The sequence below is a fragment of the Stenotrophomonas sp. 115C5 genome, assembly GCF_056861055.1.
In genome coordinates, this window is the sequence record NZ_JBSPUQ010000016.1 from 1 (window position 1) to 56,849 (window position 56,849).

The 56,849-nt window shown below is 66.6% G+C and carries 50 protein-coding genes and 1 rRNA gene (1 of these 51 running past the window's edge); 31 read left to right on the forward strand and 20 right to left on the reverse strand.

Annotated elements, in window-relative coordinates:
- The first annotated feature begins 153 nt into the window (after positions 1-153).
- Positions 154-268: ribosomal RNA gene (gene rrf, locus AC13FN_RS16565) — 5S ribosomal RNA — on the forward strand.
- A gap of 336 nt (positions 269-604) precedes the next feature.
- On the opposite strand, the gene AC13FN_RS16570 is transcribed toward rrf, so the two are convergent.
- Complete coding sequence (locus AC13FN_RS16570; protein ID WP_482985030.1) at positions 605-2,314, reverse strand: M28 family metallopeptidase; 1,710 nt, start codon at positions 2,312-2,314, stop codon at positions 605-607.
- Positions 2,315-2,400: 86 nt separating this feature from the next.
- Entirely contained in the window at positions 2,401-3,063 is a 663-nt protein-coding gene (locus AC13FN_RS16575) for a DUF4097 family beta strand repeat-containing protein (RefSeq protein WP_482985031.1), read from the reverse strand.
- 95 nt (positions 3,064-3,158) lie between these two features.
- Here AC13FN_RS16575 and AC13FN_RS16580 point away from each other — a divergent pair, with 95 nt between their 5' ends.
- Both AC13FN_RS16580 and AC13FN_RS16585 read left to right on the forward strand, forming a co-directional pair.
- Positions 3,159-4,457 (forward strand): murein hydrolase activator EnvC family protein, encoded by a 1,299-nt coding sequence (locus AC13FN_RS16580; protein WP_010484243.1) that lies wholly within the window; start codon positions 3,159-3,161, stop codon positions 4,455-4,457.
- A gap of 108 nt (positions 4,458-4,565) precedes the next feature.
- A complete protein-coding gene (locus AC13FN_RS16585; protein WP_482985032.1) occupies positions 4,566-6,038 on the forward strand; it encodes a S41 family peptidase in 1,473 nt (490 codons plus the stop codon).
- Between the two features lie 84 nt (positions 6,039-6,122).
- Here AC13FN_RS16585 and AC13FN_RS16590 read toward each other — a convergent pair whose 3' ends face one another.
- A complete protein-coding gene (locus AC13FN_RS16590; protein WP_010484241.1) occupies positions 6,123-6,815 on the reverse strand; it encodes a rhomboid family intramembrane serine protease in 693 nt (230 codons plus the stop codon).
- Between the two features lie 228 nt (positions 6,816-7,043).
- Here AC13FN_RS16590 and AC13FN_RS16595 point away from each other — a divergent pair, with 228 nt between their 5' ends.
- Both AC13FN_RS16595 and pnuC read left to right on the forward strand, forming a co-directional pair.
- Complete coding sequence (locus tag AC13FN_RS16595) at positions 7,044-8,411, forward strand: outer membrane protein transport protein (RefSeq protein WP_109815220.1); 1,368 nt, start codon at positions 7,044-7,046, stop codon at positions 8,409-8,411.
- A 112-nt stretch (positions 8,412-8,523) separates the two neighbouring features.
- Positions 8,524-9,096, forward strand: a complete 573-nt coding sequence (gene pnuC / locus AC13FN_RS16600) for a nicotinamide riboside transporter PnuC (RefSeq protein ID WP_046983901.1) — start codon at positions 8,524-8,526, stop codon at positions 9,094-9,096.
- Positions 9,097-9,217: 121 nt separating this feature from the next.
- Here the strand turns inward: pnuC and putA are convergent, their stop codons facing one another.
- Positions 9,218-12,436, reverse strand: coding sequence for a bifunctional proline dehydrogenase/L-glutamate gamma-semialdehyde dehydrogenase PutA (putA, locus tag AC13FN_RS16605; RefSeq protein ID WP_482985033.1), 3,219 nt, complete (start codon positions 12,434-12,436; stop codon positions 9,218-9,220).
- A 274-nt stretch (positions 12,437-12,710) separates the two neighbouring features.
- Here putA and AC13FN_RS16610 point away from each other — a divergent pair, with 274 nt between their 5' ends.
- From AC13FN_RS16610 to AC13FN_RS16635, 6 genes are all read left to right on the forward strand, one after another.
- Positions 12,711-13,187, forward strand: coding sequence for a DUF2244 domain-containing protein (locus AC13FN_RS16610; protein WP_482985034.1), 477 nt, complete (start codon positions 12,711-12,713; stop codon positions 13,185-13,187).
- A gap of 11 nt (positions 13,188-13,198) precedes the next feature.
- Positions 13,199-14,155 (forward strand): cytochrome c oxidase subunit II, encoded by a 957-nt coding sequence (coxB, locus tag AC13FN_RS16615; RefSeq protein ID WP_482985035.1) that lies wholly within the window; start codon positions 13,199-13,201, stop codon positions 14,153-14,155.
- Between the two features lie 62 nt (positions 14,156-14,217).
- On the forward strand, positions 14,218-15,825 hold the full coding sequence (gene ctaD / locus AC13FN_RS16620) for a cytochrome c oxidase subunit I (protein WP_005407790.1): 1,608 nt from the start codon (positions 14,218-14,220) through the stop codon (positions 15,823-15,825).
- An 8-nt stretch (positions 15,826-15,833) separates the two neighbouring features.
- Positions 15,834-16,052, forward strand: a complete 219-nt coding sequence (locus tag AC13FN_RS16625; protein WP_478417692.1) for a hypothetical protein — start codon at positions 15,834-15,836, stop codon at positions 16,050-16,052.
- Positions 16,049-16,639 (forward strand): cytochrome c oxidase assembly protein, encoded by a 591-nt coding sequence (locus AC13FN_RS16630; RefSeq protein WP_019336368.1) that lies wholly within the window; start codon positions 16,049-16,051, stop codon positions 16,637-16,639. Before AC13FN_RS16625 ends, AC13FN_RS16630 begins: the two co-directional genes overlap by 4 nt.
- A 13-nt stretch (positions 16,640-16,652) precedes the next feature.
- Entirely contained in the window at positions 16,653-17,528 is an 876-nt protein-coding gene (locus AC13FN_RS16635; protein ID WP_217014911.1) for a cytochrome c oxidase subunit 3, read from the forward strand.
- A gap of 20 nt (positions 17,529-17,548) precedes the next feature.
- Here AC13FN_RS16635 and AC13FN_RS16640 read toward each other — a convergent pair whose 3' ends face one another.
- A complete protein-coding gene (locus AC13FN_RS16640) occupies positions 17,549-17,767 on the reverse strand; it encodes a twin transmembrane helix small protein (protein ID WP_482985036.1) in 219 nt (72 codons plus the stop codon).
- A gap of 57 nt (positions 17,768-17,824) precedes the next feature.
- On the opposite strand from AC13FN_RS16640, the gene AC13FN_RS16645 reads away from it, so the two are divergent.
- Genes AC13FN_RS16645 through cyoE form a run of 4 tightly spaced genes read left to right on the forward strand, consistent with a single transcriptional unit; the run spans position 17,825 to position 21,217 of the window.
- Positions 17,825-18,562 carry an SURF1 family protein gene (locus AC13FN_RS16645; RefSeq protein WP_482985037.1) on the forward strand — a complete coding sequence of 246 codons (738 nt, stop codon included), beginning with the start codon at positions 17,825-17,827 and terminating at the stop codon, positions 18,560-18,562.
- A 13-nt stretch (positions 18,563-18,575) separates the two neighbouring features.
- Positions 18,576-19,145, forward strand: a complete 570-nt coding sequence (locus tag AC13FN_RS16650; protein ID WP_054170785.1) for a hypothetical protein — start codon at positions 18,576-18,578, stop codon at positions 19,143-19,145.
- 10 nt (positions 19,146-19,155) lie between these two features.
- Positions 19,156-20,319, forward strand: coding sequence for a COX15/CtaA family protein (locus tag AC13FN_RS16655; RefSeq protein ID WP_197645765.1), 1,164 nt, complete (start codon positions 19,156-19,158; stop codon positions 20,317-20,319).
- 4 nt (positions 20,320-20,323) lie between these two features.
- Complete coding sequence (cyoE, locus tag AC13FN_RS16660; protein WP_005407798.1) at positions 20,324-21,217, forward strand: heme o synthase; 894 nt, start codon at positions 20,324-20,326, stop codon at positions 21,215-21,217.
- A 186-nt stretch (positions 21,218-21,403) separates the two neighbouring features.
- On the opposite strand, the gene AC13FN_RS16665 is transcribed toward cyoE, so the two are convergent.
- From AC13FN_RS16665 to rpsU, 6 genes are all read right to left on the reverse strand, one after another.
- Positions 21,404-22,375: a bile acid:sodium symporter family protein gene (locus AC13FN_RS16665; protein ID WP_100447461.1), complete on the reverse strand. Its 972-nt coding sequence runs from the start codon at positions 22,373-22,375 to the stop codon at positions 21,404-21,406.
- Positions 22,376-22,403: 28 nt separating this feature from the next.
- Positions 22,404-22,904 carry a protein tyrosine phosphatase family protein gene (locus AC13FN_RS16670; protein ID WP_482985038.1) on the reverse strand — a complete coding sequence of 167 codons (501 nt, stop codon included), beginning with the start codon at positions 22,902-22,904 and terminating at the stop codon, positions 22,404-22,406.
- 27 nt (positions 22,905-22,931) lie between these two features.
- Entirely contained in the window at positions 22,932-24,671 is a 1,740-nt protein-coding gene (dnaG, locus tag AC13FN_RS16675; protein ID WP_054170789.1) for a DNA primase, read from the reverse strand.
- A gap of 87 nt (positions 24,672-24,758) precedes the next feature.
- On the reverse strand, positions 24,759-25,676 hold the full coding sequence (locus AC13FN_RS16680) for a YihY/virulence factor BrkB family protein (RefSeq protein WP_482985039.1): 918 nt from the start codon (positions 25,674-25,676) through the stop codon (positions 24,759-24,761).
- 103 nt (positions 25,677-25,779) lie between these two features.
- Positions 25,780-26,223 (reverse strand): GatB/YqeY domain-containing protein, encoded by a 444-nt coding sequence (locus AC13FN_RS16685; protein WP_482985040.1) that lies wholly within the window; start codon positions 26,221-26,223, stop codon positions 25,780-25,782.
- Positions 26,224-26,356: 133 nt separating this feature from the next.
- Positions 26,357-26,572: a 30S ribosomal protein S21 gene (gene rpsU / locus AC13FN_RS16690; RefSeq protein ID WP_002808376.1), complete on the reverse strand. Its 216-nt coding sequence runs from the start codon at positions 26,570-26,572 to the stop codon at positions 26,357-26,359.
- 166 nt (positions 26,573-26,738) lie between these two features.
- On the opposite strand from rpsU, the gene tsaD reads away from it, so the two are divergent.
- A complete protein-coding gene (gene tsaD, locus AC13FN_RS16695) occupies positions 26,739-27,764 on the forward strand; it encodes a tRNA (adenosine(37)-N6)-threonylcarbamoyltransferase complex transferase subunit TsaD (RefSeq protein WP_049426946.1) in 1,026 nt (341 codons plus the stop codon).
- 53 nt (positions 27,765-27,817) lie between these two features.
- On the opposite strand, the gene AC13FN_RS16700 is transcribed toward tsaD, so the two are convergent.
- Positions 27,818-28,489 carry a hypothetical protein gene (locus AC13FN_RS16700; RefSeq protein ID WP_482985041.1) on the reverse strand — a complete coding sequence of 224 codons (672 nt, stop codon included), beginning with the start codon at positions 28,487-28,489 and terminating at the stop codon, positions 27,818-27,820.
- Positions 28,490-28,829: 340 nt separating this feature from the next.
- On the opposite strand from AC13FN_RS16700, the gene folB reads away from it, so the two are divergent.
- From folB to AC13FN_RS16720, 4 genes are all read left to right on the forward strand, one after another.
- Positions 28,830-29,183, forward strand: coding sequence for a dihydroneopterin aldolase (folB, locus tag AC13FN_RS16705; RefSeq protein ID WP_005407807.1), 354 nt, complete (start codon positions 28,830-28,832; stop codon positions 29,181-29,183).
- A 59-nt stretch (positions 29,184-29,242) separates the two neighbouring features.
- Positions 29,243-30,514: a mechanosensitive ion channel family protein gene (locus tag AC13FN_RS16710; RefSeq protein ID WP_049426941.1), complete on the forward strand. Its 1,272-nt coding sequence runs from the start codon at positions 29,243-29,245 to the stop codon at positions 30,512-30,514.
- 128 nt (positions 30,515-30,642) lie between these two features.
- Complete coding sequence (locus AC13FN_RS16715) at positions 30,643-32,817, forward strand: glycoside hydrolase family 3 N-terminal domain-containing protein (RefSeq protein WP_482985042.1); 2,175 nt, start codon at positions 30,643-30,645, stop codon at positions 32,815-32,817.
- A gap of 128 nt (positions 32,818-32,945) precedes the next feature.
- Complete coding sequence (locus AC13FN_RS16720; RefSeq protein ID WP_478415583.1) at positions 32,946-33,488, forward strand: hypothetical protein; 543 nt, start codon at positions 32,946-32,948, stop codon at positions 33,486-33,488.
- Positions 33,489-33,535: 47 nt separating this feature from the next.
- Here AC13FN_RS16720 and AC13FN_RS16725 read toward each other — a convergent pair whose 3' ends face one another.
- Positions 33,536-34,702, reverse strand: a complete 1,167-nt coding sequence (locus tag AC13FN_RS16725) for a PQQ-dependent sugar dehydrogenase (protein ID WP_049435057.1) — start codon at positions 34,700-34,702, stop codon at positions 33,536-33,538.
- Positions 34,703-34,869: 167 nt separating this feature from the next.
- Between AC13FN_RS16725 and yiaA the strand changes: the two genes are divergently transcribed.
- A complete protein-coding gene (gene yiaA, locus AC13FN_RS16730; protein ID WP_010484216.1) occupies positions 34,870-35,325 on the forward strand; it encodes an inner membrane protein YiaA in 456 nt (151 codons plus the stop codon).
- Between the two features lie 104 nt (positions 35,326-35,429).
- On the opposite strand, the gene AC13FN_RS16735 is transcribed toward yiaA, so the two are convergent.
- The 6 genes from AC13FN_RS16735 to AC13FN_RS16760 all read right to left on the reverse strand — a co-directional run bounded on the left by AC13FN_RS16735 (position 35,430) and on the right by AC13FN_RS16760 (position 41,876).
- Positions 35,430-35,753 (reverse strand): hypothetical protein, encoded by a 324-nt coding sequence (locus AC13FN_RS16735; protein ID WP_049435058.1) that lies wholly within the window; start codon positions 35,751-35,753, stop codon positions 35,430-35,432.
- Positions 35,754-35,863: 110 nt separating this feature from the next.
- The gene (locus tag AC13FN_RS16740) at positions 35,864-37,165 is read right to left on the reverse strand and encodes an APC family permease (protein ID WP_482985043.1); all 1,302 of its coding nucleotides are present in this window, start codon (positions 37,163-37,165) and stop codon (positions 35,864-35,866) included.
- The gene (locus AC13FN_RS16745; RefSeq protein ID WP_482985044.1) at positions 37,162-37,923 is read right to left on the reverse strand and encodes a L,D-transpeptidase family protein; all 762 of its coding nucleotides are present in this window, start codon (positions 37,921-37,923) and stop codon (positions 37,162-37,164) included. The genes AC13FN_RS16740 and AC13FN_RS16745 overlap by 4 nt, the downstream gene beginning before the upstream one ends.
- Positions 37,924-37,938: 15 nt before the next feature.
- Positions 37,939-38,787 carry a MurR/RpiR family transcriptional regulator gene (locus tag AC13FN_RS16750; RefSeq protein WP_053442421.1) on the reverse strand — a complete coding sequence of 283 codons (849 nt, stop codon included), beginning with the start codon at positions 38,785-38,787 and terminating at the stop codon, positions 37,939-37,941.
- A 558-nt stretch (positions 38,788-39,345) separates the two neighbouring features.
- On the reverse strand, positions 39,346-40,440 hold the full coding sequence (locus tag AC13FN_RS16755; RefSeq protein WP_012478950.1) for a dipeptide epimerase: 1,095 nt from the start codon (positions 40,438-40,440) through the stop codon (positions 39,346-39,348).
- Positions 40,437-41,876 (reverse strand): SH3 domain-containing protein, encoded by a 1,440-nt coding sequence (locus AC13FN_RS16760; protein WP_482985045.1) that lies wholly within the window; start codon positions 41,874-41,876, stop codon positions 40,437-40,439. The genes AC13FN_RS16755 and AC13FN_RS16760 overlap by 4 nt, the downstream gene beginning before the upstream one ends.
- Before the next feature lie 132 nt (positions 41,877-42,008).
- Here AC13FN_RS16760 and AC13FN_RS16765 point away from each other — a divergent pair, with 132 nt between their 5' ends.
- The 9 genes from AC13FN_RS16765 to hglS all read left to right on the forward strand — a co-directional run bounded on the left by AC13FN_RS16765 (position 42,009) and on the right by hglS (position 53,236).
- The gene (locus tag AC13FN_RS16765) at positions 42,009-43,499 is read left to right on the forward strand and encodes a transglutaminase-like domain-containing protein (protein ID WP_281056072.1); all 1,491 of its coding nucleotides are present in this window, start codon (positions 42,009-42,011) and stop codon (positions 43,497-43,499) included.
- Positions 43,500-43,550: 51 nt separating this feature from the next.
- A complete protein-coding gene (locus tag AC13FN_RS16770) occupies positions 43,551-46,550 on the forward strand; it encodes a TonB-dependent receptor (RefSeq protein WP_482985046.1) in 3,000 nt (999 codons plus the stop codon).
- A 22-nt stretch (positions 46,551-46,572) separates the two neighbouring features.
- On the forward strand, positions 46,573-48,123 hold the full coding sequence (locus AC13FN_RS16775; RefSeq protein ID WP_482985047.1) for a serine hydrolase domain-containing protein: 1,551 nt from the start codon (positions 46,573-46,575) through the stop codon (positions 48,121-48,123).
- Entirely contained in the window at positions 48,056-48,769 is a 714-nt protein-coding gene (locus tag AC13FN_RS16780) for a M15 family metallopeptidase (protein ID WP_049435065.1), read from the forward strand. Before AC13FN_RS16775 ends, AC13FN_RS16780 begins: the two co-directional genes overlap by 68 nt.
- A gap of 557 nt (positions 48,770-49,326) precedes the next feature.
- Positions 49,327-49,698: a hypothetical protein gene (locus tag AC13FN_RS16785; protein WP_049437073.1), complete on the forward strand. Its 372-nt coding sequence runs from the start codon at positions 49,327-49,329 to the stop codon at positions 49,696-49,698.
- A 232-nt stretch (positions 49,699-49,930) separates the two neighbouring features.
- On the forward strand, positions 49,931-50,341 hold the full coding sequence (locus tag AC13FN_RS16790) for an EF-hand domain-containing protein (protein WP_049437070.1): 411 nt from the start codon (positions 49,931-49,933) through the stop codon (positions 50,339-50,341).
- Positions 50,342-50,436: 95 nt separating this feature from the next.
- On the forward strand, positions 50,437-51,189 hold the full coding sequence (locus AC13FN_RS16795) for an HAD family hydrolase (protein ID WP_049397778.1): 753 nt from the start codon (positions 50,437-50,439) through the stop codon (positions 51,187-51,189).
- Between the two features lie 31 nt (positions 51,190-51,220).
- Complete coding sequence (locus AC13FN_RS16800) at positions 51,221-51,709, forward strand: hypothetical protein (protein WP_049437069.1); 489 nt, start codon at positions 51,221-51,223, stop codon at positions 51,707-51,709.
- Between the two features lie 165 nt (positions 51,710-51,874).
- The gene (hglS, locus tag AC13FN_RS16805) at positions 51,875-53,236 is read left to right on the forward strand and encodes a 2-oxoadipate dioxygenase/decarboxylase HglS (RefSeq protein ID WP_049437066.1); all 1,362 of its coding nucleotides are present in this window, start codon (positions 51,875-51,877) and stop codon (positions 53,234-53,236) included.
- 133 nt (positions 53,237-53,369) lie between these two features.
- Here the strand turns inward: hglS and AC13FN_RS16810 are convergent, their stop codons facing one another.
- Entirely contained in the window at positions 53,370-54,884 is a 1,515-nt protein-coding gene (locus AC13FN_RS16810) for an acetyl-CoA hydrolase/transferase family protein (protein WP_012509864.1), read from the reverse strand.
- A gap of 364 nt (positions 54,885-55,248) precedes the next feature.
- Here AC13FN_RS16810 and glnE point away from each other — a divergent pair, with 364 nt between their 5' ends.
- Positions 55,249-56,849, forward strand: partial view of a bifunctional [glutamate--ammonia ligase]-adenylyl-L-tyrosine phosphorylase/[glutamate--ammonia-ligase] adenylyltransferase gene (gene glnE, locus AC13FN_RS16815; protein WP_054170804.1) — the 5' portion only. 1,195 nt of this gene lie beyond the right edge of the window; 1,601 of the gene's 2,796 nt are visible here — the first part of the coding sequence; its start codon is at positions 55,249-55,251; its stop codon lies beyond the right edge, outside the window.

Below are 56,849 nucleotides of genomic sequence, written 5' to 3' on the forward strand. Positions count from 1 at the left end.
AGAGTAGGTCATCGCCAGGGTTTACACCCAAAACCCCGCTGCTCACGCAGCGGGGTTTTTCTTATTAAGTGAAGGCACTGCATTTTCCGGGTGGCTTCCGCCCCAAGGGCAAGATCGCGAAGCTGGCGCTGCAAGCGCTGCTGCAACCGTCTCCCTGGTGAAATTAGCGCTGTGGAACCACCCGATCCCATCCCGAACTCGGAAGTGAAACGCAGCTGCGCCGATGGTAGTGTGGCTCAAGCCATGCGAGAGTAGGTCATCGCCAGGGTTTACACCCAAAACCCCGCTGCTCACGCAGCGGGGTTTTTCTTTGGGTGCAGGAAGTACCGGGTAATGCCGTCCGCTGGCCGGCAGACGCGTTGATGGAACCGCCGCGAGCGGCGGCGCCAACCAAGGTTGGCGACTACCGATGGGCAGAGGGATCAGCGGTAGATCCACGCCATGCGTGGATGCTCTCCGCAAGGAACCAAGGCGCCAACCAAGGTAGGCCGCTACACACAGCCGGCCAAGGTTGGCACCCACCAATGGCGGAGCGCACAAAAAAAGCGGCGCCCCGTGGGGCGCCGCTCTGCTCTCAACGATGTTCAGTCGAGCATGGCCCGACTTACTTGGCCGAAGCCTTGTCCTTCATCATCGCGTCGCGGGCCGCCTTGAACGGGTTGCCCTCGTACCAGTTCGGCCAACGATCGCCACCGGCCAGTTCCTTGCCGACGCCGTACATCAGCTGCAGGTCCTCGACAGTCCCGTCCAGCTTCCAGGTGGCCGCATCGAACTCATCCTTCGGGCCGTGGTAGCGGTTGGCGCCGTAGTCCGCTGCGGCCTTGCGGCCAGCGTCCACGCCACCCTCGCGCAGGTCTTCGCCGCCATCGGCGTACAGGGCCGGCACGCCGGCCTTGGCGAAGTTGAAGTGATCCGAGCGGAAGTAGAAGCCGCTCTGCACCGAGGTCTCACCATGCAGCGTGCGGTCCTGGGCCGCAGCGAGCGGCTTGAGGATGTCTTCCAGTTCCGAGCTGCCGAAGCCGGTGACGGTCACGTCCTTCGCACGGCCGGCCACCGACATCGCGTCGATGTTGATCACACCGGCGATCTTGTCCAGCGGGAAGGTCGGGTGGGAGACGTAGTACTTCGAACCCAGCAGGCCGGACTCTTCCAGGGTCACCGCCAGGAACACCACCGAGCGCTCCGGCTTCGGCTCCTGGTGGGCCATTGCTTCGGCCACCTCAAGGATGCCGGCCACGCCGGTCGCGTTGTCGACCGCACCGTTGTAGATGTTGTCGCCGGTTTCACCCTCGTGCTTGCCCAGGTGGTCCCAGTGCGCCATGTACAGCACGGCTTCGTCGGCACGCTTGCTGCCCGGCAAAACGCCCACCACGTTGCGCGACTGCTTCTGTGCGATCTGGCTCTTCAGATCGACCGCGGCAGTGGCTTTCAGCGGCACCGGCTTGAAGCCGCGCTTGCTCGCATCCTTGTAGGCCTGCGCCAGGTCCAGGCCGGCACCGGCAAACAGCGCCTTGGCGGCGTCGGCGCTCAGCCAGCCCTGCACTGGAATGCGGGCTTCCGGGTCATCCTTGGCCGGCAGGTCGTACTGCGGGCCCGCCCAGGAGTTTTTCACCACATCCCAGCCGTAGGAAGCGCCGGCAATGTCATGCACGATCAGCGCGGCAGCGGCGCCCTTGCGAGCGGCCTCCTCGAACTTGTACGTCCAGCGGCCGTAGTAGGTCATGCGCTTGCCGTCGAACAGCTTCGCGTCATCGACATGGAAGCCCGGGTCGTTGACGAACATGACGACCGTCTTGCCCTTCCAGTCCTGGCCGGCGTAGTCGTTCCACTTCTGCTCCGGGGCATCAACGCCGTAGCCGACGAACACCAGGTCGCTTGCATCGACCTTCACCTCGGCCTGGCCGGTACGGGTACCCACCACCATGTCGGTGCCGAACTTCAGTTCGCTGGTCTTGCCGCCCTGGGTGATCTTCAGCACGGTCGACGCGTCGGCCGTGGTCTCGGTCATCGGCACATCCTGGAACCAGCTGTCGCCGTTGCCGGGCTGCAGGCCGATGCGCTGCATCTGGTCGCGGATGTAGTTGACCGTCAGTTCCTCGCCCTTGCTGCCCGGGGCGCGGCCTTCGAATTCATCCGAAGCCAGCGTCTTGACCATCTCGGCGAAGTCGCCGGCGTTGATCTCGGGGGAGAACGCATGGGCCGCCGGCTTGGCAGCGGCGGTGTCGGTGGCCGGCGCGGGCGCCGGAGTGTCTTCGCCTTTGCAGGCACTGAGCGCGGCCGCAGCGGCCAGGCACAGGAGGAGTTTGCGGGGCATCGTCGATTCCTGGAAAACAAAGGGCGGCCGCACCTCGTGTACGACCGGTAACAGCGAGTATCACCGAACCGATGGGCGCGGTGTGCTCAGTCCGCCGGAGCGGTTTCGGTGTCGAACGGGATCGGCTCGGCGCCGCTGACCGGGCCGATGCGGGCCGTGCGGTGCACGTACAGCACCACCTCGCGCTCGAACTGCAACGGGCCGTTGACCACGGCATTCGGGCCGATGATCACGCGTGGCTTGCGGCTGGCGGTCAGCGAGACGCTGAAGTTCGGCTTGCGCACGTGCACACCGCCCTTGACCTGCGAACCGATGCCCACGGTGATGTCACCGTTGACGGTTTCCACGTCGTTGCCGACGCGGCTTTCGACCAGCCCGATGCCACCGTTCACGGTTTCAACGCCGCCTTCGATCTGGCTGCCGCGATCGCTGAAGATGCTGCCGTTGACGGTGCTGACGTTGCCATGGGCGATCACTTCGCGGCCCAGGCGCACACCGCCGTTGACCGTTTCGATCTTGCCGGTGCGCGCGCGATCGGCGACCTTCACCCCGCCGTTGACGGTGTCGATGCTGCCGGTCTCGACGCCTTCGCCGACGCGGATGCCGCCGTTGACGGTGTCCAGCTTGCCGTAGCGCTGGCCGGGTTCGGCGCTGATGCTGCCGTTGACCTTGCTGATGTTCTCCTGGGCACAGACCGGCCCGGTGGCCAGCAGTACGCCCAACAGCAGCGAAATGGAGAGAGCTTTCATGGGGACCTCGATGGATGTGCGGCTGGCAGGCCGCGTGCGGAGATGTCACCATTCCCCGGTACCCCCTGCAACTGCCTGAAGTCACTGGAAAGCCCTTGCGCAACAACGCCTTCCCATCACGCCGACATCACATCGCCGCTGCCCGCGGCGGGCGCTGCCTGCTGTTGGGGCTGGCCTTGGCACTCGCGTTGCCGTTGCCGGGTGCCGCGCAGACCACGCGCGAGACCGAGCGCAAGCTGCAGAAACTGCGCAGTGAGCTGAAGGGCGTGGCGCAGGAGCGCCGGCAGATCGAAGGCCAGCGTGGCCAGGCCTCGCAGCAGCTGCGCGAGGCAGATGAGAAGGTGGCCCGCACCGGCCGTGCGCTTGCGCAGACGGAAACCGCGCTGCGCGAGCAGGGAAGGGCCCTGGCCGAGGCCGAACAACGCCGCAGCACGCTGCAGGCCAACCTCGCCCAGCAGCATCGCGAGCTGGCCGGCCTGCTGCGTGCGGCCTATCAGCTGGGCAATCACGCCCCCCTGAAGCTGCTGCTGTCGCAGGACACGGTGGCCGATGCCAATCGCGCCCTGGCCTACCACCGCTACCTGCAGCGCGAGCGGGCACAGCGCATCACCACGCTGACCGCTGACCTGAAGGAACTGGAAGCGCTGCAGGCGCAGATCGCCGAGCGCAAGCAGAAGCTGCAGGGTGCGCAGCAGGACCAGAAGCAGCAGGCCGCGGCCCTGGAAGCCGACCGTCGCGATCGCGCCAAGACCGTTGCCTCGCTGGACGAGCGCTTCAAGGACCAGCGCGAGAAGGAACAGGCGCTGGGCCAGGACGCCAAGGCGCTGGAAACACTGCTGGCCAATCTGCGCGCGGCCGCCGCCCGTGCCGAGGCCGAGCGTCGCGCGGCTGCGCGCCGTGCGGCTGCGGAGAAGGCCGCCGCCGAACGCGCGGCACGCCAGGCCGCGGCACAGGGACGGCCGCCGCCGCCCACCAAGGTTCCGCCGGCGGTGGCGTCGGCACCGGCGCCGAAGGTCGGTGGCCTGGGCTGGCCGTTGTCCGGCAACCTGCTGGCCCGCTATGGCGGCAAGCTGCCTGATGGCCGCACCAGCAGCGGCGTGCTGATCGGTGCACCGGCCGGCAGCACCGTCACCGCGGTGGCCGATGGCACTGTGGTGTTCTCCGACTGGATGACCGGCTACGGCATGATCCTGATCGTCGACCACGGCAACGGCTACATGAGCCTGTACGCCCACAACGACACCCTGCTCAAGGATGCCGGCGCGCGGGTCAGTCGTGGCGATGCGGTGGCCAAGGTCGGCAATTCCGGCGGCCAGGGCGTCACCGCGCTGTATTTCGAGCTGCGTCGTGGTGGGCAGCCGGTGAACCCTGACAGCTGGCTGCAGCGGCGCTGAATCCAGCGCTTCCGCGTGCAGGGCGGATTCAACGGGAATTTAGCTGTGCTTCGCGCATAATCGGTGCATGTGCCTTGGGCACCATGCCACCGTCGACAGGAGTGATCCATGCGCGCAGCCCGTACCGCCACCCTCTTGCTGGCCCTGTTGCCAGCGCTGTCCTGGGCGCAGCAGACCGCGCCCGCCCCGAGCCAGGAAACCGGCGGGCAGGCAGCGAGCAGCGAGGAGGCGGTGACCTCGAAGGTGCCGCTGGAGGACATCCGCCGCTTCGTGGCCGTCTACAACGCAGTGCGGGCCGCCTACGTCGATCCGGTCGATGACAAGAAGCTGATGCAGGCCGCGGTGCGTGGCCTGCTGCTCGACCTCGACCCGCACAGCACCTACTTCAACAAGGAAGACGCGCAGGCGTTCGACGAGCAGGCCAGCGGCGCATACGAAGGCATCGGCGTGGAGCTGCAGCAGCAGCCCGACAATGCCAGCATGAAGGTGATTTCGCCGATCGACGACACGCCGGCGGCGAAGGCCGGCATCCTCGCCGGTGACCTCATCATCGCCATCGACGGCAAGCCGATCAGCGCGATCGATGCCAGCGAACCGCTGCGCGGCCCGGCCGGCAGCAAGGTGGTGCTGACCATCGTGCGCGAAGGCAAGCCCAAGCCCTTCGATGTCAGCCTCACTCGCCAGACCATCCGCGTGACCAGTGTGCGCAGCCGCCTGCTGGAACCCGGCTATGGCTATATCCGCCTGAGCACGTTCCAGGCCGACACCGGTTCGGACTTCCAGAAGCACGTGCAGCAGCTGCAGAAGCAGTCCGGTGGCCAGCTCAAGGGCCTGGTGCTGGATCTGCGCAGCAACCCGGGTGGTCTGCTGACCGCTGCCGTGCAGGTGGCCGACGACCTGCTCGACAAGGGCAACATCGTCAGCACCCGCGGCCGCATCAGCATCAGCGATGCACGTTTTGATGCGACTCCAGGCGACCTGCTGAAGGGTGCACCGGTGGTGGTGCTGGCCGATGCCGGTTCGGCCAGCGCATCGGAAGTGCTGGCCGGTGCGCTGCGCGACAACAAGCGTGCGCGCGTGGTCGGCAGCCGCACCTTCGGCAAGGGCTCGGTGCAGACCGTGCTGCCGCTGGACAACGGTGATTCGGTGAAGCTGACCACTGCGCGCTATTACACGCCCAGCGGCAAGTCGATCCAGGCCACCGGCATCGTGCCGGACGTTGAACTGAAGCCGGCCGCCACGCCGGCGGAAGACGCACTGCCGGCCAGCCTGAGCGACTACAGCGAAGCGACCCTGCCGGGCCATCTGCGCGGCGATGACGAAGGCACCGAGGGCTACCACGCCGGAGCGGTGCTGCCGGGCGATGCCCCGATCAACGACGCGCTGGCCGAGCTGAAGAACCCGGGTTCGGTGGCTGCACGCTTGAAGGCCGAAGCGGCGAAAGCGGATGCGGCGAAGGCCGCGAAGGCCACAGCTGCGAAGCCGGAGGCGAACGTCGAACCGAAGCCGGAAGCGAAGCCGGAAGCGAAGCCGGAAGCGAAGCCGGAAGCGAAGCCCGCACCGGTCCCGGCCAAGCCGTGATTCTGTAGAGTCGAGCCGTGCTCGACTGATCTACGAACGAGCGGGTGAGCGTGGAGCCGGCCAGCGGCCGGCACCACCAGGGGTTCAGAAGCCGTGCCGCTTGCGCAGGCGGCGTGCGATCGCCGCGCGCACGTACACGCCGTACAGCAGGCCGAACAGGAAGCCACCGATGTGCGCCCACCAGGCCACCATGCCGAAGCTCGGGCCGATGTGGGCGAACACCACCTGCAGCGCGGCCCATACGCCGATCAGCAGGTAGGCCGGGGCGCGTACGAATTCCAGGAACAGGCCCAGCGGAATCACCACGCCCAGTCGGGCACCGGGGAACAGCGCAAGATAGGCACCGATCAGCGCCGACACCGCGCCGCTGGCACCGATGATGATCTGGTCCGGGCTGCCCATGGTGTAGATGGCCACCAGATTGGACACCGCGCCGCCGACCAGGAACAGCAGCAGCAGGCGCCACGGGCCCAGCACCCGTTCGGCGGGCAGGCCGAAGATCAGCAGGAACACCAGGTTGCCCAGCAGGTGCGACCAGTCCGCGTGCAGGAACAGCGCGGTGAACAGGCGCAGCACGCTGCCGTCCTGCAGGGTCGCCCACCAGTCCAGCGGGTGGGTCAGGCCGGTGGACAGGGCGCCCCAGTCCAGCCAGAGGCTGCCCCGGGCGTCATCCGGACGCGAGATCGACCACAGGAACGCCAGCCACAGTGCCGCAAACAGCACGGGCGTGGCCCAGCGCAGGGCTGCCTTCTTGCGCGACGGGAGGGAGACGAACATGGGCACTAGCCTAGCGTGAGGGCGCTTACGGCGGGGATTGTCCTGTTCAGCTTTTGAGACGAAAAAAGCGCCTGCGCTGTTATTGTTTCATTAACAGCTCTGGGTAATACTCGCATACGGCGTCGTATGTCGGGAGGGGAATCCGGCGCGCTCCGAAGGGCCCCAGGGCCTGCCGGGCGCAGGCGCACTCAGAGCACCATCACCGCTTACCGGAGAGAGAGAACTACGATGCAAACCGCTTCCACCATTGCCCGACTGACCCTGCTGGCCGTCGGCGTTGCCGGTGCGCTGGCTGCCGCCGACGCCAACGCTGCCGCCTTCCAGCTGAAGGAAAACAGCGCCAAGGGCCTCGGCCGCGCGTTCGCCGGTTCCGGCAGCGCCGAGGGCGACGCCTCCATCATCGCCGTCAACCCGGCCGGCATGCGCCAGCTGGAAGGCACCATGATCCAGGGCGACCTCAGCGCCATCAGCTTCGGTGCCAAGTACAAGGGCACCGGCCGTACCGGCGTGAGCCAGCGGACCCCGAACGGCTTCCCGGCCCAGGGCGGCAACGGCGGCGACGCCGGCATGATCGCTCCGGTTCCGGCCGCCTACTTCCACATGCCGATCGGCGAACAGGCCCATTTCGGTGTGTCGCTGACCGCCCCGTTCGGCTTCAAGACCGAATACGACAACGGTTGGGTGGGTCGCTACAGCGGCCTGAAGACCGACCTGAAGGCCATCGACCTGGGCTTCGCCGCGTCGTATGACGTCAACCCGTACGTGTCCTTCGGCGCGTCGGTGTTCGTCGAGCACCTGACCATCGAACTGAGCAATGCCATCGACTATGGCAGCATCCTGGCCGGCGCTGGCGCTCCGGGCTTCACCCCGGGCAGCTCGGATGGCACCCTGAAGATCGAAGGCGACAACAATGCCGTGGGCTGGACCGTCGGTGGCCTGTTCTCGATCGACGAGAACACCCACATCGGCCTGAGCTACCGTTCCAAGGTCAAGCACAAGATCACCGGTGGTGATGCGACCTTCAGCGGCGCCGACCGCGCTCGTGCCCTGCTCACCAACTCGCCGAACACCCGCGGCTGGTTCATGGATACCAGCGGCCGTGCCACCGTCACCATGCCGGCCTCGGCCACCCTGAGCGTGACCCACAAGGTCAACGACCGCTGGACCGTGATGGGCGACGTGACCCGTACCGCCTGGTCGACCGCCTTTGACAGCGTCACCGTCGACTACGCTTCGCCGCAGCCGAATTCGGAGCTGAAGTTCGGCTACCGCGACACCACCTTCGTGTCGCTGGGCGCCGACTACAAGCTGAGCGATACCGTCACCCTGCGCGGTGGTGTTGCGCTGGACCAGACCCCGACCACCGACGCCCACCGCGACGTCCGCGTGCCGGACACCAGCCGCAAGTGGCTGTCGCTGGGCGTGGGCTGGACCCCGTCGGCGAACACCGAGTACAACCTGGGCTACACCCACCTGTTCACCAGCGACCCGAACGTGAACGTGCCGGCGACCACCGCCAACCAGGGCAACTCGCTGTCGGGCAAGTACAAGGTCCGTGGCGACGTGCTGGCCGCTTCGTTCCAGTACAAGTTCTGATTCGGGCCAACGCCTGACGCAGTACACGGAAGGCCCCGCGCAAGCGGGGCCTTCTTTTTGCGGAGCTGGTTTGGGGCATCCACGCATGGCGTGGATCCACGACAATAGGGCGATGAACCTGTCCGATCCGAATTTCCAGCTGGAGCTGGCCGCCAACATCGCCGTCGCCGGCTCGATCCTGCTGGCGGGCCGCAACAACGTGCACACCTGGTGGCTGGGCATCGTCGGCTGCACGCTGTTTGCCGCCGTGTTCGAACGCTCGCACCTGTACGCGGACATGGTGCTGCAGTTCTTCTTCATCGCCATCAGCGTGCTGGGCTGGTGGCAGTGGCTGCGCGGCGACCACGGTGCGCCGTTGCCGATCACTTCATTGCGGCCGCGGGCCTGGGCCTGGCTGGCGCCGCTGGCGGTAGTGGCCACCTTCGGATATGGCTGGATGCTGACCCGGCTGACCAACGCCTATGCGCCCTACATCGATTCGGCGGTGCTGGTGCTGAGCGTGATCGCACAGATCCTGATGATGCGGCGCAAGCTGGAATCGTGGTGGGTGTGGCTGCTGGTGAACACCGTTGCGGTGCCGCTGTACTACAGCCGTGGCCTGCATCTGACCTCGATCCTGTACGTGGGCTTCTGGATCAATGCACTGGTGGCGTTGCGCCACTGGCGCAATCTGATGCGGGTGTAGAGCCGAGAACGGGCTCGGCTGTAACGTTCAAGCCGAGCATGGGCTCGGCTCTACAGGGAAAAAGAGGCACAAAAAACCCCGCTTTCGCGGGGTTTTCCGCTCACTGCATGACGCCGGGCGATCAGTCGCCCAGGGTCAGCAGCGAGGCGTTGCCGCCGGCGGCGGTGGTGTTCACCGTCACCGTCTTCTCGGTGGCGAAACGCAGCAGGTAGTGCGGGCCGCCGGCCTTCGGACCGGTGCCGGACAGGCCCTGGCCGCCGAACGGCTGCACGCCGACCACCGCACCGATCTGGTTGCGGTTGACGTAGACGTTGCCGACGTGGACGCCGTTGCTGATGCGGTCGACGGTCTCGTCGATGCGCGAATGCACGCCCAGGGTCAGGCCGTAGCCGGTGGCGTTGATCTGGTCGATCACCGCGTCGAGCTGGTCGCCCTTCCAGCGGATGACGTGCAGCACCGGACCGAACACTTCCTTCTGCAGCTGGCCCAGGTCCTTCAGTTCGTACGCGCGCGGTGCGAAGAAGGTGCCATTGGCGGCTTCGGTGGATAGCTCGGCAGCGGCGATCAGGCGCGCTTCGCGGTCCATGCGCGCGGCGTGATCCTGCAGGATCTTCAGCGCATCGGCGTCGATCACCGGGCCGACGTCGGTGGACAGCAGGCCGGGGTTGCCGACCTTCAGTTCCTTCATCGCACCGGCCAGCATGGTCATCACCTTGTCGGCGATGTCGTCCTGCACGAACAGCACGCGCGCGGCCGAGCAACGCTGGCCGGCGGAGGTGAAGGCCGAACCGATCGCGTCCTTGACCAGCTGTTCCGGCAGCGCCGAGGAGTCGGCGATGAAGGCGTTCTGGCCGCCGGTTTCGGCGATCAGCACGCCGATCGCGGCGTCACGTGCAGCCATCGCGCGGTTGATCGCACGCGCGGTCTCGGTGGAGCCGGTGAAGGCCACGCCGGCCACGCGCGGGTCGGCGGTCAGCGCGGCACCGACGGTGGCACCGTCGCCCGGCAGGAACTGCACCACCTCGGCCGGCACGCCGGCGTCGTGCAGCAGCTTCACCGCGTAGTAGCCGATCAGGTTGGTCTGCTCGGCCGGCTTGGCGATGACGCTGTTGCCGGCGGCGAGTGCAGCGGCCACCTGGCCCAGGAAGATCGCCAGCGGGAAGTTCCACGGGCTGATGCAGACGAACACGCCGCGGCCGTGCAGCTGCAGCTCGTTGGATTCACCGGTCGGGCTCGGCAGCTTCTCGGCGTGGCTGAACTGCTCGCGTGCCTGCTTGGCGTAGTAGCGCAGGAAGTCCACCGCTTCGCGCACTTCGGCGATGCTGTCGGGCAGGCTCTTGCCGGCTTCCTTCACGCACAGCGCCATGAACTCCGGCATGCGCGCTTCCAGCTGGTCGGCGGCGTGCTCGAGGATGGCGGCGCGGCTGGCGGCCGGTGTGCGGTTCCAGGCCGGCTGCGCGGCCACGGCATTGGCCAGGGCCTTCTGCACGGTGGCAGCGTCGGCGGCCAGCCACTGGCCGACCACTTCACGGGTGTCGGCCGGGTTGGTCACCGGCAGCGTGGCGCCGGCCGGGTTCGCACCCGGTACCAGCGGAGCGGCCTGCCAGGCTTTCACGGCGGCGTTGATCTGCTCGGCCAGGGCGCGCAGTTCGTTGTCGTTGGCGAGGTTGGCGCCCATGGAGTTCTTCCTGTCGTGGTTCTGGCTGCGCAGCAGGTCAACCGGCAGCGGGATCTTGGGATGCGGAATCGATTCGAACGAGGACACCATCTCGACCGGATCGCGGATCAGGTCGGCGATCGGCACGCGCTCGTCGGTGATGCGGTTGACGAAGCTGGAGTTGGCGCCGTTTTCCAGCAGGCGGCGCACCAGGTACGGCAGCAGGTCTTCATGTGAACCGACCGGGGCGTACACGCGGCAGGGCAGGTTCAAGCGATCGGCCGGCACCACTTCGGCGTACAGATCGTCACCCATGCCGTGCAGCTTCTGGTGCTCGTACACGCCGCCATTGGCGATGCTGCGCACTGCGGCGATGGTGTGCGCGTTGTGCGTGGCGAACATCGGGTAGATCGCGTCGGCATGGGTGAACAGGCGCTTGGCGCACGCCAGGTAGGACACGTCGGTGTTCTGCTTGCGGGTGAACACCGGGTAGCCCGGATAGCCTTCGATCTGCGCGCGCTTGATCTCGGCATCCCAGTAGGCGCCCTTGACCAGGCGCACCTGCAGGCGGCGACCGGCGCGGCGTGCCATGTCGGCCAGATGGTCGATCGTGTACGGGGTGCGCTTCTGGTAGGCCTGCACGACCACGCCGAAGCCATCCCAGCCGGCCAGCGAGGCGTCGGAGAACACCTGCTCGATGATGTCCAGCGACAGTTCCAGGCGGTCGGACTCTTCGGCGTCGACGGTGCAGCCGATGCCGTAGCTCTTGGCCAGCTGTGCCAGTTCCAGCACGCCCGGCACCAGGTCCTTCAGCACGCGCTCGCGCTTGGCGTGCTCGTAGCGCGGGTACAGCGCCGACAGCTTGATCGAGATGCCAGGAGCATTGTTGACGTCGCCGTCCGGACGGCCGCCGCGTGCCTTGTGATCGCCGCCGATGGCGTGGATCGCACGGCGGTAGTCTTCCAGGTAGCGCAGCGCGTCCTTCATGGTCAGCGCGCCTTCGCCCAGCATGTCGAAGGAGTAGCGATAGCTGGCGTTGTCGCCCTTGTGCGAGCGCGCCAGTGCTTCGCTGATGGTGCGGCCCATGACGAACTGGTGGCCCATGATCTTCATCGCCTGGCGCACGGCCAGGCGCACCACCGGCTCACCCACGCGGCCGACCAGGCGCTTGAACGCGCTGGGCGCATCGGCGCGGGTGGCATCGTTCATCTGCACCAGCTTGCCGGTCAGCATCAGGCCCCAGGTGGAGGCGTTGACCAGCACCGAGTCGCTGCCGCCCAGGTGCTTTTCCCAGTCGGCATCGGCCAGCTTGTCGCGGATCAGCTTGTCGGCGGTGTCCTGGTCCGGAATGCGCAGCAGCGCTTCGGCCACGCACATCAGCAGCACGCCTTCCTCGCTGCCCAGGTCGTACTGGCGCATGAAGGCTTCGATCGCGCCCTGGTCCTTGGCACGCACGCGCACGCGGCCGACCAGGTCGGCGGCCAGCGCCTGCACCCTGGCCTGCTCCTCGGCGGGCAGGCGCGCCTGCGCCAGCAGCTCGCGCACGTGGCTGGCCTCGTCCTTCAACCAGCCATCGGTGATGGCCTGGCGGAACGGGTTGGGGGGCGCCGGCAGTTCCGGCGACAGCAGCGCGCCGGGACGCGGAGCGTCGTGGGCGGCAGGGGAGGAGGAAGGTGCGTTCATGCCGGTCCGGCCAGTGGAAAACTTGGCGATTTTAATCATTTTTGCGGGTTCCGGAAGTGCCCCGCAGCCACCTTCGTTAAGTGCTGATAGCCCCGAGCTGCGGTGGATTCAGCGTGTTCAGCAAGCTCAGAATAATTTGTGCTGAATTCGTCATTTGTGTCGCCGACCTCATGCTGTGTTGCAGCATGGGAAAAAGTGTGAATGCACCCTTGCTACCGGCGAGAGGGCGGGGCTACCATCGAGACGTTTCCCGCGGCAGGAACGCGGTTGCGACATGATCGAGGTGCTTCCAGCTCCGGATGGGTCAGGTACGCAGCTGCGGCTGCGTCCCCCACGGGCGCTCGATGCCCGGCAGTTCGTCCTGTTGTTCACCGTGTTGTCGGGTGCGATGTGGCTGGTGTCCGCCCTCGGGTGGTTGGCCGGCAATGCATTCGCCCCCCTGTTCGCGCTGCTGTACAGCCTGGTGCTGGCGGCCGCGCTGCGTGCCTTGTGGCGCAGCGGTGAACGGCAGGAGGAGATCCGGGTAGTGCCGGCGTACGTGGAGGTCATCCCCGTACCCGGTGGATCGCCGGTGTTCCGGGCCCACCCCCACTGGGTGCGCCTGCTCACCGACGATGAGAGGGTCCGGCTGGCATCCAGCGACCGGCAGGTGGAGGTGGGGAGTTTCCTCGCGCCGGCCGAACGTCAGACGCTTGCAGAGACACTTGAAAGCTTGCTCGCCGCCAGCGATGGCGGCAACCGACGACGCTAAGGGTCTAGGCAATGAAGCAAAGCAGCAGGTGGGGCACGAAGTGCGTGAACGCGGTTGCCGCAGTGCTGGCGACCGGGGGACTGATGCCGTCGTTGGCCTGGGCCCAGGCGGCCGATCCCAAGCCGTGGCAGCTGAACATGGGCAAGGGGGTGACCCAGACCTCGCGCCTGGCCTGGGAATCGAACAACCTGTCGTTGATCATCTGCACGGTGATCGGCGTCATCGTGTTCGGGGCGATGGCCTACGCCATGTTCAAGTTCCGCAAATCCAAGGGCGCGGTCGCCGCCACCTTCAGCCACAACACCAAGGCCGAGGTGATCTGGACGGTGATCCCGGTGATCATCCTGATCGTGATGGCCTGGCCGGCCACGGCCAACCTGATCAAGATGTACGACACCCGCGATGCCGAGATGACGGTGAAGGTCACCGGCTACCAGTGGATGTGGAAGTACGAATATCTCGGCGAGAACGTCACCTTCACCAGCCGTCTGGACCGCGAGTCCGACCGTGTGCGGCAGAGCGGCGTCGTGCCGACCCGCGAGAGCCATCCGCACTACCTGCTGGATGTCGACAACCGCCTGGTGCTGCCGGTCGATACCAAGGTGCGCTTCGTCATCACCTCCGACGACGTGATCCACGCCTGGTGGGTGCCGGCGCTGGGCTGGAAACAGGACGCCATCCCCGGCTTCATCAATGAAGCCTGGACCAGCATCGAGCAGCCGGGTGTCTACCGCGGCCAGTGCGCCGAGCTGTGCGGCAAGGACCACGGCTTCATGCCGATCGTGGTCGAGGCGGTGTCCAAGGAAGAGTTCAAGCAGTGGCTGGCGCAGCGCAAGCCGGCGCCGCCCGCCGCGCCGACAACGCCCGCGGCACCTGCAGAACCGGCTGCACCTGCGAGCGAAGCACCGGCAGCACCTGCGGCTGCCGAATCCGGCAGCGCACCTGCCACCGCGGCCAGCGGCGCGTGATGTAAAGCCCGCGGCCGCCTGCTGCGGCCGCGGTGACAACCGATTCTGAGAGGTGTTTTGCAATGGCGCACTCGGCAGTTGGGCACGACGATCACCATCACCACCAGAGCTTCTTCGAGCGTTGGTTCTTCTCGACCAACCACAAGGACATCGGCACGCTGTACCTGGGTTTCAGCTTCATCATGTTCATCATCGGTGCGGCGATGAGCGTGGTGATCCGCGCCGAGCTGGCGCAGCCGGGCCTGCAGTTCGTCAAGCCCGAGTTCTTCAACCAGATGACCACCGTGCATGCGCTGGTGATGATCTTCGGTGGCGTGATGCCGGCCTTCGTCGGCCTCGCCAACTGGATGATCCCGCTGCAGATCGGCGCGCCGGACATGGCGCTGCCGCGCATGAACAACTGGTCGTTCTGGTTGCTGCCGGTGGCCTTCAGCCTGCTGCTGCTGACCCTGTTCCTGCCCGGTGGTGCGCCGGCTGGTGGCTGGACGCTGTATCCGCCGCTGTCGCTGCAGGGCGGCTACAACGTGGCCTTCAGCGTGTTCGCGATCCACGTGGCCGGCATCAGTTCGATCATGGGTGCGATCAACATCATCGCCACCGTGCTGAACATGCGTGCGCCGGGCATCGACCTGCTGAAAATGCCGATCTTCTGCTGGGCCTGGCTGATCACCGCCTTCCTGCTGATTGCGGTGATGCCGGTGCTGGCCGGCGCGGTGACCATGCTGCTGACCGACAAGTTCTTCGGCACCAGCTTCTTCAACGCCGCCGGTGGCGGTGACCCGGTGATGTACCAGCACATCTTCTGGTTCTTCGGGCACCCCGAGGTCTACATCATGATCCTGCCCGCCTTCGGCGTGGTCAGCGAGATCATCCCGACCTTCAGCCGCAAGCCGCTGTTCGGCTACCAGGCGATGGTGTACGCCACCGCCGCCATCGCATTCCTGTCGTTCATCGTCTGGGCCCACCACATGTTCACCGTGGGCATGCCGCTGGGTGGCGAGATCTACTTCATGTTCGCCACCATGCTGATCTCGATCCCGACCGGCGTGAAGGTGTTCAACTGGGTCAGCACCATGTGGCGCGGCTCGCTGACGTTCGAAGCGCCGATGCTGTGGTCGGTGGCCTTCGTCATCCTGTTCACCATCGGTGGCTTCTCCGGCCTGATGCTGGCGATCGTGGCGGCCGACTTCCAGTACCACGACACCTACTTCGTGGTCGCCCACTTCCACTACGTGCTGGTGACCGGCGCGGTGTTCGCGCTGATTGCCGCGGTGTACTACTGGTGGCCGAAGTGGACCGGGCGCATGTACAGCGAGAAGTGGGCCAAGGTGCACTTCTGGTGGTCGATCGTGTTCGTCAACCTGCTGTTCTTCCCGCAGCACTTCCTCGGCCTGGCCGGCATGCCGCGCCGTATTCCCGATTACAGCGTGGCCTTCGCCGACTGGAACCTGATCAGCTCGATCGGTGCGTTCGGCATGTTCGTCACGCCGTTCATGATGGCCGCGATCCTGCTGTCCTCGCTGCGCAATGGCGAGAAGGCCGAGGCGCGTTCCTGGGAAGGCGCGCGTGGCTTGGAGTGGACGCTGCCGTCGCCGGCACCGGCGCACACCTTCACCACGCCGCCGACCATCCGCCCGGGGGACCTGGCGCATGACGACATCACGCACTGAGGTGGGGCATGCATAACGAGAGCCCACTGCAGACCTGTAGAGCCGAGCCATGCTCGGCTGACGAAAAGCAGCCGAGCATGGCTCGGCTCTACAACAGCCCGGGCGACGCCCCGGAAAACGGCATCGAACAGCAACGCCGGCGCGCCAGGCGCACGGCGATGTGGGTCGGCGCCATCGCTGTGCTGGTCTACGTCGGTTTCATCCTCAGTGGGGTGATCGGCCGATGAGCGACGCACCGGCCACCGCGACCTCACGCAGTGCCGGGCTGCCGCGCCTGATCGGCGTGGCGGTGGCGGTGTTCCTGCTGACGTTCTCGCTGGTGCCGCTGTATCGCATCGCCTGCGAGAAGGTGTTCGGCGTGCGACTGGAGCGCGGCCCCGGCAGCGAAGCCAGTGCGGGTGCGGCGTCCGGCAAGCGCACCGTACGGGTGGAATTCGATGGCGGCGTCAACTCGCGCCTGCCGTGGTCGTTCCATCCCGAACAGCTGACCATGGACGTTGTGCCCGGCGAACTCAATGAAGCGTTGTACTTCGCCCGCAACGACAGCCAGCAGGCGGTGGTCGGCAGTGCGGTGCCTTCGGTGGCGCCGGCGCGTGCCTCGGGCTTCTTCAGCAAGACCGAATGTTTCTGTTTCACCGCGCAGACGCTGCAGGCTGGCGAGAAGCGCGACATGCCGGTGCGTTTCATCGTCGATCCGGATCTGCCGCCGGAGATCAGGACGATCACCTTGTCCTACACCTTCTACCGCAACGACGCGCTGTCCGATCGGCTGGCCCCGGCCGCCACCTCGGAAGGCGCGCACGCCGCACCCTGACCCGGATACCGACATGGCCCAGACACCGACCGACGCCAACGTGTACTTCGTCCCGGCCCAGAGCAAATGGCCGTTCGTGGGTTCCATCGCGATGATGGTGACCATGGTGGGCGTGGCCAGCTGGCTCAACGACGCCAGCTGGGGACGCTGGACGTTCTACGTCGGCATCGCGATGCTGGTGCTGACCCTGTTCTGGTGGTTCAGCGATGTGGTGCGCGAATCACAGGCCGGCAACTACAACCACCAGGTCGATGGCTCGTTCCGGATGGGGATGATCTGGTTCATCTTCTCCGAGGTGATGTTCTTCGGCGCCTTCTTCGGCGCGCTGTTCTACACCCGCAACCTGGGCCTGTCCTGGCTCAGCGGCGAAGGCCGCGGGGTGATGACCAACGAACTGCTCTGGCAGGGCTATTCGGCAGGATGGCCGACCAATGGCCCGGCGGCGATCGGCGGCGCGTTCCAGACCATCCCGGCCTGGGGCCTGCCGCTGATCAACACGCTGATCCTGCTCACCTCCGGCGTGACCCTGACCATCGCCCACCATGCACTGAAGGCCGGCAACCGCCGCCAGCTGCTGATCTGGCTGGGCCTGACCGTGGTGCTCGGCCTCGGCTTCCTGACCCTGCAGGCGGAGGAGTACATCCACGCCTACAAGGAACTGAACCTGACGCTCGGCTCGGGAATCTATGGTTCGACGTTCTTCATGCTGACCGGCTTCCACGGCGCGCACGTGCTGCTGGGCACGATCATGCTGATCGTGATGTGGCTGCGTTCGGCCAAGGGACACTTCACCCGCGACAACCATTTCGGTTTCGAAGCCGCCGCGTGGTACTGGCACTTCGTCGACGTGGTGTGGCTGATGCTCTTCATGTTCGTCTACGTGCTTTGACCGCGCACGCATCGGTGGCCTCAGCCGCCGATGCCGTGCGGTTTGATCCAGCCCATGTAGATGCTCACGATCACCAGTACGATCAAGGCCACCGACACCCCGATGCGGCGTGTCAGTGCGTTGACCGTGCGCTTGGTCTGGCCGCGGTCGACCAGCAGGTAATACAGGCCGGCGCCCAGATTCCAGACGATGACGATCAGAAACGCGATTACCAGCAGGGTCTTCAGCGAATCATTCATGCGCGGCTCGAGGGCAGGGTGGATGTGCCTATCTGACCGCGTTTGCGCGGACTTGTCATGATGCGCCAGCACACGCGCGTGCTCGGATGGCCGCTGGCCGTGCTGGCAATGGCCGGTTTCACCGCATTGGGGCTGTGGCAGCTGCAGCGCATGCATGCCAAACAGGCAATGTTGGATGCACAGGGTCCAGCCGCAGCGCAGGTACTGTCGTTGGCGCAGGCGCTGGCAGCGCCCGGTGCGTTGCATGGCGTGGCCGACCACGGTCGCTTCCTGCCCGGCGTGGTGCTGCTGGACAATCAGACCCGGCACGGCCGCGCGGGCGTGAAGATCTACCGCCCGTTCCGCAGTGACGAGGGCAGCGTGCTGCTGGTCGATCTGGGATGGCGCGCGCTGCCGCCGGATCGCACCCTGCCGGATGTGCCGGCACCCCCTTCGCCGGTGGCCGTACGTGGGTTGCTGGCGCCGCCGCCGTCGGCCGGATTGGCACTCGGTCCCGCATTCTCCGCCACGGGGGAAGCGGGCCGCTGGCTGGCCAGCCGATTGCCGGCCGAAGGCCTGGCCCGCGCGCTGGGGGTGCAGTCACTTCCCGATCGTGTACTGCGCCTGGACCCGGCGCTGCCCTTCGGCGACGAACGTGATCTGGACCTGTTGCCGAACACGCTGCCACCGCAGCGTCACCTGGGCTACGCCGTGCAGTGGTTCGGCCTGGCCCTGACCGTGCTGGTGGTGGCGCTGGTGCTGGAATGGCGCAGGAGGCGCGCCGTGGCCCGACCGGCATCCCGTACCCAACCATGAGAAAATGCCCCGCATGAACACTGCTACGTCCCCGCAGGCGCGCGGCTCCGGCCGCCGGACCCTGGTGCTGCTGTTTGCCGTGTTCTTCGGGGCGATGGCACTGGCTGCCGTACTGCGCTTCTCCGGCTGGCAGCCCACCGGGCACCGTAATGCCGGCCAACTGCTGAAGCCGCCGGTGGACCTGCGCCAGCGGAGCCCGACCCTGGCCACTGGCCAAGCCTACCCGTGGAACCCGGAGGCCCGGACCTGGCGCCTGCTGGTGGCGCCGGCCGGAGTCTGCGACGCGCAGTGCGTCACTTTGTCGCAGGGACTGGGCAAGGTGTGGCAGCTGTTCGGCCATAACGCCGATAATGTCGAAATCCTGTGGCTGGGAACGCCACCGGCGTCGATCGCCTCGCTGCCCGCGCTGCGGCCGCTGGCTCCGTCGCCAGCACTGCGCGCGGCGCTGCCTGGCGTCGATGATCCGGCGGGATTGCCGGTCTACGTGATCGATCCGAACGGCTTCGTGATCATGCGCCATGCCCCCGGCAGTGACCTGGGGGGCCTGCGCAAGGACATGGCCACGTTGCTGAAACTGAAGTGAGTCCCGTTTGATGAGCCTTTCCGCGCGTCCGGCGCTGCACCGCAATTTCCACCGCCTGGCGTGGTTCGCCATGATCATGACCGCGAGCACGATCATGTTCGGTGCCTTCGTGCGCCTGTCCGATGCCGGCCTGAGCTGCCCGGACTGGCCCACCTGCTATGGCCAGGCCACCTGGCCGCAGCACGTGGAAGAGACCATTGGCCACCCGGCGGCGGAGATCCGCCCGCTGGAAACCCACAAGGCCTGGCGTGAGCAGGTGCACCGCTTCCTGGCCGGCGCGCTGGGCATCGAGATCCTGACCCTGGCGCTGCTGGCCACGCGCAAGCGGCGATTCGGAAGCACGGCGGTGGTGACCGCCTGCGTACTGGTGGCCGCCGGCATACCGCTGTACATGATGGGCTGGCACGGCACCGCCAGTGCGCTGGCATTGATCGGCGAGGCGATCCTGCTGATCGCCGCACTGCGCTGGAGCAACATCGACCTGGCGCGTGCGGCGCTGCTGACACTGGCCGTGGTGATCTTCCAGGCCCTGCTGGGCATGTGGACGGTGACCCTGCTGCTCAAACCCATCGTGGTGATGGGCCATCTGCTGGGTGGCATGCTGATGTTTGGCCTGCTGGTATGGATGGCCTGGCGCGCGACGCACATGCCGATCACACTGGCTGAAGCGCCGAAGCTGAAGTGGCTGCTGCGCATCGGTGTGGCGGTGCTGGTCACCCAGATCGCACTGGGCGGTTGGGTCAGTGCCAACTACGCGGCGCTGGCCTGCGGCGGGGGCAGCGCCTCGCTGGACAACTTCCCGCGTTGCGCCAACCAGTGGTGGCCGCAGCACAACTTCGTCGAAGGCTTCACCCTGTGGCGCGGCATCGGCGTGGACTACGAAGGCGGCGTGCTGGATGGCGCCTCGCGTATCGCCATCCAGATGGCGCACCGCCTGTTCGCGGTGGTGGTGGCCGTCTACCTGCTGTGGCTGGGCGTGCGCCTGTTCCGATTGCCGAGCATGCGTGGCTGGGCCAGTGCGCTGATGGCGCTGCTGGTGCTGCAGGTCACCCTCGGCATCCTCAATGTGAAGCTGGCGCTGCCGCTGGAAGTGGCGGTGGCCCACAACGGCGTGGCCGTTGCCCTGTTGTTCGTGCTGGTCAGCCTGCTGGCCCGCCTGCGTGCCCCGGACTGATTCCATGTTTTCCAATTACCGCCAGTACTGGGACCTGACCAAACCCAAGGTCGTCGCCCTCATTGTCTTCACTGCCCTGGTCGGCATGGTCCTGGCCATCCCCGGCGTGCCCAGCTGGGAGCAGGTGCGCGCCGGCGTGCTCGGTTTCCTCGGCATCTGGCTGGCGGCCTCGGCCGCCGCCGCCATCAACCAGCTGCTGGATGCGCACATTGACGCGCAGATGGCGCGCACCTCGTGGCGCCCGCTGGTGGTGGGCAAGGTCAAGCCGTGGCAGGTGTTGGTGTTTGCCGGCGTTCTGATCGTGCTGTCGATGACCATCCTGGTGCTGTGGGTGAACCTGATCACCGCCGTGCTGACTTTCGCCTCGCTGATTGGTTATGCGGTGATCTACACCGTGTACCTGAAGCGCGCGACCTCGCAGAACATCGTCATCGGTGGCCTGGCCGGCGCGATGCCGCCAATGCTGGGCTGGGCCGCAGTGACCGGCATGCAGGGTTCGTCGGACTGGGCGTATTCGTCGCTGCTGGTGCTGATCATCTTCATCTGGACGCCGCCGCACTTCTGGGCGCTGGCGATCTTCCGCCGCGAGGACTACGCCAAGGCCGAAATCCCGATGCTGCCGGTGACCCACGGCGTGGTGCATACCCGCAAGCAGATCATGGTGTATTCGGTGGTGCTGGCGCTGGTCTGCCTGCTGCCGTACCTGGTGGGCATGAGCGGCGCGTTCTACCTGGGCGGCGCGATCGTGCTCAACGCCGTATTCCTCTGGTACGCCTGGCGCATGCTGAACCCGCCGGACGAACTGTTCTCGATGAAGATGTTCTATTACTCCATCGTGTACCTGATGGCGCTGTTCGCCTTCCTGCTGGTGGACCACTGGATCCTGCCCTGGTTGTGACCGGCTGCCCTTTGTAGAGTCGAGCCATGCTCGACTCAGGGTCAGATCCCCAGCGGGGCTCTGACCCGGTCTGATGGCAGGAGCATCCACGCATGGCGTGGATCCACTCCGGATCACAGGCATCAGCCGAGCATGGGCTCGGCTCTACAGTAGATCCACGCCATGCGTGGATGTCTCCCGGTCGGGTCAGGGCTTGCGCCGCGCATACCGCTGCGCGATCACGCCGCAGACGATCAGCTGGATCTGGTGGTAGATCATCACCGGCAGCACGATCGCGCCCAGGCTGCCACCAGCGAACAACACCTTGGCGATCGGCACGCCGGTGGCCAGGCTCTTCTTCGACCCACAGAACACGATGGCGATCTCGTCCTCGCGGTTGAAGCGCAGGCGGCGGGCGATGAAGGTGATCAGCGGCATGGCGATACCCAGCAGCACCGCGGCCACCACTGCCACGGCCAGCAACGAAAGCAGCGGCGTCTTGCTCCACAGCCCTTCGGTCACTGCCTCGCCGAAGGCCGAGTACACCACCAGCAGGATGGTGGCCTGGTCGGTGTAGCGCAGCAGCGCGCGCTGCCGCTCCACCCAGCCGGCAATCCACGGCCGCAGCAGGTGGCCGGCCACGAACGGCACCAGCAGCTGCAGCATGATGCCGCCGATCGCATGCAGCGGATCGTGCACGCCGCCCGAGGTGCCGGCCAGCGCGGTCAGCAGCAGCGGGGTCAGGAATACGCCGAGGATGCTCGACAGCGAAGCGCTGCACACCGCTGCGGGCACGTTGCCATGCGCCATCGAGGTGAACGCGATGGACGACTGCACGGTGGAGGGCAGGGTGCACAGGAACAGCACGCCCAGGTACAGCTCTGGGGTCAGCAGCCAGCCCGACAGCGGCTTGAACATCAGCCCCAGCAGCGGGAAAAGGATGAAGGTGCAGGCCAGGATGGTCAGGTGCAGCCGCCAGTGCAGCATGCCGCCGATGATCGACTCGCGCGGCAGGCGCGCACCATGCAGGAAGAACAGCGCGGCGATGGCGACGGTGGTGACATCATCGAGGACGATGGCGGCGGCGCCCTTCATCGGCAGCAGCGAGGCCAGGCCGACGGTGCACAGCAGGGCGAGGGTGAAATTGTCCGGTCGCAGGCGCGACCACCAGCGGGTCATGGTGGGCAGAGTCCTTGGTGCGGAGGGTTCAGGGCGAGGTGACCGGTGTGGCCAGGCGCTGGCGGGTGGCGGCTTCCAGCGACTTCAGGCCGGCGCGCTGGCCCAGCTGAAGGGCCTGTTCCGGGCTGGCATGTTCGTAGCGTGCATTGACCAGGCCGAGCACGGCACCGGCGCGGTTGCCGGAGGCGCAGTGCAGCAGCACCGGCCCCAGGCTCTGCTGCAGGGCCTGGTGCACGGCGCGCACATTGGCCTCATCCAGGCCCTCGGCGCCGGCCACTGGAATGCGTACATAGCGCAGGCCCAGCGATTCGGCCACGCGGGTTTCATCGAAACCCCGGTCCTCGCCAGGCTGGCGCAGGTCGATCACGGTGCGTACGCCTTGTGCGGCCAGTTCGCGCAGTTGTGCGGCACTGGGCTGGCCGCCGGCATACAGGCCGGGGCGGACTTCATTGAGCGGGGTATCCGCGGCCAGGACGGCTAGCGGCAGGCAGAGCGACAACAACAGCAGGCAGGTCAGGCGCAGCAGCATGGTCCTCTCCGTGAAAACGTTCTGCCGCTACAGGCGCAGTCCGGCGCGGGCCTTCAACAGCTCGCGCAGTTCGTATTTGTCAGTATCGTCCAGACCCTGTTGGCGCTGCTTTGCCAACAACTCTTCCAGACGTTGCACCAGCAGCTGTTTCTCCAGCTGGGCTACGGCATCGTGCAGTTCCTGGGTCCACATCGCGTCATCGCCGGGCATCGTCTGCGCGGCCAGCGTGTGCAGTGACGCCTGTTCCTCACGCCCGTCGAAGTGCTCCAGCAGCGCGCCGGTGCTGATGTCCGGGCGTTGCTCGACCAGGTCCAGCAGCTCCAGCAGCAGCTCCACGCCCGGCAGGCGCAGCCCCTGGAAATGGTGCTTTCCCCCCAGCGTCAGTGCCAGCGACGGCTGCTGCAGCAGCACGGCGATCGCGCCGCGCACCAGGCTGCGCTTGGCCACCGGTTGAATAGTGCGTGCCGGCTGGCGCTGAGGCATCGGCGCGCGCGCAGACGGGGCGTTGCCGCCGAGCCCGGTCAGCTGCGCCAGCTGCTGCTTCATCAGGTCGCCGAAGGCACCGTCGGGAATCTGCGCCAGCATCGGCTTGGCCCGCTCGGCCAGGCGTGCCTTGCCGTCCAGCGTACCCAGGTTGATCTCGCGGGTCAGTTCGTCGAAGAAGAACTGCGACAGCGGCGTGGCCTGCTTCAGCCGTTCGTTGAAGGCCTCGGCGCCTTCCTTGCGCACGATGGTGTCCGGGTCCTCGCCATCGGGCAGGAACAGGAAGAACGCCTGGCGGCCATCCTTCATGCGCGGCAGCACCGACTCCAGCGCCTTCCAGCCGGCGCGGCGGCCGGCGGCGTCGCCGTCGAAGCAGAAGAACACGTCCGGCGCGTTGCGGAACAACAGCTCGGCATGGTCCGGCGTGGTCGCCGTGCCCAGCGTCGCCACCGCCTGGGTGACGCCGAACTGGAACAGCGAGACCACGTCCATGTAGCCCTCGACCACGATCAGCCGCTCGATCTTCTGGTTGGCCTGGCGCACCTGCCACAGGCCGTACAGCTCGCGGCCCTTGTGGAACAGCGCGGTTTCGGGCGAGTTGAGGTACTTGGGGCCGTCGTCCTTCTCGAACACGCGGCCGCCGAAGGCGATCACCCGGCCACGGCGGTCGAAGATCGGGAACATCACCCGGTCGCGGAACTTGTCGTAGACGTGGCCGCGGTCGTTCTTGGAGAACAGGCCGGCGCGGTCGAGCAGTTTCATGCGCCGCTCGTCCTTGCCCAGCGCATCGCGCAGGCCGCTGTAGCCATCCGGCGCGTAGCCGATCTGGAAGCGTGCGCGGTTCTCTTCGTCCACGCCACGCCCATCGAGATAGCTGCGTGCCTTGTCGCTGCCTTCCAGGTTGTTCTGGAAGAACTTCGTGGCCGCCTCAAGCGCCGAATACAGCTCGCGGCTGTCGTCCTGCTGCTGGGGGCTGCGCGGGTTCTCGTTGCGCGGCACTTCCATGCCCGCGCGCTTGGCCAGCTCATCCACCGCGTCGAGGAACTCGAGGCGGTCGTAGTTCATCAGGAAGCTGATCGCGGTGCCGTGCGCGCCGCAACCGAAGCAGTGATAGAACTGCTTGGTGGGCGAGACCGTGAACGACGCCGAGCGCTCGTCATGGAACGGGCAGCGCGCTGCATATTCCTTGCCCTGTCGCTTCAACGGCACGCGGCTGCCCACCACCTCGACGATGTCGGAGCGGGCGAGCAGATCGTCGATGAAAGCGTCGGGGATACGGGCCATGGGCAACAGAACGGGGCGCGGCCGCCAGGGCGCGCAGCAGGGGCGGCAAGTTCCCCTAGTTTACTCGCTGGCGACGCCGGGACTGGCCTATTCGGCCTCGACCCCGGCCTTGGCCAGCTGAGCCCGTGCATGCAGGCGCTCGTCGATCACCGCGGTCATCAATGCACCGACGAAGAACACGGCGGTGGCGTAGTAGATCCACACCAGTGCGATCACCAACGCGCCCATCGAGCCGTAGGCGCTGCCCGGGGCCACGGTAGCGATGTAGACGCCAATACCGTAGCGGCCAAGGGTGAACAGCACCGAGGTGATGGCGCCGCCGATGAAGGCCTGGCGCCAGGCCACGCGGCGGTCCGGCAGGTAGTGGTAGAGGAAGGCGAAGGCCAGCGTGTAGAGCAGCAGCGAGGTCAGGTAGCCGATCGCCGGCAGCACCGAGGGCAGCTGCGCGAACACCACCTGCAGTGCAGTGGTGGCGGTCATCGAGAGGATCAGCAGGAAGCCCAGTGCCAGCACCACGCCGAACGAGAACACGCGCTTGCGCAGCCAGGCCTTGACGCCTTCCAGGCGCTGGCCGCTGGTGTGGAAGATCCGGTTCAGCGCGTTCTGCAGCTGGGCGAACACGGCGGTGGCACCCACGAACAGCAGCAGCGTGCTCCACAGCCCGGCCAGCGAACCGACGCTGGGCTGGCTGTTGGCGTTGTGCAGCACGGTGTCGGCGACGCTGGCCACGCTGCTGCCGGCCACCGAGCCGATCTGGCTGATCAACGTCTGTTGTGCAGGCGGGTACAGCGAGGCAGTCAGCCACAACAGCAGCACCAGCAGCGGTGCCATCGACAGCAGGGCGTAGAAGGAGACCGAAGCGGCCTGGGTCAGCACGTCGATTTCGACGAAGCGCTTGGCGACCGCCATCGGGAAGCTGTCCTGCAGGCGGTCAGCGTAGTGGCGAAGCCGTGCGGGGATGCCGTGGGGACGCGTGTCGGCGGGGGAATGCGATTGCTCGACCATGGGGGTGTTGTAGCAGCCGGGGGTCGAAGGTGCGGTGAAGTGGATGCATCATTGGGGTCAGAGCCCTTTCGCAATGCGAAAGGGATCCGACCCCGGCAATGGCTTATGCCAGCAGCTGCTTGACCAGCTTGGACACCAGGCCCATGTCGGCCTGGCCGGCGAGCTTGGGCTTCAGCGCGCCCATCAGCTTGCCCATGTCGGCCGGGCCGGAAGCACCGGTTTCGGTGATGGCGGCCTGGATGGCGGCCACGATCTCGGCTTCGCCCATCTTCGCTGGCAGGTAGGCTTCGATGACCACGATCTCGGCGCGCTCGATCTCGGCCAGGTCCTCGCGGTTGGCGGCTTCGAACTGGCTGACCGAGTCCTTGCGCTGCTTGACCATCTTGTCGAGCACGGCGATCACGGCGGTGTCGTCCAGTTCGATGCGCTCGTCCACTTCGCGCTGCTTGATGGCGGCGTTGATCAGGCGGATCACGCCCAGCTTGTGCTTCTCGCCCGCCTTCATGGCGGCCTTCATGTCTTCGGTGAGCTGCTGCTTCATGCTCATGAGGAACCTCGTGGTGGTAGGTGGGGCGGGGCGGATGCCCGAACCCGGAAACGCAAAAAGCCGGCGACGCTCGCGCGTGCCGGCTTCGGCTCCATCGCGACAGGCAAGCCCGCCGCAATGAAGATGCGTCCGATCAGTACAGGCGCTGACGCTTGGTAACGTCGCGCGACGAGCGGCGCAGCTGACGCTTCACAGCAGCGGCGGCCTTGCGCTTGCGCTCCTGGGTCGGCTTTTCGTAGAACTCGCGCTTGCGGGTTTCGGCCAGCACACCGGCCTTTTCGCAAGTGCGCTTGAAGCGGCGAAGAGCAAACTCGAAGGGCTCGTTCTCGCGGACTTTGACGCTGGGCATGGAATCTCCGGGACACAGTAGAACCGGGTCACGCCCGGCGAGCCGCACATTATAGCGGCGAATAGACAAACTGCAAGCGGCCAACCCTGAATACGGGCCGGAAGTTCGAAAGCAGTGAGATCTGCACATCCCCCGAGGGGGCGGCAGGGGCGTCATAATAGCAGGCATGCGAGTCCTTGGCATCGAATCTTCCTGTGATGAGACCGGCGTGGCGGTGTATGACACCGACCTGGCCGGCAGCGCGGCCCTGCGCGCCCATGCGGTCTACAGCCAGATCGCCCTGCATGCCGAGTACGGCGGTGTAGTGCCCGAGCTGGCCAGCCGCGACCACGTCCGCAAGCTGCTGCCGCTGGTGCGCCAGACCCTGGCCGAAGCCGGTCTCGGCGTAGGCGACATCGACGGGGTGGCCTACACGGCCGGTCCCGGCCTGGTTGGCGCGCTGCTGGTGGGCGCCGGCGTGGCCCGCTCGCTGGCCTGGGCGCTGGAGGTGCCGGCGGTGGGCGTACACCATATGGAAGGCCACCTGCTGGCCCCGCTGATGGAAGACGACCCGCCGGAAGCGCCGTTCGTGGCACTGCTGGTGTCCGGTGGCCATACCCAGCTGGTGGCGGTGGACGCCATCGGCCAGTACCGGCTGCTGGGCGAGACCCTGGACGATGCGGCCGGCGAGGCCTTCGACAAGACCGCCAAGCTGATGGGCCTGCCGTACCCGGGTGGTCCCCAGCTGGCCAGGCTGGCCGAGCAGGGGACGCCGGGCGCGTACCGCTTCGCGCGGCCGATGACCGACCGCCCCGGGCTGGATTTCAGTTTCTCCGGCCTGAAGACCCAGGTGCTGATGGCCTGGCGCGACAGCGACCAGAGCGAGCAGACCCGCGCCGACATCGCCCGTGGCTTTGAAGACGCGGTGGTCGAGACCCTGTCGATCAAGTGCGAGCGCGCGCTGGAAGCGGCCGGGACTAACGTGATCGTGGTGGCCGGCGGCGTCGGCGCCAACAAGCGCCTGCGCGCGCGCCTGCAGCAGATGGCCGAGCGCCTGGGCGGCCGCGCCTGTTTCCCGCGGCCTGCGCTGTGTACCGACAACGGCGCGATGATCGCCTTCGCTGGCGCGCTGCGCCTGCAGGCCGGCCAGCACAGCCCGCCGAAGGTGGATGTGACCCCGCGCTGGGACATGGCGACCCTGCCGGCGGTGTGAGTCCCAACGGCCGCTCTTTGTAGCGTCGAGCCATGCTCGACTGCGCGTGATCGCTACGCACGTGCACCCAATGGCGACGCTGCCAATACCGTCGTCGCCCGCTCATGGCGCTGCAGCCACCCCAGGGTGTGCGGGCAGCGGGCGTGGATCAGCCGCCCGATCGCGGCCAGGTCGGCGCCGATGTCGCGTTCCAGGATGGGCTCGTGGTGCGCGATCCGGTTGCGCAGGTGGCGGACGCGGTCGAGGTCGGCATGGATGTTCGTGCGGACCACGCTGAGAGCACTCTGTGGCGCGTTCGGCAGTGCGATCTTCAAGCCCCGCGTCCAGATGGCTCCCTCGAAGCGCCGCGTGAAAAGCTGTTGCCAGAACGCGAAGCGAAGGCTGGCGATGATCTCCTGAGTGTCCATCCGACGACCTGCCTGTCTATGGATATTCTGCAAGGCCGACAACGCGCCATCTGCTGGCATCCGCTGCAGCAGTGCAGGATGCCAGGGCCAGCGTGGCCCGAAGGCATGCGCCAGCGCCGCGGCCGCCGCGTTGCGGATTACGATTTCACAGACGTGCAGGGGGGATAGCAGCGCGCCGCACATCTGCATGTTCCATACGTAAAGCGAGGCGGCGTCCAAAGAGTGCCGGTCCGCGATACGTTTGTACGTCGCCCACCGTGGGCGTGACAGCGCTGCCTGCAGGATTCGTTGCTCTCTCATCGAAATACGGGACCACATGGCGGATCATCAGCTTGCGCTGGCTGCCGCAGGCTTGATATCGGATAACGCCGCCGCGTCAGGCAGCAGAATCCCTGTATCGCCTTGGGCTTCCTCCAGCATGTCGCGATTGACTCTGGACCGTAGAGGGAATGAACGTCATGATCTGCATCGTGTGCTCCGGGACTCGCGGCTGGATTCCAGCTCCCCCCGGGGACGTTGAGAGGTACCAAAGGGCCCCGCTAGCAGGGCCCTTTGTCTTTTCTGGAGCTGCGCCCCTGCCGGCCACCCATCGCCCGTTCCGGGCAGGGTCACCGCCGTGCCGTTACCATGGCCCCCTGTATTCGGGCGGGTAAGCGCAATGGACAAGGTTTTCATCGAGGGGCTGACGATCGACGCCCTGATCGGTATCTACGATTGGGAGCGACGGATCCGCCAGGACCTGGTGTTCGACCTGGAAATGGGCTTCGACAACCGTCGCCCTGCGGCTACCGATGACATCGCCCACACCCTGAACTACAAGGCGGTGAGCAAGCGCCTGGAGCAGTTCGTGCGCGAGTCGGAATTCGGCCTGGTCGAGACCCTGGCCGAGCGCTGCGCGCAGATCGTACTGGACGAATTCGACGTGAAGTGGCTGCGCCTGAAGCTGAGCAAGCCGGGCGCGGTGCGCGGTGCGCGCGCGGTGGGCGTGATCATCGAGCGCACGCGCGACTGACCCGGTAAACCCGGCCGCTGGTCGGCAACCTCATCAGCAATAAAACAAGGAGACAACGGATGGTAGACGCGGTGGTGGCGGTACAGTGGCTGGAAAAGCTGCAGAACACACTGGAACCCTATCCTGGCGCCTACCTGGCGTTGATGATTTCGGCGCTGCTGATCGCCGCCGGCCTGGCCAACTGGGTGACCAAGCGCATCCTGCTGCGCGGGCTGCGACGCCTGCTCAGCCGCCTGCCGGGCGCTGACACCGGCCGTGGCAGCCACCTGATGCGGGTGATCTCGCGGCTGTCCAATGTGGTGCCCAGCCAGGTGATCGCTTCCGGCATCCGCATCGTGCCGGACCTGCCGCCAGGGCTGGTGGGCTTCATCATCGGCGCCTGCCAGGCGTGGGCGATCCTGACCGTGGTGCTGGCCATCTCGCATGCGCTCGATGCGGCCAACGATCTCTACGAACGTCGCCCCGAAGCACGCAACAAGCCGATCAAGGGCTACCTGCAGGTAGCCAAGATCGTCATCTTCGTGATCGCCGGCCTGTCGATCGTTGCCACCCTGGCCGGCGTCGACCTGCGCTATCTGGTCACCGGCCTTGGCGCGGCCACCGCAGTGCTGATGCTGATCTTCCAGGACACCATCCTGTCGCTGGTGGCCAGCGTGCAGATCAGCGGCGATGGCCGCGTGCGCATCGGCGACTGGATCGAGATGCCCAGCCAGAATGCCGATGGCGATGTCATTGATATCGCCCTGCATACCGTCACCGTGCAGAACTTCGACAAGACGATCACCACCATCCCGACCAAGAAGCTGGTGACCGAGTCGTTCAAGAACTGGCGCGGCATGCAGGAAGCGGGTGGCCGCCGGATCAAGCGCGCGCTGTACCTGGACCAGCACAGCGTCGGCTTCCTGGACGAGGGCGACCTGGCCTTCCTCGGCCAGTTCGCGCTGCTGCGCGACTACCTGCGTGAGAAGGAACAGGAGCTGGGCCAGTGGAACGGGCGCCTGCGAGAGCAGGGCGTGGCCGAGGTCAACAGCCGCCGCGTGACCAACTTGGGTACCTTCCGGGCCTATGTGGAGCGCTACCTGCGCAGCCACCCGGGCATCCATACCGATATGACCCTGCTGGTACGTCAGCTGCAGCCGACCACCGAAGGCCTGCCGCTGGAGCTGTACTGCTTCACCCGCAGCACTGCCTGGGGCGAGTACGAGGCGGTGCAGTCGGACATCTTCGACCACCTGTTGGCGATCCTGCCGGCGTTTGGCCTGCGGGTGTTCCAGGCCTCCAGCGACGCCATGTTGATGGCCGGGCAGCGCCAGTTGGCCGGCTCGGAGTAAGCTGCGGTGCCCCCGGCGGGGCCATACGGTCCCCGCTGGTGGCTGAAACTGAATGAAGAAACCTCTCGCCAAACGGCTCGGGATCGCTAGAATGCCGGGCTTGTAAACGTTTTCATCAAGGACTGCCGGTGGCCTCCGATCGCATCGAATCCCTCATTGCCCAGATGACCGTCGAGGAAAAGGTCGGCCAGCTGGGTGTCTTCGCAGACATGGTCCGCCCGTTCGCCCCGGACGTGAACCCGGAAGCCAACGTGCGCAATGCCGACCAGGTGCTGCAGCAGGTGCGCGAGGGCAAGGTCGGGTCCCTGTTCAATGGTGTCGGCGCCGAACTGGGCCGCCGCATCCAGCAGGTCGCCACCGAGGAAAGCCGCCTGGGCATCCCGGTGATCCTGGCTGCCGACGTCATCCACGGCATGCGTACCGTGTTCCCGATCCCGCTGGGCGAGGCCGCCAGCTTCGAACCGGACCTGGCCGAGCGCACCGCGCGCGCCACCGCCATCGAAGCCACCGCTGCCGGCCTGCACTGGACCTATGCCCCGGCCGTGGACATCGCCCGCGACCAGCGCTGGGGCCGTGGCGCCGAAGGTGCCGGTGAGGACGTGGTGCTGGGCTGTGCGTTCGCCGCCGCCCGCGTGCGCGGCTTCCAGGGCAGCGACCTGCGCGCCGCCGATTCGCTGCTGGCCACGCCGAAGCACTTCGCCGCCTATGGCGCGGTGATGGCCGGCATGGAATACAACATGGTGGACATCTCGCCGCAGACCCTGCGCGACGTGCACCTGCCGCCGTTCAAGGCCGCCTTCGACGCCGGCGCGATCACCGTGATGTCCTCGTTCAACGACATCAACGGCGTGCCGGCCAGCGCCAATGCCGAACTGCTGACCGACATCCTGCGCGGCGAATGGAAGTTCCCGGGCGTGGTGATCTCCGATTACACCGCCGACATGGAACTGGTCGCGCACGGCTATGCCGCCGACGACCGCGATGCCACCGCCAAGGCGTTCACCGCCGGCCTGGACCTGAGCATGCAGAGCGGCTTCTACGCCGAGCACCTGCCGGGCCTGGTCGAGAGCGGCGAGGTGCCAATGGCGGTGCTGGATGAGGGCGTGCGCCGCATCCTGTGGCTGAAGGAAACCATCGGCCTGTTCGATGACCCGTACCGTTCGCTGGACCCGGCCCGTGAAGCGGATACCTCGCACATCGCCGCGCATGACGCACTGTCGCGCGACGCCGCGCGCCGTTCGATCGTGCTGCTGAACAACCGCGACAACGTGCTGCCGCTGCAGAAGACCGGGCAGAAGATCGCACTGATCGGCCCGTTCGTGCAGGACCGCGAGAACATCGAGGGCTGCTGGACGCTGTTCGGTGACAAGCAGCGCTACGTGGACCTGGAAACCGGCGTGCGCGCCGCCATCGGCGACGAAGCGCTGCTGGAAATCGTGCCGGGCTGCGAACTGGAAACCGCGATTCCAGGCGGCACCGAAGCGGCCGTGGCTGCCGCGCTGCGTGCCGACGCGGTGGTACTGGCGCTGGGCGAACCGCAGCGCTACAGCGGTGAAGCGCAGTCGCGCGTGGAAATCACCCTGCCGCCGGCACAGCAGGCGCTGGCCGAGGCCGTGGCGATGACCGGCAAGCCGCTGGTGGTGCTGTTGCGCAATGGCCGCGCGCTGGCGCTGCAGGGTGCGGTGCGCAATGCACAGGCCGTGGCGGTGACCTGGTACCTGGGCACGCAGACCGGCCATGCGGTGGCCGATGTGCTGTTCGGCGACTACAGCCCGTCTGGTCGCCTGCCGGTCAGCTTCCCGCAGGTATCCGGCCAGCAGCCGTACTTCTACAACCACCCGCGCACCGGCCGCCCGGAACTGCCGACGATGTCGGAGTTCAAGGCGCGCTGGCGCGAGATTCCGAACGAGCCGCTGTACCCGTTCGGCCATGGCATCGGCTACACCACCTTCGCCTACGGCGTGCCGCAGCTGAGCACGGCCGCGCTGGGCTGGGACGAGACCCTGACCATCACCACCACGCTGACCAACAGCGGCGATGTGGCCGGTGAAGAAGTGGTGCAGCTGTACATCCATGACCGCGTGGCCAGCCGCGTGCGTCCGGTGCGTGAGCTGAAGGACTTCCGCAAGGTGGCGCTGCAGCCGGGCGAGTCGGCCGAAGTGGTGTTCACCCTCAGCCGTGAGCAGCTGGCGTTCACCGGCCGCGACGGCGTGCTGCGTGCCGAGCCGGGTGTGTTCGACCTGTGGGTCTGCGCCTCGTCGGCGGCGGGTGAAGCCGTGCAGTTCGAGCTGCTGAAGGCCTGATCGAAAAAAGGGGACGGAGGGGATTAAGTCGTTTGTGGCACTAACGACTTAATCCCCTCCGTCCCCTTTTTGTTGCCGTCACTGCGGCGGCGCTACCATCGGGCTTCCTGTTTCGATGGAGTGCGCGCATGCGCCGGATGGCTTGTCTGATTCCCGCCCTGCTGCTGGCGGCCTGTTCGCAGCCGGCGCCGCCGGCCGAGCCTGCAGCGGATGCGCCGCCGCCGATGGAGGCCAGCGCCCCGGCAGCGCCTGCGGCACCCCCCGCTGAGCCCACCGCCGCCGCACCGGCCGCGTCCGAAGCGGATGCGCCCGCGGAAGACGCACGCGCGCGCATCGAGTCGCTGCTTGGCGATGCGGCGCAGTACGAAAAGGTGTTCAACGCGTTCAAGACCGCCGTGGTCGGTGGTGATCGTGCTGCCGTGGTGGAGGAAGTGCGCTTCCCGCTGAACATCGCGGATGGAAAGAAGATCACCGGCCCGGGCGAGTTCCAGCGCAACTACGAGAAGATCATCACACCGGCGGTGGTCAAGGCGGTGTCCGAACAGGACTTCGGCAAGGTCTTCGTCAACCAGCAGGGCGTGATGATCGGCGATGGACAGGTGTGGTTGAGCGGGCAGTGCCTGGACCAGGCCTGCACGAAGACCGAGGTGAAGGTCATCACCATCCAGTAAACGGAAACGGCCCCGCATGCGGGGCCGTTCCGGGAAAAAGGTGCCGATCAGGCCTTCGGCGTCAGCTTCAGCAGGCGCGCCTTGCTGCCGTCTTCCAGCAGCCACAGCGCACCATCCGGGCCCTGTTCCACTTCGCGGATGCGCTCGCCCATGTTGAAGCGTTCGGCCTCGCGCGCGCTGTCGCCGTCGAACGCCACACGCACCAGCGAGGTCGACGACAGCCCACCGATGAAGCCGCTGCCCTTCCACTGCGGGAATAGCTTGCCGCTGTAGATCACGAAGCCGGCCGGCGAGATCACCGGCGTCCAGGTCACCTTCGGGGCGGCGAATTCCGGGCGCGTGTCGTGGTCTGGAATCGGTCGGCCGTCGTAGTGGTCACCATTGGAAACAATCGGGTAACCGTAGTTGGCGCCGCGCACGATCAGGTTCAGTTCGTCACCGCCGGCCGGGCCCATCTCGTGCGCCCACAGCTTGCCGTTGGCATCGAAAGCCATACCGAGGATGTTGCGGTGGCCCAGCGACCACACCTGCGCGGCAACACCGCCCTGCGAGGCAAACGGGTTGTCAGCGGGCAGGCTGCCATCGTCGTTGAGGCGGATGATCTTGCCGAGGTTGCCGCCCATGTCCTGGGCCGGATCGAACTTCTGCCGCTCGCTGGAGCTGATCCACAGCTTGCCGTCCGGGCCGAAAGCGAGGCGGTGGCCGTAGTGGCCCTCACCGCTGACCTTGGGGCTCTGCCGCCAGATCACCTTCAGGTCCTTGAGCTGACCGGCGCCGTTGGCGTCCAGCGCCAGCGTGGCACGGGCCACGGCAGCACCGCGGGTGTCCAGCGTGCCTTCCTCGGCGTAGCTGAGATAGATCACGTGGTTGCTTGCGAACTGCGGGTGCAGGATCACGTCACCGAAACCGCCCTGGCCGCCATAGGCGACCTTGGGAACGCCGGTGATCTCATGCTTCTGGCCGCTGGCCAGGTCCAGGTGCTGCAGCTTGCCGCGCTTCTCGGTGACCAGCAGGCTGCCGTCGGGCAGGAAGGTCATCGCCCACGGTTGGTCGAAACGGCTGACCTCGGTGGCGGTGAACGGGCGTTGATCGGCGGCGGCGGACGCCGTGGCCGTGGCCTGGGCGCCGTTGGCGGCCGGGTCGGCGGCATTGCAGGCGGAGGTGGCGAGGATCGGCACCAGGCCGAGGGCGAGCAGCAGGGGCATGCGGGTCATGGGTATCTCCAGGCGGGGATGCGGATGGCCGGGCTGTACCTTGTATACCACTGGAGCGGTGACCGTCGTGGCCCGAAGGTCCTGCAACCCCTGTGCGAGGGCGGCGGGATCGTCTAGGGTGGGCACGCCCGGGCAAAGCGTGCCCGTCTGCCTGCCAAGGATCTGCAATGAACACTGCCATGCCCCACAAGCCGTCCACCGCCTTCATCGCCGCCTCGTGGGTGGCCCTGTTGCTGGGCGCGGCGGCCTACCTGATCGGCCTGTTCAACGCCGCAACGATGGCGCTCAACGAGAAGGGCTACTACCTGACCCTGCTGCTGTTCGGCCTTTTCGCGGCGGTGTCGCTGCAGAAGAGCGTGCGTGACCGCGTCGAGGGTATTCCGGTGAGTGGCTTGTACTACGCGTTGTGCTGGTTCGCGCTGCTGTCGGCGCTGATGCTGTTGCTGGTCGGCCTGTGGAATGCCACCCTGGCATCGAGCGAGAAGGGCTTCTACGGCATGGCCTACGCGCTGTCGCTGTTCGGTGCGGTGGCGGTGCAGAAGAACACCCGCGACCTGATCGCCGCCGGTGGCGGTGAAAGCAAGCGCAGCGCAGGCGTGCCGCCGCTGCCGGAACAGGAGTGATTCTGTAGAGCCGAGCCCACGCTCGGCTCTCGCAGGATTTCTGTAGAGTCGAGCCATGCTCGACTCTCAGCCGAGCATGGGCTCGGCTCTACAGGAGCATGGCGTTATCGCTTCAACCGCGGATCCGCCAGCTGTGCATCCTCCCAGCCACGGCGAACGGCACCGCGCGCCTGCGCCCATTCCAGCCGGCTGCGGCCACGTTCATTGGCCCAGCGCGATTCCAGCTCGGCTTCGACCTGTTCGTAGGCGCGGATCATGTCCCGTGCACGCGCGGCGTGGCCGATGCGGTAGGCAGGCTCGTAGTCCTCGAAGAACAACTGGTCGTCATAGTAGGGCTCGGCCGTGTAGCGTTCGCGCCAGTAGTTGCTGACCGCATCACGCGGCGTGCTGTCGTCCGGTACGCGGCCGGGGATCTGGTACTCGGTCATGGAAGGCTCCGTTGTGGACGAAGCCTGATCGTGCCTGCGTGGCGGTTAACGGCCCGGTCCGGCAGCGTGATCGCCAGATCAATCCGCCGGGCATGGCCCGGCGCTACCGGTCACCCGGCGTCGGCATCCTTGCGCGGCAGCTTGTAGATCACCGCACCGATGGCAAACGCGACCAACGCAGCCGCGATGTTCTGCCAGCTGGCACTGGCGAACAGCGCCACGCACAGCAGCAGTGCCAGCACCGGAATCAATGGCCCTCCGGGCAGCTTCAGCGCGCCTGGCCGGTCCGCGTAGCGCTTGGCCAGCACCAGCACTGCAGCAGCGGTACCGATGTAGGCGAACAGGCGCGTGGTCATCGACAGCAGGGCCAGCTGCACGAACGAACCGGACAGGGCCAGGCCCAGCGCGATCAGACCCTGGCACAGGATCGAGGCGGCCGGGGTGTGGAAGCGCGGGTGCACCTGCGCCAGGATCTTCGGCCCGTAGCCATCGCGGGCCAGCGCGAACAGGAAGCGCGGGCCCATCATCATCGTGTTGCTGTTGGTGCCGAGGATGGAGACGGTGGCGCCGATGGTGAGGATCAGCGCCAGCGCCTCGCCGCCGAAGCCGGCGGCGGCATCGGCCAGTGGCGTGGCGGAGCTGGACAGGCCGGCCAGCGTGCCCTGCGCCACCACCTGCACCGCGCCGTAGATGACGGTGACGGTGATGATCATGGTGATCAGCGCGAACGGAATATCGCGGCGCGGATTGCGGTACTCGCCCGCAGCAGCCGGGATGTTCTCGAAGCCGGCGTAGGCGTACAGCAGCAGCAATGCGGCTTCGCCCATGCGCTGCAGGTCATGCGGGTCCGGGCGCTGGCCGGAGAAGGCCAGCTGCGGATCGATGTAGAACGCGCCGATGGCCACGAACAGCAGCAGCGGCAGCATCTTGCCGATCACCAGCACCACGCCGGTACGCGCGGCCGAGCGCACGCCGATGATGTTGACGCCGGTGAGGAAGCCCAGCGACACCACGATCACCGCGATGCGGCCCATGCCGGCGCCGGCCCACGGCCAGAAGCGCGCGACCGCATCAGCCAGTGCATTACTCAGTGCGGCCGCCGAACTGATGCGGGTCAACCAGATCATCCAGCCGATCTCGAACCCGGCGAATCGCCCGAACGCCTCGCGCGCATACAGGTAGCTGCCACCGGGTTCATCGAAGTAGCTGGCGGCCTGCGCGTAGCACAGCACCAGCAGCGCGACCACGATGCCGGCAGCGACCACGCCCCACAGGCTGAAGGGGCCGAGCAGGGCGACGGTGGCGGCCGGCAGCAGGTAGATGCCGCTGCCGATCACATCGTTGATCGACAGGCCGACGATCTGCCAGCGGCTGACCGCGCGCTGCAGCTGCGGTTCGTCCTGCGCGCTCAACGGGCGTCTCCGTTCAGTGCGGGCAGCTGCCACTGGGCCTGCAGGCGCGTGTACTCGGCACGCGGCAGCAGCACGAAGCGCGGCGCATCCTGCGGCCGCAACCAGTTCAGCAGGGCCTGCATGCGCTCCTGCGGCATCGCGGTGCAGCCGGCGGTGGCCTCACCCGGCTGGCGCCACAGGTGGGCGAAGATGCAGCTGCCCTTGCCGGGCTGGTTGTCCGGGTTGTGGGCGATCACGAAGCCTTCCTGGTAACGCACATCGCCCTTGTTGTGCAGGTCCAGCCGCATCGGCTCGGTGGAGCCCTTGACCGCTGCACTGCCGACCTTCTTTTCATCAACGATGCGGTTGTAGAACGGTGAACCGGGTACGTCCATGCAGTAGCTGCTTTCAAGCATCGGCTGGTAGGGCATCGCGGTGCCGGCACGAGTGACGGCATAGCCGAATGCACTGCCTAGCGCGAACACGCCCGCAGGGCTGCGGCCATCGCCTTCCTGCTTCTGCGGGCCGTCGGCCTGCGCCGGGTGCAGGCCCAGGCCCCAGGCACTGCCGGTGCGGCCGAGCGCCACCGGGAACGCCTGTCCATGCGCGTGCCAGCCCTTGCCATCGCGCACATAGGCCTGCAGCTGTCCCTGGGTGCTGTCCCAGCTTTCGCTGGTGACCACGATCAGCTGGCGCGCACCATCCAGCGGTGCCGCGTGGACGGACACCGCTGCAGCAAGCAGCAGCGCAGCGGTAGCGAGGCGAACCAGCGATTTCATCAACAGGTGCTCCGGTCAGGAATCCAGCAGGTGGTCGATCCGCTCCAGGTTCACCGCCAGCTGCTGCTGGCGGTCCGGATTGGTGTGGCAGAGCAGCACGAACAGGAAATCGAGCAGGGCGTGCATGGCGCTACGGTACAGCAGCTGCGCGACCTGCGGCGTGCGATCGTGCGCACACACCACCAGCGCTGCATCAGCATGCGCGCGCAGCGGGTTGGCGGTGTGGCGGGTGATGGAAATCACCTTGCCACCCATGTCCTGGAACTGCCGTGACAGCTGCGACAGCTGGGGCAGGTTGCCGAACTCGGAGAACATCAGCAGCGCATCGCCCGGGCGCGCGGCCGACAGGTTGGCCAGCATCAGGATCGGATCGGTATGCGGCACCACCAGCAGGCCGAGCAGCGACAGCCGCATGGCGAACTCGCGGGCGAACAGGCCATCGTCACCCAGGCCATGGACGAACAGCTTGGGCGCGCCGTCGAGCAGCTGCACGATGCGCTCGATCTCCTCGCGTGGATTGGCCTGTCGGGTTTCCTCTTCGGCCTGCGCCTTGCTGCGGCGCAGGGCGTCGCCCAGGCGCAGGTAGTCGTCGCCGCTGTCGGGTTCACTGGGTGCCTGCTGCGGATCGGCGCCAGCACGGGCGACATCCTGGCCGATGGAGTACTTCAGGTCCGGGTAGCCCTTGAAGCCGAGCTTCTGGCTGAACTTCACCACGCTGGACTGGCTGATGCCCAACGCGCTGGCCAGCTGCTGGGACGAGTAGTCGCGCAGCAGGTGGGCGTTGTCGAGGATGAAGTCGGCAATGCGGCGCTCGATGGCCGACATCTGCCCGCGCTCGGAACGGATCTTCAGCAGGGGCGGCATGCGGGGTGTCCGGGTGTCTGCAAAGGCGTTGCGGTTGACCGCGTAAAGCGAATTATGGGGTGGGTCGGGGGGGGGGGGGGGGGGGGGGGGGGGGGCCCAGGCGGCGGCGGACGGTGGTGGCCCCCGGGGCGTCGGGTCTGGGGGGGGGGGGCGGGCCCCCCCCCCGCCCCCGCCCCCCCCCCCCCCCCCCCCCCCCCCCCCCCCCCCACCCCGGACACATCGCGCGCGCGCCAGCCGCGAAGGGGTTACGGGGTAGGGCAAAAACAAGCGCTTCCACGCGTGGTGTGGATCTAATAGGTGCAGCTGTTGCATTGGACGTTGAGTCCGCCTTCAAGCGAGCCGAGCAACGCAGGTCCGGCGAGGGCGAAGAGGCGCGGGTGTCTGAGCGTAGCGAGTTCCCGCGCCGTCCCTCGACGGGCCGAGGAGCGCAGGGAACCGGTTCGTAGCACCGGCTCGCGGCCGGCGGAGCGTTTCTTTTGGTTACTTTTCTTTTCGCGAAAAGAAAAGCAACGCCCGACCCAACGTCAGTGGCACGCAAGGCCAGCCGCAAGGCAGAGATCAACCCAGCATCTCCAGCCCACGCACTTCGGTGATGCCCAACCCCGGCACATCGCTGATGCTGATCTCCGATTCGTTGAAATGCACGCCGCCGCTGACCGGGTCGAACTGGCCCAGCGACGGGCCGTCCAGGTCGACCTTGGTGATCACATCGCTCTTGGCCACCGCCAGGTGCACGGCGGCGGCAACGCTGATGCTGGATTCGATCATGCAGCCGATCATGCATGGCACGCCGTAGATGCCGGCGATGTCGGCGATGCGGATCGCGTTGGACAGGCCGCCGGTCTTCATCAGCTTGATATTGATGATGTCGGCCGCGCGCTGCTGGATCAGGTCCATCACCTGGCTCGGGCTGAACACGCTTTCGTCGGCCATCACCGGCGTGTTGACGCGGTCGGTGACGTATTTCAGGCCACTGATGTCCGCGGCCTTAACCGGCTGCTCCAGCAGCTCCAGTACCACGCCGGCCTCTTCCAGCGTGCGCATCGCATGCACCGCCTGCTTGGCGGTCCAGCCCTGGTTGGCGTCCAGGCGCAGCAGGGCGCGGCCTTCGACGGCGGCATGGATCGCCTTGACCCGTTCGATGTCCAGGCCGATGTCCTTGCCGACTTTGATTTTCAGCGACTCGAAGCCGCGCTCGATCGCCGACAGCGAATCGGCCACCATCTTGTCGATGTAGTCCACGCTGATGGTGATGTCGGTGGTAATCACCGGGTCGCCGCCACCGAGCATCTGATATAGCGGCGCACCGTGCAGCTGCGCCCACAGGTCGTACAGCGCGATTTCCACCGCGGCCTTGGCGCTGGTGTTGCGCTCCATCGCGGTCTGCACCAGCGTGCACAGATGGTTGAGGTTGACCACGTCCTGGCCGATCAGGCGCGGCGCGATGAAGTGGCGGATCGCTTCGATGATCGAGCCGTGCGTATCGCCGGTGATCACCGCAGTGGCCGGGGCTTCACCGTAACCGGTGTGGCCGGTGTCGGTGCGGATCAGAACCACCACGTCTTCCACGGTTTCCACCGTGCGCAGGGCAGTCTTGAACGGCGTCTTCAGCGGCACGCGCAGCATGCCCAGTTCGATGGCAGTGATCTTCATTCAGGAGTCTTGGCCCGCAGGCGCTGGATGTTGGTGATGCGGTCGATGTAGCGGACGGTATCGCTGGCCATCATCGGCTCCAGCGGCGTGACCGAAACACCATTGAGGTGGGCCTGCACGCGCGTGCCGTCGGCACCGAACCAGCTGCCGCCCGCCGTATCGTGGATCACCCAGGTGCGGCCGTCGACATGGCCGATGGCCATCATTACGTGCCCGGGAATGTAGACCAGGTCGCCCACCTGCAGGTCGGTGACGGCGCGGTCGCGTACCGCTTTGCCGTCCTTGCCGGTGAAGGGCAGGCGATCCAGCGCGGGGCTGACCGCCTGTGCACTGGTATTGCGCGGCAGCAGCACGCCGAAGCTGCGGTAGATCTCGGAAACGAACCCGCTGCAGTCGCGGGTGTCGTAGTCGTGGCCCCATCCGTAGCGTTCGCCCAGGAACTTGAAGGCCTGCTGCAGCAGCAGGCGCGGGGTCAGCGGCAGGTAGTCGGCGGCGGTGTCCTGCGAGCGCGGCAGCAGCGCCGGCACCAGCTTCAGGCGCCCGTTGGCCTCGCGCACCGGCAGCTGCACCACCCACGACGCGTGCGCCTGCTGGCCGTTCACGGGTTCTGAAGCGGGCCAGTCGGCCAGCACCGGCAGGCGCACGCCCATGTCCAGCTGCAGGCGCGAGACGCGCGGTTCCTCCGGGGTGTAGGCGGTCTGCGCGGTGGCGCCGGTGACGATGCGGTACGGGCCCTTCGTGCCATAGCCGAGCACCGTGGCCTTGTCACCACTGGCGACGGCGCCGGCTTCGATCCACGCGCTGTAGCGCTCGCTGTGCACGAACAGCCAATGGCCATCGGTACTGCGATGGACCACCGCGACCCTGTCGCCGGGGAACAGTGCCGATTCCTGGAAGCGGTCGATGTCGGTGTCACCGGCAGTGCTGAAGACCCGCTCGCGGGTGGGGAAGGTACGCAGTGCCGCGCGCTTCACCACCAGCCCGTAGGCCGGTGCCACCTGGGCAGGAATCGCATCGAGGCCGAGGTTGGCTTCGATCGCGCTGCGCAGTGCGGTCGCGATCGCCTGGCCCTTGTCGTTGTAGAGGGCGCGAGTGGGCCAACTCGACAGCGCGGTGATGCTGGCACGCACCGTCGCTGCATCAAGCTGGGCGGGCAGTGCGGCGATGTCCTGGATGTGGCTGTCCTGTGCCCGCATCCGCGCGTTCTGTGCCTCGATCTGCGCGCGATTCAGGATCGGCGCATCGGCGTTGCCCAGGCGCGCGGCCCAGTACTGCGGGGTCAGGTAGGCCTCGTGCAGGCCGATCACATAGGGCAGCGGTGCGCCGGGATCGGGTGCCGGGGCAGCCTGTGCGAAGGCCGGCGCGGCCAGCAGGCACAGGGCCAGGGTCAGCCGGCGCGGCCAACGCCGGCGCGGTTCGCGGGAAGCCAGGCTCATGCGGTGCACACCCTCCTCGAATGCCTGTTGGAATATTTATTCCTTTTGGCTTCGAAATCAAGAATAAATTATTGACCGGCATCCCGGCCCGTGTTACACAGCCGTTACCACCCGCGCTGGGGAAGTGTCGCTGTGGAGTCTGCCGTTCGCAAACCGTGTCTGCCTGCCGCCGCCGGTCTCTGTGCCGCGCTGCTGCTGTGGGCGTGGTCGGCGGGAGCGGAGCCGCCGCCCTCAGCCATCCAGTTTGCGCGCGTCGTGCAGATGATCGACGCGGGACGGTTCTTTGAAGCTCACAGCGAACTGAACACCTGGTCGGCTGCCGACGCGGCGGAGCCTGGCGTCAGTTTCGACGACATCGCGTTCCAGGAAGAACGCATGCGCCGCATCCGCCTGGATTTTTCCCTCGACGAAACCGCCGCCAAGTCCGCCGTGCGCCGCTGGATTCCCGACCTCACCGACGAGGAATTCGCGCGCTGGGACCAGCTCGGCCTGATTGAACACCTCGATATCGATGGCGCGCGCTGGTACTTCAAGCGCGCACCGTCGAACCTGTTCCTGCTCAGCGATGAGGCACGCGCACGCCGCCGCGCGGATGCACCGATGCCGGCGCCGGGCCCGAACGAGGTGCTCAATGCACACCACGCGCGCGTGCTTGCCGCGGCCGAACAGAGTGGCCAGGCGTCGGTACTGCCGCAGCGCATTGAATTCACCCAGTCGCTCACGGTGAAAGCCGATGCCGTTCCGGCCGGTGAAACCGTGCGCGCCTGGATTCCGTACCCGCGCGAGATTCCGGGCCAGCAGGAGCAGGTGCAGTGGCTGGGCAGCACCCCGGGCAAGGCGCGGGTGGCGCCAGCCAGCACCCTGCAGCGCACGGCCTACCTGGAAGCCAAGGCCGTGGCCGGGCAGCCGACCCGCTTCGAGATCCGCTATGCGGTCACGCTCTTTGCCCGGCACACCGCGATCGATCCCGCCAAGGTGCAGGCCACACCGAACGATCCCGCATTGAAGCCCTACCTGGCCGAACAGCTGCCGCATGTGCGCTTCACCCCCGCGCTGAAGCTGTTCTCCGACCAGGTGCTGCAGGGTGAAACGCGCCCGTATGAAGTGGTGCGCAGGCTGTTTGCTGCGGTCGACCGCATTCCCTGGGCCGGTGCGCGCGAGTACTCCACGATCAGCAACATCAGCGATTACGCGCTGCGGGCCGGCCATGCCGACTGCGGGCAGCAGACCCTGCTGCTGATCGCGCTGCTGCGCCTGAACGGTATTCCTGCACGCTGGCAGTCGGGCATGGTGTTCTCCGGCGACGGCAGCGGCTACAACAACCTGCATGATTGGGGGCAGGTCTACCTGGCGCCCTACGGCTGGCTGCCGATGGACGTGACCACCGGCGCGCTCGCCAGCGATGTGCCTGCACTGCGCAATTTCTATCTGGGTGGCCTCGACGGCTACCGCATCGCCTTCAACGACGATTTCGGCCAGCCCTTCGTGCCGGCCAAGCAGCATTACCGCTCGGAAACGGTCGACTCGCAGCGCGGCGAGGCCGAGTGGGCAGGCGGCAACCTGTACTTCGACCAATGGAGCTACGACTTCCAGTGGCGGGTACTGCCAGCCGGGCAACGCTAGCGCGACACATCGCAACTCACACCATTCAATTCTTGCAGGAGAGAGCAGGGGATGAAGGCTTACAGCATCAAGCGGGCGGCGTTGTGCGTCGCCCTCGGGGCGTGTCTGGGCGTGATCGCGCCCAGCGCATTCGCACAGGATGGTTCGGTGGTCGGCCGATTGGTCAGCGATGCCGGCCAGGTGCCGGCCGGTGCCACGGTCACCGTACGCAACCCCGCCACGGGCTTTGTCCGATCGGTGCAGGCCGACGCCAATGGCAGCTACCGCATCCCGTTGCTGCCGGTCGGCACCTACGAGATGGACGTGAGCCTGCCGGGTGGAGCGGCCAGCCGTGTTGGCCAGGTCACCATCAGCCTTGGCAGTGCGACCACAGTGAACGTGCCGCTGGGTGCGGTCAGCACGCTGGGTACGGTCGAGGTACGTGCACCGCAGGTGGTGTCGATGGTGGATGTCAAGTCCACCGAATCGGCCACGAACATCACCCGCGAGGAGCTTTCGCGCCTGCCGGTGGACCGTGACATCACCGCCGTGGCACTGCTCGCGCCCGGCGCGGTGAAGGGCAAGGGCTCGTTGGGCGGCCAGGGCATTTCCTTCGGTGGTTCGTCGGTGGCGGAGAACACCGTCTACATCAACGGCCTGAACGTTACCGACTTCTACAACCGGGTCGGCTTCTCGTCGGTGCCGTTCTCGTTCTACCAGGAATTCCAGGTCAAGACTGGCGGCTATTCGGTAGAGTTCGGGCGCAGTACCGGCGGTGTCATCAACGCAGTCACCCGGTCCGGCAGCAACGACTTCAAGGCCGGTGCCGAACTGGTGTTCGAACCGCGTGCCTGGCAGTCGCAGGCGCGCGACCGCTACGACGGCAGCGGCAGCCGCTACATCACAGCGAGCCGCGACGACTACAGTCGCAGTGCGCTGAACGTATTCGCGTCCGGTGCGCTGGTGAAGGACCGCTTGTTCTTCTTCGGCATGTATGAAGCTCGCGACTACCGCCCGACATCGACCAACGACGCTGGCACCCGCCTGAGCCAGGGCAAGGCCGATGATCCGTTCTGGGGCGGCAAGATCGACTGGCAGATCACCGACAACCAGATGCTGTCGCTGTTCGGATTCTCGGACAAGAGCAAGACGCTCACCGATGTCTACGATTACGACTACGCCACGGGACAGACTGTGGGTGAGCGCAGCAACCAGATCTATAACACGGTGGGCGGCAAGAACTGGTCCGGCACCTATAGCTGGCAGGTCAACAACGACCTGACCATGAAGCTGATGTATGGCGAGAACAAGCGCAACCGCATGCAGAGCTCGTTGATGGACGAGAACTGCAACCGTGTGTTCGACAACCGAACGGCCAGCCAGGGCGTGCCACCCTCGCTGCAGGGTGACCGCAGCTGCACCAGCAGCTCGCAGCTGGAATCAGCATTGGATACCCGCAAGGCCGCCCGCGCCGATTTCGAATGGACACTGGGCAATCACCTGCTGCGCTTCGGCATGGACCGCGAGGAAAACACCTCCGACTACAGCCGTGCCTACCCCGGTCCGGGCGGCCTGCGCTACGACATCTATGCGCGTACTCCGGGAAGTTCACTCAACGGCGGTGTGGTGCCGGCCAGTGGCCTGGTGGCGCGTACGCGCCGCTATGAGGTGGAGGGTGCGTTTGAGACCGTCAACTCGGCCTGGTACCTGGAAGACAACTGGCAGGTGACACCGAACCTGCTGCTGAACATGGGCGTGCGCCTGGAAGCCTTCGACAACAAGGGCGGCGATGGCAGCAGCTACATCAAGATCGATGACATGGTGGCGCCACGTCTCGGCTTCTCGTGGGATGTGCGCGGCGATGGCACCACCAAGGTGTTTGGCAACCTGGGACGCTACTTCCTGCCCGTGGCGAACGTCATCAACATCAAGCAGGCCGGTGGCTTCCTCGACGAACGCACCTGGTATGAGTTCCTGGGCTACAGCGGCGCGGCCAACAATGTGCCGGTGCTGGGCGCGCAGATCGGACCGGTGGACAATTCGCAGGGCGATGGCAGCGTGCCGGACCTGCGTGCTGAAGTGAACCGGGACATGGATCCGGTCTACCAGGATGAAGCGATCCTGGGCTTCCAGCAGATGATCAACGAGGCCTGGTCGGTTGGCGCCAGCGTGACTTACCGCCGCCTGCACAACGCCATCGATGACATGAACATCACCGCCACCGGCCAATGCGGTGCCATCGACGGGGTGTGGATCATGGGCAACCCGGGACGCACCAACACTGTCTGGGGCGACACCAACTGTGATGGCACCAATGATGGCTGGATCAACATCGACACATCCAGGGAAGGCTGGGCGCTGTACGACGATGATGGCAACTACGTGGGCCAGCGCGGCTGGGTAAAGCCCAAGCGCGACTACAAGGCGCTGGAACTTCAGGTCGACCGTGCGTGGGATGGAAAGTGGGGCTTCAACGCGTCCTATACCCTGGCCTATGGACGCGGCAACGCCGAAGGCCCGGTCAACTCCGATACCGACTTCGCCGATGCCGGCCGCACCGAGAACTTCGACAACCCGTGGGTCAACTATCGCGGCTACGGCTACCTGGCCAACGATCGCCGCCACCAGTTCAAGTTCCGCGGCAGCTACTCGTTGACCGAGAACCTGAGCGTGGCCACCACGCTGGGCGTACAGTCGGGCAGCCCGATCACGCGCTTCGGTGCCGGCAATCCTTTCGACGACACCGACTTCCACAGCTACTACGTGTGCGTGTCCAACTGCCAGGCGACGGTACCGTCCGAACGTGTGTTCGTGCATTCGCCGCGCGGCGGCGATGGGCGTACGCCGTGGACCTACGACCTGGACGTGAGTGTTTCGTACAAAGTGCCGATCCCCACCGATCTGCGCCTGAAGTTGGCGGTGTACAACGTTCTGAACCAGCAGCGCGTGGTGACCGTGGACCAGGATTACGAGCCGCAGGACAGCATCGGCACGCCGAACCCGCTGTACCGCTACGGCACGAGCTTCCAGTCGCCGCGCTACGCGCAGCTGACCGTCACCTGGGCCTACTGAGGCCCAGTGCCGGGGCGTGAGCATGTATAGCCTCTGGATGCTGGCGGCATTGGCCGCCTCTTCGGCATCGGCGACCGACACCGCATCCCTCGATGCCGATGTCGCCACCGTGGTCCGGGTCGAACATCTGCCCGGGCTTGCGATGGCAGTGGTCGACAACGGGCAGGTGGTCTATCGCCATGCGGAGGGTGTGCGCGGCGATGGCGGCCATATCGACGAGGACACGCTGTTCAAGATCGCCTCCAACAGCAAGGCGATGACCGTTGCGTTGCTGGCGCGGTTGGTGCAGCAGGGCAAGCTGCGCTGGGATGATCCGGTGCAGCGGCACTTGCCCAACTTCCGTATGCACGACGCGTGGGTGGGCCAGCAGATGCAGGTGCGTGACCTGCTGATCCACAACAGCGGCCTGGGCCTGGGGGCCGGCGACCTGATGCTGTGGCCGGAGCCGAACGCGTTCACCCGTGCCGACATCATCGCCGGGCTGGCGCACCTGAAGCCGGTCAGCAGCTTCCGCAGCCGCTATGCGTACGACAACCTGATGTATGTGGTGGCCGGCGAAGTGGCGGCCGCGGCGGGTGGCAAGCCGTACGACCGGTTGATGCGCGAGCAGGTGTTCGAACCACTCGGTATGACGCGCTGCCAGGTGGGGGCGTGGTCGGTGAGTGATGTGGGCAACGTCGCGCAACCGCATGCCTGGCGCGGCGATCGCAATGAGGTCGTGAACGCAGATGGAGCGATCAGCCCCGATCTGCCGTCGATGGCGGCCGGCGGCATCCGCTGTTCATTGCGGGACATGACGCGCTGGATGCAGGTGCTGCTGGATCCTGCGCTGGTGCCGGAATGGCTGGGCGCTGAGCAGCGCCGCACGCTGTGGACCCTGCACATGCCCATGCCGCTGGGTGAACGCCAGCGACGCTGGGACAACGCGCATTTTTACGGTTACGGCTATGGCTGGCGCGTGTCGGACATGCACGGGCAGTGGAAGGTGGCGCACACCGGCACGCTGTCGGGCATGTATTCGTCGTTGGCGCTGCTGCCCGACCGCAGGGTGGGCGTGGTGATGCTGATGAACGGCGAGGGCGAGGATGCGCGCACCGCGCTGATGCAGGCCACGCTGAAGCGCTTCACCGCACCCGACGATGCACGCCCGGCGATGGAATACCTGGCCGAACTGAAGGCTGACCAGGCCATGCGCGCGGCAACCGGCCACCAGCGGCCTGAAGCCAGTCCGGCGCAGGCGACCATGGGTGCTGATCTGACGCGCTGGCAGGGCCGCTACAGCGACCCTTGGCTGGGCCCGGCGTCGCTGTGCCCGGGCAAGGATGGCCTGCGCTTCAGCGTGGACAAGTCGCCAAAGTTGCAGGCGGCCGTATTGCAGTTGCAGGGGCGCTGGCTGCTGCGCTGGGATACGCTGGGCGACGAAGCGCAGGCGTGGTTGCAGCCAGGCGAGGGCCCGGTACCGACGCTGGACCTGCGCGCCATCGATCCGGACATCGACTTCAGCTATGACTTCCACGACCTGCATTTCACTCGTACTGGCGACTGCGCTGACGGCGACCGCCAGCGCCGCTGAGCCACCGCGCGTTTCGCCAGCCACCGATGCGACCGAGGCAGGGCTGGTGGAAATCCGTTCGGTGGCGCCGCGTATCGACATGGACATCCGCTACGCCGGCGCCAACAACTTCACCGGCGCGCGCGTGCCCGGCTACGAGGCGTCGTCCTGCTACCTGCTGGCGCCGGTAGCGAAAGCGCTGGCGCAGGTGGAACAGGATCTGCGCGCGCAGGGTTTCGGCCTGCGGCTCTACGATTGCTATCGGCCGGTGCGTTCGGTGCAGGCCTTCATGGCCTGGGTGAACGACCCAGGCGAACTCTCGCGCAAGGCGCTGCAGTACCCGGATCTGAACAAGCCACGGCTGCTGGCCGACGGCTACATCGCCGAGCGATCCGGCCACAGCCGCGGTGCCACCGTTGATCTGGGCCTGCTGGATTGCCGCAGCGGTGATTGCATGCCGTTGGACATGGGCACCGACTTCGATTTCTTTGGCCCGCGTGCGCATACACGGGCGAGCGGGCTGACTGATGCGCAGCGGGCGAACCGCCAGCAGCTGGTGCAGGCGATGGCCCGGCGTGGTTTCGTGAACTACCCGCAGGAGTGGTGGCACTACACCCTGCAGCCGGAGCCGGATCCCGGTACCGCGTACGACGTCCCCGTGCGGTAGGGGTATCGGCAGGGCTGCGCCCTGCACCCGCAGAGGCCGAAGCAACGTCAAAAGCGGGCCTCCTGTGGGATGGCGGGGTGGGGCCGGTTGCGGGGGGCGCTGCAAGCCCCCCTCCGGGGTCCGGCCCAGCCGCTGGCGGCTGTGCGTTCGGGCGCTTGCGAAGCAGTGCTTCGCAAGCAAAGCGCCCTCACCCATGTAAGCTCGGTCGCCGCATCCATGCGGCTCACGCCCCCGCAACCGGACCCACCCCGCCTTCGACAGTGGGTCGCTGCTGTTGGTAGGTGTCGACCTTGGTCGACACGGTAGATCCACGCCGTCATTAGGAATCTGTCGGAGGTGGGGCGGTGTGGGTGGGCAGGACCGTTGGCGCCATGGATGGCGCCATCGAGCCCCCAGGGATGGGTTTACGGCGTGTCCTGCCCACCCACATCGTCCCGCCAAACCATCAGCAGTCCAGAGCCGCTTTGGCTTTGGCCGTTGCCTGAAGCCTCTGCGGGTGCAGGGTGCAACCCTGCCGATACCCTTACACTGGCCGCCATCCCACCGCTGCCCACCCGATGAACCTTCCCCTGCACTTCGGCCTGCTCGGTACCCTGGAAGCCGGCGCCATCGCCCTGCTGGTCGGGCTGCTGGTGTACTTCCTGTGGTCGCAGCTGTGCCGACTCCTGCACTGGACGGTCGGCCACGCCATCGGCTGGTCCTGCGTCATCGCCGTGATCATCTCCGCCGGCATCGATGCGTGGAAGCTGTTCTACATGGGCATCGTGCGGCTGGAGTCGCCGCTGTACGCGCGCCTGTTCCTGGCAACCATCCACGATCCGAACGAACTCGGCAGTCGCGTAGTGCTGGAAATCGCCGGCGCGCTCGCCGGTGTCGCCCTTGGGTGGGTGTTGTTCAGTTCGCGGTCATCGGGAAAAACCGTCGACTGACGCAGGTTTTTCGTTGGTTGCCGGTTAAATCCGGCAGCGCTGAATGCGCATCTTATGAGCTGCTCACTTGCTGCTAACCACCGCGCTAATGCATGGGTGGAGGCGAGTGGTTAATCGTGTGTGTGCACGCCGCTCGCGACGCAAAATCGATTCAGAAACGCGGTGGCAGGGTAGGTGCCGTGCGGAGACAACACGCCGCGCAACACCACCCAATTGGCAGGAGACACCCCTGATGACTATTCGCAACCGCAAGCCCCTGATCGCCCTGATCGTCGCCGCTGGCAGCGTGCTGGCCATTCCGGCGATGGCGCAGTCGGCCAAGCAGCAGGCGGCGCATGCGCAGAACGAGGCCGCACAGGCCCAGCAGGCGGCTGCACAGGCTGGCCAGGCCGCCGACCAGGCGACCAATGCGGCCGCAGCGGCATCGGCGCAGGCCAATGGCGGTGGCCAGACCTGGGCCAGCATCGATACCGATGGCAACGGCACCATCAGCAAGACCGAGGCACAGGTGAACGCGGGCCTGGCCCAGGTGTTCGACCAGGCCGATACCAACAAGGACGGCGAGCTGAGCGCCGATGAGTACAAGGCCTATGTGGCCGCGCAGCAGGCCGGTGCGGGTGCCGGCGCGGCCCAGGGCCGCTGATCCACACCTGATTCGGGAAGACCGGTGCATGGGGACCCGGGCGGCTGCGGCCGCCCGGGTTTTTCTCGTCATCGCCACCCCTGTATCCTTGGCCGATGAACACCTCCACGCCTGCGCCGTCGCGCGCCATCGGCCTGGTCGGTTTTGACGGTGACGATACGCTGTGGAAGAGCGAGGACTACTACCGCAAGGCCGAGCAGGATTACCTTGACCTGCTGTCGCGCTACGTCGACGTGCATGACACCCAGACCGCGCGCCACCTGCTGGAAGTTCAGCAGCGCCACCTAGGCACCTTCGGCTACGGTGTGAAGAGCATGACCCTGTCGATGATCGAAGCGGCCATCGACATCACCGGCCAGCGCATCGAGGCCAAGGATATCCAGCGCATTCTGGATATCGGCCACGACACCCTGCGCCACCCGGTCGAACTGATCGACGGTGTGCGCGAAGCCGTGGCAGCCATCGCCGAGCACTACCCGGTGGTGCTGATCACCAAGGGTGACCTGTTCCACCAGGAAGCGAAGATCAAGGTCGCCAACCTGGCCGAGCTGTTCCCGCGCATCGAGATCGTCTCGGAGAAAGATCCGGAAACCTATGCCCGCGTGCTGGCCGAATTCGATCTGCCGATGCAGCGCTTCGTGATGGTCGGCAACTCGCTGCGTTCGGACATCGAGCCGGTGGTCACCCTCGGTGGTTGGGGCGTGCATACCCCGTATGCAGTGACCTGGGCACACGAGACCCAGCATGGTGTGGCCGACGACGAACCGCGCATGGTCACCGCCGACACCGCCCACGATTGGCCGGCTGCACTGGCGGCGATCGAGGCCAAGGCCGCTGCGGCGGCCTGACAGGACCCGGCGGCTGCGGCAGAATCGGGGCATGAACGTCCGACTGCGCGCGCTGTTGTTGTCCCTGCTGCTGGTGCCGGCCACCGTGCTGGCCCAGCAGACCGCCGAGCGCTCGGCAGCCTACGAGGTGGAGACCGGTGATAGCTGGGTCGATGCCCAGCTGCAGGACATCAACCACTACGCCGAACGCTACCCCGACGCCTTCCTCGACGAAGTGTCGCGCTACGCCGACGTGCCGCGCGGCTACATCAGCGCGCTGTTCACCACCCACGGCTGGCAGGCCGGGGACATCTACTTCGCCTGTTTCTGGGCCAAGGCCAGCGGCCAGACCTGCCGCGACAGCGTGCGCGCCTTCAGCCAGGACCCGGCGGGCGGCTGGGAGGCGGTGGTGAAGCGCATGCCCTCCAAGCCGGACAACCTGCATTACCGCGCCGTGCGCCATGCCATCGTGGCCAGCTACCAGCACTGGGACCGGCCGATCACCCTGGATGCCACCTTGAAACGCCAACTCAAGCGGTAGTGCCGGCCGCTGGCCGGCAACTGCACCCTTCCAGGCATCCGGAGGTTGCCGGCCAGCGGCCGGCACTACCGATTTCTTTCATGTTGCTCTGCATATCGCCGCCGCCGCGCGCTCCGGCGACAATACGGGTTCGAGCTGTTCCCCGTTCCCGTAATCGAGTGACTGATGAGCGCCTCTTTCGTTTCGCCTGATGTGATCCGCCGCCTGTTCGCACAGGCCATGTCCCGCATGTACCGCACTGAAGTGCCGTTGTACGGCACGCTGGTGGAACTGGTGGAGCGGATCAACGCGCAGGTGCTTGCCCAGGACCCGGCGCTGGCCGCGCAGCTGCAGCGCAATGACGAGCGTGCGCGCCTGGATGAAGAACGCCATGGCGCGATCCGGGTGGGCACCGTGCAGGAACTGGCCACGCTGCGCCGCCTGTTCGCGGTGATGGGCATGTACCCGGTCGGCTACTACGACCTGTCGGTGGCCGGCGTGCCGGTGCATTCCACCGCGTTCCGCCCGCTCACTGGCGCCGCGCTGGCGCAGAATCCGTTCCGCGTGTTCACCTCACTGCTGCGCCTGGAGCTGATCGAGGACGAAGCGCTGCGTGCCGAGTCCGCACGCATCCTCGAACGCCGCCGTATCTTCACCGAGGGCGCCCTGGCGCTGATCGACCAGGCCGAGCGTGACGGTGGCCTGTCGCAGGCCGATGCCGAGCGCTTTGTCGATGAAGCGCTGGAAACCTTCCGCTGGCACGGTGATGCCACGGTCGATTTGCCGACCTACCACGCGCTGCACAACGCGCATCGGCTGGTGGCCGACGTGGTCAGTTTCCGTGGCCCGCACATCAATCACCTGACCCCGCGCACGCTGGACATCGACGCCGCGCAGGCCGCGATGATCGAGCACGGCATGGCGGCCAAGGCGGTCATCGAAGGCCCGCCGCGCCGTGCCTGCCCGATCCTGCTGCGGCAGACCAGTTTCAAGGCACTGGAAGAGGCCGTGCATTTCCCGGACGCGGAAGGTGGCGATGCCGGCACGCATACCGCGCGCTTCGGCGAGATCGAACAGCGCGGCCTTGCGCTGACCCCGAAGGGCCGCGCGCTGTACGACCAGCTGTTGTCGCAGGCCCGCGATGCCGGTGGCGAAGGCAGCACCGGCGGCGACTACGGGCAGCGCCTGCAGGCGGTGTTCGCCAGCTTCCCGGATGACCACGACACGCTGCGCCAGGAAGGCCTGGGGTATTACCGCTACCAGCTGACCGACGCCGGCCGTGCCGCGCCCGAGCGCGTGGCGGATCTTCCGGCTGAAGTGCTGGTGGCCGCCGGACTGGCGACGGCCGACCCGATCGTCTACGAGGATTTCCTGCCGGTCAGCGCCGCGGGCATCTTCCAGTCGAACCTGGGCGGCGAAGAACAGCGCGCGTATGCCGCGCACGCCAACCGCGAGGCCTTCGAGCAGGCGCTGGGCGTGGCGGTGAATGACGAGTTCGAGATCTACGAGCGGCTGCAGGCGGAATCGCTGGCGGCGCTGCGCGGGTAAACGGCTTGCCGTGGAGCCGAGCGTGGGCTCGGCTCTACAGGGATTCTGTGGAGCGGGCCCTTGTAGAGCCGAGCCATGCTCGGCTCCACAGGGAAGGAGAGTCGAGCATGGCTCGACTCTACAGCCGCGGGCGTCAGCCCTTCATCGTGCCGGTATCCAGCCAGCGCTGGTGCCACGACAGCGCTTCCGGCAGCAGGTGCGGGGTGTGCTTGCCGTAGCTTTCGCGGCTGGCACGGTCGAAGTAATCCTGCAGCTGCGGGCGGAAATCCGGGTGCGCGCAGTTGTCGATCAGCACCTGCGCGCGCTTGCGCGGGGTCAGGCCACGCAGGTCGGCCAGGCCCTGTTCGGTCACGATCACCGACACGTCGTGCTCGGTGTGGTCGACGTGGCTGGCCATCGGCACGATCGCCGAAATGGTGCCGTTCTTCGCCGTCGACGGGCTCAGGAACGCCGACAGGAAACCATTGCGGGCGAAGTCGCCCGAACCGCCGATGCCGTTCATGATGCGGGTGCCCATCACGTGCGTCGAATTGACGTTGCCGTAGATGTCCACCTCGATCATGCCGTTCATGCCGATGCAGCCGAGGCGACGCACCAGTTCCGGATGGTTGGAGATTTCCTGCGTGCGCATGATGATGCGCTCGCGGTAGAAATCGATGTTTTCCTTGAACGTCTCGTTGGCCTGCGGGCTCAGCGCGAAGCCGGTGCACGAGGCATAGCTCAGCACGCCATCGCGCAGCAGGTCGAGCATGCCGTCCTGGATCACCTCGGTGAACGCGGCCAGGTCGCGGAAACCGCTCTTGGCCAGGCCGGCCAGTACCGCGTTGGGGATGTTGCCCACGCCCGACTGCAGCGGCAGCAGGTTCGGTGGAAGGCGGCCCTTCTTCACCTCGTGCTTGAGGAACTCGATCAGGTGCGAGGCGATCTGCTCGCTGGTCGCATCGATCGGACTGAACGGGCTGTTGCGGTCCGGGCCGTTGGTGCGCACCACGGCCACGATCTTGTCCGGGTCGCAGCGCAGCGCGGTGTCGCCAATGCGGTCGTTGGCGTTCACCAGCGGAATCGGCTTGCGGTGCGGCGGCAGCGCAGTGCCGTAGTAGATGTCATGCATGCCGTCGACGCCGGCCGGCTGCCATTCGTTGACCTCGACGATCACCTTCTTCGCCAGGTCCAGCCAAGTCTTGTTGTTGCCGACCGAGGTGGAGGGCACCAGCGAGCCATCTTCGCGGATGGCCGAGACTTCGATCACCGCAGTATCGATCTCGCCGTAGAAGCCGAACCACACGTGCTGGGCCACGTGGCTGAGGTGGATGTCGATGTAATCCAGCTTGCCCTCGTTGATGCGGTTGCGCGCATCCGGGTCGCTCTGGAACGGCATGCGCATGGCGATGCCATCAGCCTTGGCCAGCGCGCCATCGAGTTCCGGCGCGGTGGAGGCGCCGGTCATCAGGCTGATCTGGAAGGGCTGGCCCTGGGCATGCACCGCTTCGATGCGGCGGGCCAGTTCCACGGGAACGGCCTTGGGATACCCGGAGCCGGTAAAGCCGCTCATGGCCACGGTTTCACCGGGCTGGATCAGCGCGGCTGCGGCCTCTGCGGAGACCACGCGGTCACGGAGACGCGCGTTGGCGATGCGATCAACAGACATGACGACACGTGTTGCTGGGGGGAATTCCGATTATCGGCCATCCTCATCCGTACGGGGGGTTCTACCTTCGTGGAATGGCTTTTCCCCGGGGGCTCACCCAAACCCACCGGTTTTGTTTTGCAGTGCAGCGTGCAAAGTGCTTTCGCAGCCCGCACGATGGCCCTGCATCCCGACGTGGGGGAGGGAGCAGAGCCCGCTGGCAGTTCGCTGCAAGCGGGCTTTTTTATTGCCTGTTGCCCAGTATGAATACGCGGTTCCCATTATTGGTAGTGCCGGCCGCTGGCCGGCAACCTGAGCAACCTTCGGCAGGATCATCGGATCTACCGGCCAGCGGTCGGCTCTACGGGGTCGATACAATCCGCTCATGACTCTCGCCCCCGCTGACCTGCCCGCCTCCCTGCAGCCTCTTGTCGACCGCGCCCTGGCGCGCCTGGCCCAGGTCCTGCCCGAGCCCGTCCCGGCTGACCTGCTGCCGTTGCTGACCCGGTTGGCGGTCACCAGCGATTTCGCACTCGATACCCTGGTGCGGCAACCGGCGCTGCTGGCGCAGCTGGCCGCGCCCGGCTGCCCGCCGATCCCCGCACCCGTGCTCGACCCGCTGCAGCCCAGCGATTGGCCGGCGCAGATACGGCGCTGGCGCACGGCCATGTCCACGCGGCTGATCTGGCGTGACCTGACCGGGCTGGACGACGTGGCGCAGACCCTGGCCGGCGCCACCACCCTGGCCGAGGACTGCCTGCGGCTGGCGCTGGATGCCCTGCAGCAGGAGTTCGCCCAGCGCCACGGCGTGGTTCGCGATGGCGAAGGCGCTCCGCAGCAGCTGGTGGTGTTTGGCCTCGGCAAGCTGGGCGGCGGCGAGCTGAACTTCAGTTCCGATATCGACCTGGTCTACGCCTACCCACACGGCGGCGAATCCGACGGGCCGCGCGCGCTGGCCGCCGAAGAGTATTTCGCCCGGCTCGGCCAGCGCCTGGCCAAGCTGCTGGACGAAACCACCGTCGATGGCTTCAGCCACCGCGTCGACCTGCGCCTGCGCCCGTTCGGCAGCGCCGGCCGCGTCGCGCTGTCGTTCGCAGCGATGGATCAGTACTTCCAGCGCGAAGGCCGCGACTGGGAACGCTACGCCTGGCTGAAGGCGCGCGCGGTGGCCGGCGATATCGAGGCCGGTGAAGCGTGGCTGCAGACCCTGCGCCCGTTCGTGTACCGCCGCTACCTGGACTTCACCGCGCTCGATGGCCTGCGCGAGATGAAGGCGGCCATCACCGCCGAAGTCGCGCGCCGTGAACTGCATGAAGACATCAAGCGCGGCGCCGGTGGCATCCGCGAAATCGAATTCCTGTGCCAAGCGCTGCAGCTGATCCGGGGTGGCCGTGAGCCAGCACTGCGCGAGCGCCGCCTGTTGGTGGCGCTGGACGCCTTGGTCGCCGCCGGACAGATCGCGCCTGAGGATGGCAGCGCGCTGCGCGAGGCTTACCTGTTCCTGCGCCGCCTGGAAAACCGCCTGCAGATGTTGCGTGATGCGCAGACGCATGTGCTGCCCAGCGATGCGCTGGACCGCGAGCGCATTGCCGTCGGCCTCGGCTACCCGGACTGGGACGTGCTGCGCGCGGCGTTGGCCGAACAGCAGCAGCGCGTCAGTACTGAATTCGCCGCGTTGCTGGCACCGCGCAAGGGCCAGGCCGCGCCCGATGCACTGGCCAACTACTGGCGCAGCCTGCCCGAAGGCAGCAATGCACCGCTGCTGGCCGAAGCCGGTTTCCTCGATGCCAATGGCGCCGACCAGTCGCTGCGCGATTTCGCCCAGGGCACCGGCGTGAAGTCACTGTCTGATGCCGCGCGTGCGCGACTGGACCGTGTGCTGCCCGCGTTGTTGCATGCGGCCACACGTTCGCCGCAGCCGGATGCCGCGCTCAAGCGCGTGCTTGGCCTGCTTCAGGCGGTGCTGCGCCGGACCAGTTATCTCGC

Bases quoted from the DNA above. Each gene is read 5' to 3' on its own strand.
- AC13FN_RS16570 (WP_482985030.1), bottom strand. From the start codon at position 2,314: ATGCCCCGCAAACTCCTCCTGTGCCTGGCCGCTGCGGCCGCGCTCAGT.
- AC13FN_RS16575 (WP_482985031.1), bottom strand. From the start codon at position 3,063: ATGAAAGCTCTCTCCATTTCGCTGCTGTTGGGCGTACTGCTGGCCACC.
- AC13FN_RS16585 (WP_482985032.1), top strand. From the start codon at position 4,566: ATGCGCGCAGCCCGTACCGCCACCCTCTTGCTGGCCCTGTTGCCAGCG.
- AC13FN_RS16590 (WP_010484241.1), bottom strand. From the start codon at position 6,815: ATGTTCGTCTCCCTCCCGTCGCGCAAGAAGGCAGCCCTGCGCTGGGCC.
- AC13FN_RS16595 (WP_109815220.1), top strand. From the start codon at position 7,044: ATGCAAACCGCTTCCACCATTGCCCGACTGACCCTGCTGGCCGTCGGC.
- pnuC (WP_046983901.1), top strand. From the start codon at position 8,524: ATGAACCTGTCCGATCCGAATTTCCAGCTGGAGCTGGCCGCCAACATC.
- putA (WP_482985033.1), bottom strand. From the start codon at position 12,436: ATGAACGCACCTTCCTCCTCCCCTGCCGCCCACGACGCTCCGCGTCCC.
- AC13FN_RS16610 (WP_482985034.1), top strand. From the start codon at position 12,711: ATGATCGAGGTGCTTCCAGCTCCGGATGGGTCAGGTACGCAGCTGCGG.
- coxB (WP_482985035.1), top strand. From the start codon at position 13,199: ATGAAGCAAAGCAGCAGGTGGGGCACGAAGTGCGTGAACGCGGTTGCC.
- ctaD (WP_005407790.1), top strand. From the start codon at position 14,218: ATGGCGCACTCGGCAGTTGGGCACGACGATCACCATCACCACCAGAGC.
- AC13FN_RS16625 (WP_478417692.1), top strand. From the start codon at position 15,834: ATGCATAACGAGAGCCCACTGCAGACCTGTAGAGCCGAGCCATGCTCG.
- AC13FN_RS16630 (WP_019336368.1), top strand. From the start codon at position 16,049: ATGAGCGACGCACCGGCCACCGCGACCTCACGCAGTGCCGGGCTGCCG.
- AC13FN_RS16635 (WP_217014911.1), top strand. From the start codon at position 16,653: ATGGCCCAGACACCGACCGACGCCAACGTGTACTTCGTCCCGGCCCAG.
- AC13FN_RS16640 (WP_482985036.1), bottom strand. From the start codon at position 17,767: ATGAATGATTCGCTGAAGACCCTGCTGGTAATCGCGTTTCTGATCGTC.
- AC13FN_RS16645 (WP_482985037.1), top strand. From the start codon at position 17,825: ATGATGCGCCAGCACACGCGCGTGCTCGGATGGCCGCTGGCCGTGCTG.
- AC13FN_RS16650 (WP_054170785.1), top strand. From the start codon at position 18,576: ATGAACACTGCTACGTCCCCGCAGGCGCGCGGCTCCGGCCGCCGGACC.
- AC13FN_RS16655 (WP_197645765.1), top strand. From the start codon at position 19,156: ATGAGCCTTTCCGCGCGTCCGGCGCTGCACCGCAATTTCCACCGCCTG.
- cyoE (WP_005407798.1), top strand. From the start codon at position 20,324: ATGTTTTCCAATTACCGCCAGTACTGGGACCTGACCAAACCCAAGGTC.
- AC13FN_RS16665 (WP_100447461.1), bottom strand. From the start codon at position 22,375: ATGACCCGCTGGTGGTCGCGCCTGCGACCGGACAATTTCACCCTCGCC.
- AC13FN_RS16670 (WP_482985038.1), bottom strand. From the start codon at position 22,904: ATGCTGCTGCGCCTGACCTGCCTGCTGTTGTTGTCGCTCTGCCTGCCG.
- dnaG (WP_054170789.1), bottom strand. From the start codon at position 24,671: ATGGCCCGTATCCCCGACGCTTTCATCGACGATCTGCTCGCCCGCTCC.
- AC13FN_RS16680 (WP_482985039.1), bottom strand. From the start codon at position 25,676: ATGGTCGAGCAATCGCATTCCCCCGCCGACACGCGTCCCCACGGCATC.
- AC13FN_RS16685 (WP_482985040.1), bottom strand. From the start codon at position 26,223: ATGAGCATGAAGCAGCAGCTCACCGAAGACATGAAGGCCGCCATGAAG.
- rpsU (WP_002808376.1), bottom strand. From the start codon at position 26,572: ATGCCCAGCGTCAAAGTCCGCGAGAACGAGCCCTTCGAGTTTGCTCTT.
- tsaD (WP_049426946.1), top strand. From the start codon at position 26,739: ATGCGAGTCCTTGGCATCGAATCTTCCTGTGATGAGACCGGCGTGGCG.
- AC13FN_RS16700 (WP_482985041.1), bottom strand. From the start codon at position 28,489: ATGTGGTCCCGTATTTCGATGAGAGAGCAACGAATCCTGCAGGCAGCG.
- folB (WP_005407807.1), top strand. From the start codon at position 28,830: ATGGACAAGGTTTTCATCGAGGGGCTGACGATCGACGCCCTGATCGGT.
- AC13FN_RS16710 (WP_049426941.1), top strand. From the start codon at position 29,243: ATGGTAGACGCGGTGGTGGCGGTACAGTGGCTGGAAAAGCTGCAGAAC.
- AC13FN_RS16720 (WP_478415583.1), top strand. From the start codon at position 32,946: ATGCGCCGGATGGCTTGTCTGATTCCCGCCCTGCTGCTGGCGGCCTGT.
- AC13FN_RS16725 (WP_049435057.1), bottom strand. From the start codon at position 34,702: ATGACCCGCATGCCCCTGCTGCTCGCCCTCGGCCTGGTGCCGATCCTC.
- yiaA (WP_010484216.1), top strand. From the start codon at position 34,870: ATGAACACTGCCATGCCCCACAAGCCGTCCACCGCCTTCATCGCCGCC.
- AC13FN_RS16735 (WP_049435058.1), bottom strand. From the start codon at position 35,753: ATGACCGAGTACCAGATCCCCGGCCGCGTACCGGACGACAGCACGCCG.
- AC13FN_RS16745 (WP_482985044.1), bottom strand. From the start codon at position 37,923: ATGAAATCGCTGGTTCGCCTCGCTACCGCTGCGCTGCTGCTTGCTGCA.
- AC13FN_RS16750 (WP_053442421.1), bottom strand. From the start codon at position 38,787: ATGCCGCCCCTGCTGAAGATCCGTTCCGAGCGCGGGCAGATGTCGGCC.
- AC13FN_RS16755 (WP_012478950.1), bottom strand. From the start codon at position 40,440: ATGAAGATCACTGCCATCGAACTGGGCATGCTGCGCGTGCCGCTGAAG.
- AC13FN_RS16760 (WP_482985045.1), bottom strand. From the start codon at position 41,876: ATGAGCCTGGCTTCCCGCGAACCGCGCCGGCGTTGGCCGCGCCGGCTG.
- AC13FN_RS16770 (WP_482985046.1), top strand. From the start codon at position 43,551: ATGAAGGCTTACAGCATCAAGCGGGCGGCGTTGTGCGTCGCCCTCGGG.
- AC13FN_RS16775 (WP_482985047.1), top strand. From the start codon at position 46,573: ATGTATAGCCTCTGGATGCTGGCGGCATTGGCCGCCTCTTCGGCATCG.
- AC13FN_RS16780 (WP_049435065.1), top strand. From the start codon at position 48,056: ATGACTTCCACGACCTGCATTTCACTCGTACTGGCGACTGCGCTGACG.
- AC13FN_RS16785 (WP_049437073.1), top strand. From the start codon at position 49,327: ATGAACCTTCCCCTGCACTTCGGCCTGCTCGGTACCCTGGAAGCCGGC.
- AC13FN_RS16790 (WP_049437070.1), top strand. From the start codon at position 49,931: ATGACTATTCGCAACCGCAAGCCCCTGATCGCCCTGATCGTCGCCGCT.
- AC13FN_RS16795 (WP_049397778.1), top strand. From the start codon at position 50,437: ATGAACACCTCCACGCCTGCGCCGTCGCGCGCCATCGGCCTGGTCGGT.
- AC13FN_RS16800 (WP_049437069.1), top strand. From the start codon at position 51,221: ATGAACGTCCGACTGCGCGCGCTGTTGTTGTCCCTGCTGCTGGTGCCG.
- hglS (WP_049437066.1), top strand. From the start codon at position 51,875: ATGAGCGCCTCTTTCGTTTCGCCTGATGTGATCCGCCGCCTGTTCGCA.
- AC13FN_RS16810 (WP_012509864.1), bottom strand. From the start codon at position 54,884: ATGTCTGTTGATCGCATCGCCAACGCGCGTCTCCGTGACCGCGTGGTC.